The sequence below is a fragment of the Micromonospora citrea genome, assembly GCF_049629545.1.
GTDB lineage: Bacteria > Actinomycetota > Actinomycetes > Mycobacteriales > Micromonosporaceae > Micromonospora > Micromonospora citrea_A.
Genome location: NZ_JBNADX010000034.1, coordinates 1 through 57671, shown reverse-complemented (window position 1 = coordinate 57671; position 57671 = coordinate 1). Strand labels below are relative to the sequence as shown.

The 57671-nt window shown below is 73.8% G+C and carries 51 protein-coding genes (1 of these 51 running past the window's edge); 14 read left to right on the top strand and 37 right to left on the bottom strand.

The annotated features are described in order from the left end of the window. Together sigB and ACPFP2_RS27055 are read left to right on the top strand one after the other, a co-directional pair. Positions 1-99, top strand: partial view of an RNA polymerase sigma factor SigB gene (gene sigB / locus ACPFP2_RS27060; RefSeq protein ID WP_424092648.1) — the 3' end only. Its footprint begins 918 nt before the window's first position; 99 of the gene's 1017 nt are visible here — the last part of the coding sequence; the start codon falls outside the window, past its left edge; the stop codon is at positions 97-99. A gap of 91 nt (positions 100-190) precedes the next feature. Further along, on the top strand, positions 191-598 hold the full coding sequence (locus tag ACPFP2_RS27055) for a VOC family protein (RefSeq protein ID WP_424092644.1): 408 nt from the start codon (positions 191-193) through the stop codon (positions 596-598). A 75-nt stretch (positions 599-673) separates the two neighbouring features. Here the strand turns inward: ACPFP2_RS27055 and ACPFP2_RS27050 are convergent, their stop codons facing one another. The 3 genes from ACPFP2_RS27050 to ACPFP2_RS27040 are packed head-to-tail and all read right to left on the bottom strand — an operon-like array spanning position 674 to position 5347. Continuing rightward, the gene (locus ACPFP2_RS27050) at positions 674-3250 is read right to left on the bottom strand and encodes a GNAT family N-acetyltransferase (protein ID WP_424092649.1); all 2577 of its coding nucleotides are present in this window, start codon (positions 3248-3250) and stop codon (positions 674-676) included. A 9-nt stretch (positions 3251-3259) separates the two neighbouring features. Further along, a complete protein-coding gene (locus ACPFP2_RS27045; RefSeq protein ID WP_424092642.1) occupies positions 3260-4441 on the bottom strand; it encodes an acetoin utilization protein AcuC in 1182 nt (393 codons plus the stop codon). Between the two features lie 48 nt (positions 4442-4489). Continuing rightward, positions 4490-5347, bottom strand: coding sequence for a sulfurtransferase (locus ACPFP2_RS27040; protein WP_424092640.1), 858 nt, complete (start codon positions 5345-5347; stop codon positions 4490-4492). Between the two features lie 160 nt (positions 5348-5507). Between ACPFP2_RS27040 and ACPFP2_RS27035 the strand changes: the two genes are divergently transcribed. After that, positions 5508-6197 carry a metal-dependent transcriptional regulator gene (locus ACPFP2_RS27035; RefSeq protein WP_424092638.1) on the top strand — a complete coding sequence of 230 codons (690 nt, stop codon included), beginning with the start codon at positions 5508-5510 and terminating at the stop codon, positions 6195-6197. A 37-nt stretch (positions 6198-6234) separates the two neighbouring features. Here ACPFP2_RS27035 and ACPFP2_RS27030 read toward each other — a convergent pair whose 3' ends face one another. The 8 genes from ACPFP2_RS27030 to nrdR form a co-directional block, all read right to left on the bottom strand. Next, entirely contained in the window at positions 6235-6780 is a 546-nt protein-coding gene (locus ACPFP2_RS27030) for a hypothetical protein (RefSeq protein ID WP_424092637.1), read from the bottom strand. 92 nt (positions 6781-6872) lie between these two features. Further along, on the bottom strand, positions 6873-8138 hold the full coding sequence (locus ACPFP2_RS27025; RefSeq protein ID WP_424092635.1) for an MFS transporter: 1266 nt from the start codon (positions 8136-8138) through the stop codon (positions 6873-6875). Between the two features lie 118 nt (positions 8139-8256). Continuing rightward, entirely contained in the window at positions 8257-8499 is a 243-nt protein-coding gene (locus ACPFP2_RS27020; protein ID WP_424092633.1) for a DUF5522 domain-containing protein, read from the bottom strand. Between the two features lie 82 nt (positions 8500-8581). After that, positions 8582-9571, bottom strand: coding sequence for an asparaginase (locus ACPFP2_RS27015; RefSeq protein WP_424092631.1), 990 nt, complete (start codon positions 9569-9571; stop codon positions 8582-8584). A gap of 116 nt (positions 9572-9687) precedes the next feature. After that, positions 9688-11322 (bottom strand): alpha/beta fold hydrolase, encoded by a 1635-nt coding sequence (locus tag ACPFP2_RS27010; protein WP_424092629.1) that lies wholly within the window; start codon positions 11320-11322, stop codon positions 9688-9690. Positions 11323-11518: 196 nt separating this feature from the next. Then, positions 11519-12454: a DUF2332 domain-containing protein gene (locus ACPFP2_RS27005; protein ID WP_424092628.1), complete on the bottom strand. Its 936-nt coding sequence runs from the start codon at positions 12452-12454 to the stop codon at positions 11519-11521. A 131-nt stretch (positions 12455-12585) separates the two neighbouring features. After that, positions 12586-15483 (bottom strand): vitamin B12-dependent ribonucleotide reductase, encoded by a 2898-nt coding sequence (locus tag ACPFP2_RS27000; protein ID WP_424092627.1) that lies wholly within the window; start codon positions 15481-15483, stop codon positions 12586-12588. 66 nt (positions 15484-15549) lie between these two features. After that, positions 15550-16038: a transcriptional regulator NrdR gene (gene nrdR, locus ACPFP2_RS26995; protein ID WP_424092626.1), complete on the bottom strand. Its 489-nt coding sequence runs from the start codon at positions 16036-16038 to the stop codon at positions 15550-15552. 578 nt (positions 16039-16616) lie between these two features. On the opposite strand from nrdR, the gene lexA reads away from it, so the two are divergent. After that, entirely contained in the window at positions 16617-17399 is a 783-nt protein-coding gene (gene lexA / locus ACPFP2_RS26990; protein ID WP_424092624.1) for a transcriptional repressor LexA, read from the top strand. Between the two features lie 73 nt (positions 17400-17472). Here the strand turns inward: lexA and ACPFP2_RS26985 are convergent, their stop codons facing one another. Both ACPFP2_RS26985 and hflX read right to left on the bottom strand, forming a co-directional pair. After that, the gene (locus tag ACPFP2_RS26985; protein ID WP_424092623.1) at positions 17473-19284 is read right to left on the bottom strand and encodes a hypothetical protein; all 1812 of its coding nucleotides are present in this window, start codon (positions 19282-19284) and stop codon (positions 17473-17475) included. Positions 19285-19333: 49 nt separating this feature from the next. Next, on the bottom strand, positions 19334-20785 hold the full coding sequence (gene hflX / locus ACPFP2_RS26980; RefSeq protein WP_424092621.1) for a GTPase HflX: 1452 nt from the start codon (positions 20783-20785) through the stop codon (positions 19334-19336). Positions 20786-20960: 175 nt separating this feature from the next. On the opposite strand from hflX, the gene ACPFP2_RS26975 reads away from it, so the two are divergent. Then, the gene (locus ACPFP2_RS26975) at positions 20961-22433 is read left to right on the top strand and encodes an NAD-dependent malic enzyme (RefSeq protein WP_424092619.1); all 1473 of its coding nucleotides are present in this window, start codon (positions 20961-20963) and stop codon (positions 22431-22433) included. A gap of 26 nt (positions 22434-22459) precedes the next feature. On the opposite strand, the gene dapF is transcribed toward ACPFP2_RS26975, so the two are convergent. From dapF to ACPFP2_RS26955, 4 genes are read right to left on the bottom strand one after another with little or no spacing between them, the layout of a single operon-like run. Next, positions 22460-23305, bottom strand: a complete 846-nt coding sequence (dapF, locus tag ACPFP2_RS26970; protein ID WP_424092617.1) for a diaminopimelate epimerase — start codon at positions 23303-23305, stop codon at positions 22460-22462. 7 nt (positions 23306-23312) lie between these two features. After that, on the bottom strand, positions 23313-24338 hold the full coding sequence (gene miaA / locus ACPFP2_RS26965; protein WP_424092615.1) for a tRNA (adenosine(37)-N6)-dimethylallyltransferase MiaA: 1026 nt from the start codon (positions 24336-24338) through the stop codon (positions 23313-23315). After that, positions 24221-24940 carry a hypothetical protein gene (locus ACPFP2_RS26960; protein ID WP_424092614.1) on the bottom strand — a complete coding sequence of 240 codons (720 nt, stop codon included), beginning with the start codon at positions 24938-24940 and terminating at the stop codon, positions 24221-24223. The genes miaA and ACPFP2_RS26960 overlap by 118 nt, the downstream gene beginning before the upstream one ends. A 50-nt stretch (positions 24941-24990) precedes the next feature. After that, on the bottom strand, positions 24991-25440 hold the full coding sequence (locus ACPFP2_RS26955) for a hypothetical protein (protein WP_424092612.1): 450 nt from the start codon (positions 25438-25440) through the stop codon (positions 24991-24993). A 251-nt stretch (positions 25441-25691) separates the two neighbouring features. Here ACPFP2_RS26955 and ACPFP2_RS26950 point away from each other — a divergent pair, with 251 nt between their 5' ends. Continuing rightward, the gene (locus ACPFP2_RS26950; protein WP_424092610.1) at positions 25692-26900 is read left to right on the top strand and encodes a DUF349 domain-containing protein; all 1209 of its coding nucleotides are present in this window, start codon (positions 25692-25694) and stop codon (positions 26898-26900) included. Positions 26901-27607: 707 nt separating this feature from the next. Further along, positions 27608-29242: a cellulase family glycosylhydrolase gene (locus ACPFP2_RS26945; protein ID WP_424092609.1), complete on the top strand. Its 1635-nt coding sequence runs from the start codon at positions 27608-27610 to the stop codon at positions 29240-29242. A 187-nt stretch (positions 29243-29429) separates the two neighbouring features. Here the strand turns inward: ACPFP2_RS26945 and miaB are convergent, their stop codons facing one another. Then, the gene (gene miaB / locus ACPFP2_RS26940) at positions 29430-30929 is read right to left on the bottom strand and encodes a tRNA (N6-isopentenyl adenosine(37)-C2)-methylthiotransferase MiaB (RefSeq protein ID WP_424092607.1); all 1500 of its coding nucleotides are present in this window, start codon (positions 30927-30929) and stop codon (positions 29430-29432) included. A 53-nt stretch (positions 30930-30982) separates the two neighbouring features. On the opposite strand from miaB, the gene ACPFP2_RS26935 reads away from it, so the two are divergent. Next, the gene (locus ACPFP2_RS26935; RefSeq protein WP_091295449.1) at positions 30983-31210 is read left to right on the top strand and encodes a DUF2277 domain-containing protein; all 228 of its coding nucleotides are present in this window, start codon (positions 30983-30985) and stop codon (positions 31208-31210) included. A gap of 190 nt (positions 31211-31400) precedes the next feature. On the opposite strand, the gene ACPFP2_RS26930 is transcribed toward ACPFP2_RS26935, so the two are convergent. Beyond that, complete coding sequence (locus ACPFP2_RS26930; RefSeq protein WP_088978026.1) at positions 31401-31880, bottom strand: hypothetical protein; 480 nt, start codon at positions 31878-31880, stop codon at positions 31401-31403. A gap of 288 nt (positions 31881-32168) precedes the next feature. After that, on the bottom strand, positions 32169-33164 hold the full coding sequence (gene selD / locus ACPFP2_RS26925) for a selenide, water dikinase SelD (RefSeq protein WP_424092604.1): 996 nt from the start codon (positions 33162-33164) through the stop codon (positions 32169-32171). Positions 33165-33357: 193 nt separating this feature from the next. Here selD and ACPFP2_RS26920 point away from each other — a divergent pair, with 193 nt between their 5' ends. From ACPFP2_RS26920 to ACPFP2_RS26905, 4 genes are read left to right on the top strand one after another with little or no spacing between them, the layout of a single operon-like run. Then, positions 33358-34113 carry an amino acid ABC transporter ATP-binding protein gene (locus tag ACPFP2_RS26920; RefSeq protein ID WP_424092603.1) on the top strand — a complete coding sequence of 252 codons (756 nt, stop codon included), beginning with the start codon at positions 33358-33360 and terminating at the stop codon, positions 34111-34113. A gap of 57 nt (positions 34114-34170) precedes the next feature. Then, a complete protein-coding gene (locus ACPFP2_RS26915) occupies positions 34171-35049 on the top strand; it encodes a glutamate ABC transporter substrate-binding protein (RefSeq protein ID WP_424092601.1) in 879 nt (292 codons plus the stop codon). A gap of 39 nt (positions 35050-35088) precedes the next feature. Continuing rightward, complete coding sequence (locus tag ACPFP2_RS26910; RefSeq protein WP_424092599.1) at positions 35089-35796, top strand: amino acid ABC transporter permease; 708 nt, start codon at positions 35089-35091, stop codon at positions 35794-35796. After that, entirely contained in the window at positions 35793-36761 is a 969-nt protein-coding gene (locus ACPFP2_RS26905) for an amino acid ABC transporter permease (RefSeq protein WP_424092597.1), read from the top strand. Before ACPFP2_RS26910 ends, ACPFP2_RS26905 begins: the two co-directional genes overlap by 4 nt. Positions 36762-36813: 52 nt before the next feature. On the opposite strand, the gene rny is transcribed toward ACPFP2_RS26905, so the two are convergent. The 8 genes from rny to ACPFP2_RS26865 form a co-directional block, all read right to left on the bottom strand. Beyond that, a complete protein-coding gene (gene rny, locus ACPFP2_RS26900; protein ID WP_424092595.1) occupies positions 36814-38580 on the bottom strand; it encodes a ribonuclease Y in 1767 nt (588 codons plus the stop codon). Between the two features lie 643 nt (positions 38581-39223). After that, positions 39224-39922 carry a regulatory protein RecX gene (locus ACPFP2_RS26895; RefSeq protein WP_424092593.1) on the bottom strand — a complete coding sequence of 233 codons (699 nt, stop codon included), beginning with the start codon at positions 39920-39922 and terminating at the stop codon, positions 39224-39226. A 14-nt stretch (positions 39923-39936) separates the two neighbouring features. Continuing rightward, the gene (gene recA / locus ACPFP2_RS26890; protein WP_088978017.1) at positions 39937-40983 is read right to left on the bottom strand and encodes a recombinase RecA; all 1047 of its coding nucleotides are present in this window, start codon (positions 40981-40983) and stop codon (positions 39937-39939) included. Positions 40984-41168: 185 nt separating this feature from the next. Beyond that, entirely contained in the window at positions 41169-41369 is a 201-nt protein-coding gene (locus ACPFP2_RS26885) for a DUF3046 domain-containing protein (RefSeq protein ID WP_424092591.1), read from the bottom strand. Positions 41370-41373: 4 nt separating this feature from the next. Continuing rightward, on the bottom strand, positions 41374-42666 hold the full coding sequence (locus ACPFP2_RS26880) for an MFS transporter (RefSeq protein WP_424092589.1): 1293 nt from the start codon (positions 42664-42666) through the stop codon (positions 41374-41376). 184 nt (positions 42667-42850) lie between these two features. Continuing rightward, the gene (locus ACPFP2_RS26875; RefSeq protein ID WP_424092587.1) at positions 42851-43609 is read right to left on the bottom strand and encodes a GNAT family N-acetyltransferase; all 759 of its coding nucleotides are present in this window, start codon (positions 43607-43609) and stop codon (positions 42851-42853) included. Between the two features lie 116 nt (positions 43610-43725). Further along, a complete protein-coding gene (locus ACPFP2_RS26870) occupies positions 43726-44427 on the bottom strand; it encodes a UdgX family uracil-DNA binding protein (RefSeq protein ID WP_424092586.1) in 702 nt (233 codons plus the stop codon). A gap of 105 nt (positions 44428-44532) precedes the next feature. Continuing rightward, positions 44533-45873 carry an aminotransferase class I/II-fold pyridoxal phosphate-dependent enzyme gene (locus ACPFP2_RS26865; RefSeq protein WP_424092584.1) on the bottom strand — a complete coding sequence of 447 codons (1341 nt, stop codon included), beginning with the start codon at positions 45871-45873 and terminating at the stop codon, positions 44533-44535. Positions 45874-45911: 38 nt separating this feature from the next. On the opposite strand from ACPFP2_RS26865, the gene ACPFP2_RS26860 reads away from it, so the two are divergent. Together ACPFP2_RS26860 and leuE are read left to right on the top strand one after the other, a co-directional pair. Continuing rightward, on the top strand, positions 45912-47156 hold the full coding sequence (locus ACPFP2_RS26860) for a bifunctional pyridoxamine 5'-phosphate oxidase family protein/GNAT family N-acetyltransferase (RefSeq protein ID WP_424092582.1): 1245 nt from the start codon (positions 45912-45914) through the stop codon (positions 47154-47156). Positions 47157-47158: 2 nt separating this feature from the next. Then, positions 47159-47824, top strand: a complete 666-nt coding sequence (leuE, locus tag ACPFP2_RS26855; RefSeq protein WP_424092580.1) for a leucine efflux protein LeuE — start codon at positions 47159-47161, stop codon at positions 47822-47824. Positions 47825-47868: 44 nt separating this feature from the next. Here leuE and ACPFP2_RS26850 read toward each other — a convergent pair whose 3' ends face one another. The 9 genes from ACPFP2_RS26850 to ACPFP2_RS26810 form a co-directional block, all read right to left on the bottom strand. Then, positions 47869-48798 (bottom strand): sporulation protein, encoded by a 930-nt coding sequence (locus tag ACPFP2_RS26850; protein ID WP_424092578.1) that lies wholly within the window; start codon positions 48796-48798, stop codon positions 47869-47871. A 150-nt stretch (positions 48799-48948) separates the two neighbouring features. Next, positions 48949-50013 (bottom strand): hemolysin family protein, encoded by a 1065-nt coding sequence (locus tag ACPFP2_RS26845; protein ID WP_424092576.1) that lies wholly within the window; start codon positions 50011-50013, stop codon positions 48949-48951. Next, positions 50010-51359: a hemolysin family protein gene (locus ACPFP2_RS26840; protein WP_424092575.1), complete on the bottom strand. Its 1350-nt coding sequence runs from the start codon at positions 51357-51359 to the stop codon at positions 50010-50012. Before ACPFP2_RS26840 ends, ACPFP2_RS26845 begins: the two co-directional genes overlap by 4 nt. A gap of 160 nt (positions 51360-51519) precedes the next feature. Beyond that, positions 51520-51861, bottom strand: a complete 342-nt coding sequence (gene mnhG / locus ACPFP2_RS26835) for a monovalent cation/H(+) antiporter subunit G (RefSeq protein WP_424092573.1) — start codon at positions 51859-51861, stop codon at positions 51520-51522. Continuing rightward, a complete protein-coding gene (locus ACPFP2_RS26830) occupies positions 51858-52121 on the bottom strand; it encodes a monovalent cation/H+ antiporter complex subunit F (RefSeq protein WP_424092571.1) in 264 nt (87 codons plus the stop codon). Before ACPFP2_RS26830 ends, mnhG begins: the two co-directional genes overlap by 4 nt. Further along, a complete protein-coding gene (locus ACPFP2_RS26825; RefSeq protein ID WP_424092569.1) occupies positions 52118-52714 on the bottom strand; it encodes a Na+/H+ antiporter subunit E in 597 nt (198 codons plus the stop codon). Before ACPFP2_RS26825 ends, ACPFP2_RS26830 begins: the two co-directional genes overlap by 4 nt. Beyond that, positions 52711-54216: a Na+/H+ antiporter subunit D gene (locus tag ACPFP2_RS26820; RefSeq protein WP_424092567.1), complete on the bottom strand. Its 1506-nt coding sequence runs from the start codon at positions 54214-54216 to the stop codon at positions 52711-52713. The genes ACPFP2_RS26825 and ACPFP2_RS26820 overlap by 4 nt, the downstream gene beginning before the upstream one ends. Beyond that, entirely contained in the window at positions 54213-54695 is a 483-nt protein-coding gene (locus ACPFP2_RS26815; RefSeq protein ID WP_424092565.1) for a Na(+)/H(+) antiporter subunit C, read from the bottom strand. The genes ACPFP2_RS26820 and ACPFP2_RS26815 overlap by 4 nt, the downstream gene beginning before the upstream one ends. After that, positions 54692-57523, bottom strand: coding sequence for a Na+/H+ antiporter subunit A (locus ACPFP2_RS26810; protein ID WP_424092564.1), 2832 nt, complete (start codon positions 57521-57523; stop codon positions 54692-54694). The genes ACPFP2_RS26815 and ACPFP2_RS26810 overlap by 4 nt, the downstream gene beginning before the upstream one ends. Positions 57524-57671 lie beyond the last annotated feature (148 nt).

The window sequence follows — 57671 nt, the reverse complement described above, 5'->3', positions numbered from 1 at the left end:
GGCCTGTCCCGGGAGCGGATCCGGCAGATCGAGAAGGTGACGCTGCTGAAGCTGCGCGCACCGGAGCGGGCGCAGCGGCTGGAGGCGTACGCCTGCTGACCCACCCGGAACGGAAGGCCCCGGCGGTTCGCCGGGGCCTTCACGGTGTGCCGGCTTCGCAACGACGCACGGATCGGGCAGGGTCGGACGTATGAACTGGACGCTGGAAGTGGTGGTGGTGCCGGTCTCCGACGTGGACCGCGCCAAGGAGTTCTACGCCGACCGGCTCGGCTTCGCCGTCGACCACGACACCAAGATGGGGGACGACGGCCGGATAGTGCAGCTCACGCCCCCCGGATCGGGCTGCTCCATAGTGATCGGCAACGGCCCGGTGCCGAAGATGGAGCCCGGGTCGCTCAAGGGCATCCAACTGGTCGTGCCCGACCTGGAGAAGGCCCGCGCGGAGCTGGTCGAGCGGGGGGTCGAGGTCAGCGAGATCACGAAGATGGGGGACAACCCCCGCCCGACGCCGCATCCGCTGGACAACGTCGGCTTCGTCTTCTTCGACGACCCGGACGGCAACTCCTGGGCCGTGCAGCAGATCTCCGACCGGGCCTGATCCCGCGACGCCACCCGGGCCACCGCCACCCGTCCGGTGGCGGCGGGCCGGGGTCGTCGGCCCCGGCGGGGCAGGTCAGAGTCGGCGGGGGCCGGTGTCCGGGCGGGCGCCGGCCGTACCGACCCGGACGGTGGCGTGCAGCACCGAGATGCCGTCCGGCCGGGCCAGCACCGGGTTGAGGGTCAGCGAACGCACCCGGGGCTGCTCGTCGGCGAGCCGCCCCACCCGCAGCAGCAGGTCGGCCAGGGCGGCCCGGTCGACCGGGGCGGCGCCCCGATGCCCGCGCAGCAGCGGCGCGGCCCGTGGCTCGTCGACCAACTCGGCGGCGTCCCGCTCGGTCAGCGGCACCGCCCGCCAGGCCCGGTCGCCGAGCAGCTCGGTGGCGACGCCGCCCAGGCCGAACCCGACCACCGGACCGAACGCCGGGTCCTCCATCAGCTCGACCACGCAGGCCACCCCGGGCGGGACCATCGGCTGGACCAGGACCTCCGGGCCGAAGACCGGGGCCATCTCGGCGTACGCGCGGCGCAGCGCGGCCTCGTCGGCGAGGTCGAGGCGGACCGCGCCGAGGTCGAGGCGGTGCCGCAGGCCCGGGGCGGCGGCCTTGAGCGCGACCGGCCAGCCCAGCCGCCCCGCCGCCGCAACCGCCTCGTCGACCGTCGCCGCCGGGGCCGACCCGACCAGATCGATCCCGTACGCGGCGAGCAGCCCGGCCGGGTCGGACGGGTCGGCGCGCAGCGCGGCCTGCCCGGCGTCGGGGTCCACCCGGGACAGCTCGGGCAGTGTCCCCGGATCACGGCGCAGCCAGCCGGCGTACGAGGTGACCCGACCCAGCGCCCGGACCGCCTCCTCGACACTCGGGTACGCCGGCACCCCGGCGGGCACCCGTCCGGCGAGGAACGTCGCCACGGTGGGCTTGCCGGCGGCGAGCGTGGTCGGCAGCGCGGCGGTGAAGTCCGCCTCCTCGACGGTGAGCTGCCCCGGCAGCGGCGGGGCGAAGACGGCGACCAGGGCGTCGACGCCCTCGTCGGCGGTCGCCTCGGCCAGCGCCGTGGCGAACTCGGCCGCCCCGGCGTGCGGGCCGACGTTGCGCGGGTACCCGTCGGCGAGGACGAGCCCCTGGGTGGCGCAGGCGGTGGCGGCGAGCCCGGTCAGCGCCGAGGAGTTGCCCACCACGGCGACCCGGGGGCCGGCGGGCAGCGGCTGGTGGGCCAGGAGCACACCGACGTCGAGCAGTTCGGCGACGGTGTCCACCCGGATCACCCCGGACTGGGCGAAGAGCGCGCTCACCGCGGCCTCGTCCAGGCCCGGCCCGTCGCCCAGACCGACCGGGCGGGCCAGCGAGGCGAGCGCCACCACCGGCTTGTCCCGGCCGATCCGCCGGGCCAGCCGGGCGAACTTGCGCGGATTGCCGAAGGTCTCCAGGTAGAGCAGGATCACGTCGGTGCCCGGGTCGTCCTGCCAGTACTGCAGCAGGTCGTTGCCGGAGACGTCGGCCCGGTTGCCGGCGGAGACGAAACTGGACAGCCCCAGCCCCCGCCGGTGCGCCTCGGCGAGCAGCGCCACCCCGAACACGCCGGACTGGCTGAACAGGCCCACCCGGCCGGGCGCGGGCAGGGCCGGGGCGAGGGTGGCGTTGAGGCGCACCTTCTCGTCGGTGTTCGCCACGCCCAGGCAGTTCGGGCCGACGACCCGCATGCCGGCGGCGTGCGCGGCCCGCACCAGCGCCCGCTGCGCCGCCGCGCCGTCGGCGCCGGCCTCGGCGAAGCCGGCGGAGATGACCACCAGGCCGTGCACCCCGGCGGCGGCCGCGTCGGCGACCACCGTGGGCGCGACCTCCGGGGACACCGCGACGACCGCCAGGTCGATCTCGTGCCCGGCGTCGGCCGCCGAGGGGTACGCGGGCAGCCCGGCCACCGTGGTCGCGCTGGGGTGCACCGGGACGATCGCGCCGGTGTAGCCGCCGTCGCGCAGGTGACCGAGGACGGCCGCGCCGACTCCCTGCCCGGTGGCGCTGGCCCCGTAGACGGCGATGCCGCGCGGGGCGAGCAGCCGGGCGATCGAGCGCGCCTCGGTGCGGTGCTCCCGGCCGCGCTGCACCTCCAGGGTCGCCTCGGTGGGGGCGATCGGGAAGGTCAGGTGCACCACGCCGTCGGCGTACTGGCGCTGGACCTGGTAGCCGAAGTCGGCGAAGACCCGCAGCATCGCGCCGTTGGCGGGCAGCACCTCGGCGACGAAGTGGACGATGCCGTAGCGGCTGGCCGCGGCGGCGAGGTGTTCCAGCAGCACCGAGCCGATCCCCCGGCCCTGGTAGGCGTCCTCGACGACGAACGCGACCTCCGCCTCCGGCGCCTGCGGGCCGAGCCGCTCGTACCGGCCGACGGCGACGATCCGGCCGCCGGCGAGCACCACGAACGCCTCCCGGTCGCGGTGGTCGACGTTGACGAACCGTTGCAGGTCCCGCTCCGGGATGCGCGGGTACGGCGAGAAGTACCGCAGGTAGCGGGTGCGCTCGGAGAAGCGCGAGTGCATCGCGACGATCTCCGGGGCGTCGTCCGGGCGGATCGGGCGCAGCTGGACGGTGGTCCCGTCGCTGAGCAGCACGTCCACCGGTTGGTCCACGGTGGTGGTCACCGGTCGGTCTCCTCCCAGGTCCTCGGCTCAGTCGCGCGGGTCGTGCGGATCGAGCCCGAGCAGCGGGAAGACCGCCTTGCGGGTGGCCGCGATCGCCCGGTCCACCGAGTTCGGCTCGCCGGTCGGCTGCCACGGCTCGTACGACGGGTCGACGTCGTCGGTCATCCGCAGCGGGATCCGGCTGCCGGGCAGCCGCCGGGCGGCCAGCTCACGCCAGCTCGGCGGGGTGAGCGTGGCCGGCGCGACCGGCGCGCCGGTGGCCACGGCGAGCAGGTGCGTCCAGGCCCGGGGCACCACCTCGGCCAGGGCGTACCCGCCGCCGCCGGTGGCCACCCACCGGCCCTCGCAGAGCTCGTCGGCCAGCGCCCGCAGCGCCAGGTAGGTGGCGCGCTGCCCGTCCACGGACAGGTGCAGGTCGGCCAGCGGGTCGAGGCGGTGCCCGTCGGCGCCGCACTGGGTGACGAGGATCTGCGGCCGGAACGCCCGCAGCACCGAGGGCACGACCGCGTGGAAGGCACGCTGCCAGCCGGCGTCGTTCACGCCGGGCGGCAGGGGCAGGTTGACCGCGGTGCCCTCGGCGCCGGGGCCGCCGGTCTCGTCGGGGAACCCGGTGCCGGGGAAGAGCGCCAGCGGGGTCTCGTGCACGCTGACCGTGAGCACCCGCGGGTCGCGGTAGAAGATCTCCTGCACGCCGTCGCCGTGGTGCACGTCCACGTCCACGTACGCGACCCGCTCGGCGCCGAGGTCGAGCAGCCGGGCGATGGCCACGGCCGGGTCGTTGTAGACGCAGAACCCGGCGGCCCGGTCGGGCATGGCGTGGTGCAGCCCACCGGCGACGTTGACCGCGCGCCGGGCCTCGCCCCGCCAGACCGCCTCGGCGGCGGCCACACTGGCCCCGGTGATCAGGGCGCTGGACTCGTGCATCCCGGCGAAGACCGGGTTGTCCGAGGTGCCCAGCCCGTACCCGGCGAAGAGCGGGTCGTGCGGGGCGACCCGGACCGCGTCCAGGTAGTCGGGCAGGTGCACCCGGGTGAGCAGCGCGTCGGCAGCCGGCTCGGGCTCGACCAGCCGCACCCCCGGCCGGTCGAGGACGCCCAGCTCCCGGGCGAGCGCGACGGTCAGCTCGACCCGGACCGGGTCCAGCGGGTGCTCACCCATGTCGTAGGCGAGCAGGGACTCGTCCCACACCACCACCGTGTCGTCCGACATGAGGTCATCGTCGCACGAGCGTCGCCGACCGCCGACGGCACGCGCGGCTCACGGCCGTGGCGTCTGTCCCGTCGCCACCGGACGGGCCGGGTCGGCCACCCACTCGCTCCACGACCCGACGTAGAGCGCGGCGTCCGGCCGGCCGGCGAGGTGCAGGGCGAGCACCGCCTGCGCGGCGGTCACTCCCGACCCGCAGTACGCCCCCACCGGCGCGTCCCCGGTCACGCCGACGGCGGCGAAGCGCTCGCGCAGCGCCTCGGCGGACGGGAAGCGGCCGTCGGCGACGTACTGCGGCGCGGGGAGGTTCACCGCGCCGGGCACGTGCCCGGCGACCGGGTCGATCGGCTCGGACTCGCCCCGGTAGCGGGGCGCGGCCCGCACGTCCAGCAGCACCCCCGCGTCGGCCGCCGCCAGGGCCGCCGCGGCGGCGGTGTCCAGCACCGGCAGGGCGCCCGGGCGGACGGTCACGTCACCCGGGGCGGGGGTCGGCGTCTCGGTGGAGGTGGGCAGGCCGGCGGCGAGCCAGGCCGGCCAGCCGCCGTGCAGCAGGCGTACCTGCCGGTGGCCGGCCCAGCGCAGGGTCCACCAGGCGCGGGCGGCGGCCATGCCGTCGCCGCCGTCGTACACGACGACGGGGTGACCGGCGCGCACGCCGGCGGCCCGCAGCGCGGCCTGGAGCGCGGCCGGGTCGGGCAGCGGGTGCCGACCGGCGACGCCGGGCGGGCCGCAGAGCGCGGTGTCCAGGTCGACGAAGACCGCGCCGGGCAGGTGACCGGCGGCGTAGTCGTCGCGCCCGGGCGGGCCGGCGAGCCGCCAGCGCACGTCGAGCAGGGTGGGCGGCTCGGGCCGGGACAGCTCGGCGGCGAGCTGTCCCGGCTCGATCAGCGGCGTCTCGGCTCCGGACATGGCGTCCAGTCAACACCATCCGGGCAGCGACCTCGCGGTTCGGCACCGGCGGTCCGTCGGACGGCCGGGGTAGCATCGTGCACCGGAGGGCCGCTGACGTGAAACACGATCTGATCGACACGATTGAGGGCGTAGTCACCTCCGAGGAGAGGTGGTAACGATGGCCCGACACGATCTTGTCGACACGACCGAGATGTACCTGCGCACCATCCTCGAGTTGGAAGAGGAAGGTGTGCCGCCGCTGCGTGCGCGGATCGCCGAGCGGCTGCGGCAGAGCGGGCCCACCGTCAGCCAGACCGTCGCCCGGATGGAGCGCGACGGCCTGCTCACCGTCGAGGGCGACCGGCACCTGACGCTGACCCCGCTGGGCCGCAGCAGCGCCGTCTCCGTGATGCGCAAGCACCGCCTCGCCGAACTGCTGCTGGTCAACGTCATCGGGATGCCCTACGAGGAGGCCCACGAGGAGGCCTGCCGCTGGGAGCACGTGATGAGCGACGCCGTCGAGAAGCGGGTCTACGACCTGCTCAACCGGCCGACCCGCTCGCCGTACGGCAACCCGATCCCGGGGCTGGAGGAGCTGGGCCTGCCCGAGCCCGCGGCCGCCGACACCGCCGAGGCCGAGCGCAACCTCGCCTTCCCCGGCCTCTCCGGGCAGGTCGTGGTCCAGCGCATCTGCGAGAGCGTGCAGACCGACTCGGACGTGCTGCGCCAGCTGCACGCCGCCGGCATCGACCCCGGCGCCACGGTCACCGTCGCCCAGGAGCGGGACGGGGTGTCCATCGACCGCTCGGGTGAGCGGATCCGGCTGCCCCGCGAGGTCGCCTCCCGGGTCTTCGTCGCCGCGCACTGACGGCGGCCGGCCCGGCTGGCCGGTGTGTCGCCAGGCCTCACCCGGTACGGGTGTCGATCTTCCTGGCCAGGTCGACCAGCTTGCCGGTCAGCTCCTCGGCATCGGCCTTCGCCGCCCCGCGCTCACACGTCCAGCGCAGGGTGGCCAGCCGACCCTCGACGAGCCAGCCCACCTCGGCGGCCGGCCCCTGCTTGGCCGTCTTCGCCACCGTCCGGCGGTAGGCGGCCCGGCCCAGCTTCGACACCTTCGCCGCGCCCTCCGGCTGCACGTCGGCGGTGAAGGTCGCCACGTCGATCGAGGTGTCGGTGACGGTCAGGGTCAACTCGGGCAGGGTGGCGCCCTCGGCGCGGACCACGCAGGTGCGGGTGTCCTTCCGGTCACTCGCCGCCGCCACGTCGAAGCGGACGCCGGTGTGCTCCTCGATCACCCCGAAGTCGAGCAACGTGCAGGCCCCGCCGGAGGAGGCGGCGGCCACCTCGACGGTCACCGGCTCCACGGGTGGTACGGCCACCGGCGCGGGATCACCGGCGCAGCCGGCGGTCAGCAGGGTTGCTGCGGCGCCCAGCCAGATCCGCACACGCACGGGAACCTCCGCGATCGGCGGCGGGCGGGCCCGCCGGTTGTCCGTCGGACACCGTACGGGCTCTCCTGCCGGGAGGGAAGCCTGCCCGATCGTCAACTCGACGGCAGGTCGCGCATTCTCCGCAGGGGAGAGAGCACCACCCAGAGCGCGGCGCTCCACGTCCCCAGCGCGCAGACCACCAGCGCCGGCCGCACCCCCCACCCGCTGCCCAGCGTGCCGCCGAAGAGCGCGCCGAGCGGGACCGCCCCGAAGCAGATCCACAGGAACGCGGCGGTGACCCGGCCGAGCAGCTCCGGCGGGGTCACCCGCTGCCGGTACGACAGGATCGCGATGTTGAACAGCACCGCGTTGGCGGAGAACGCGGCGAGACCGACGGCGTAGAGCAGCAGCCCCCAGCCGGGCCGGGCCAGCGGGACGAGCAGGTAGAGCGGACCGGGTACGGCCATCGCCACCCAGATCACCCGGGCCGAGCCGATCCGGCGGGAGATCCGGTCGGCGAGCGCGCCGGTGACCAGCCCACCGACCGCGCCGAGGGAGAACACCGCACCGACCAGCGCCGGGGCGGCGTCCAGCTCGCGGACGAGGTAGACGACCTCCAGCGACTGCGTGGCGACGGCGAAGAAGTTGGACGTGGTGACGCAGGCCAGGATCCGCAGCAGGATCGGGTGCCGCCGGACGAATCCCAGCCCCTCGGTCAGCGCGGCCCGCGCCGGGACACGCGCCGCTGCGGCGGGCCGCTCCTGCGCCGGCAGCCGGACGAGCAGCAACGTCACCGCGCTGACCACGAAGGTGAGCGCGGTGCCGACGACGGTCCGGGCCCCGCCGACCAGCCCGGTCAGTGCCCCGCCGACGGTCGGCCCCACGAGCTGGGCGACGTCCTGGCTGACGGAGAGCCGGGCGTTGCCCTCCACCAGCTGCTCGGACGCCACCAGGCGCGGCAGGACGGTCTTGTACGCCACGGTGAACAGCACGGTCAACACCCCGGAGAGCCCGACCACGGCGTACAGAAGGGGCAGGGTGAGGTGGCCGACCAGGGCGGCCACCGGCACCGCGAGCATCAGCGCGGCCCGCCCCAGGTCGCACCCGACCATCAGCCGCCGCGGCTCCACCCGGTCCACGAGCAGCCCCGCGGGCAGCGAGAAGAGCAGGTACGGCAGCCAGGCCAGGGAAGTCAGCAGGGAGACCTGGAGGACACTGGCGCCGAGGGCGTCGGCGGCGAGCAGTGGCAGCGCCACCCCGCTGACGCGGATGCCGAGTTCGCCGGCCGTCTGGCCGGCCCAGAAGAGGGCGAAGTTCCGGTGCCGCCACAACTGGACGCGCGCCGTGCGCCGTGGGGAGGAGACGAGTTGCTCGGTCACGGACGCCACCTGCCGCCGGTCGGACGGTCCGCCACGGCCGTCGCCGGGCCGACGGCCCGGCAGCGTCAACCTAGGTGGACGGGCCCCGGTCGGTCACCCGGTTAACCGCGCTCGCGGGTCAGTCGTCGACGTACGGGCAGTGCCGGCAGCCCCGGCCGCAGCAGGTGCCCCGGCGGGCGAGAAAGGCGGCGCTGAGCACGAAGAGCCCGGTGGACGGGTCGAGGTAGCCGGCCTCCCCGGCAGCCAGCGCGGCGGCGTGCGCGCCGAGGATCCGGGCCCGGTCGGGGTGCTCGGGCGGCAGCCGCGACGGGTGCGGCTCGGTCAGCGGCCGGTCCGCCAGGGGTCGTCGCTCGCCACTCATCGCGGCGAGTCTACGGAGCCCGCCTCCCCGGGCCGGCCGCCGGGACGTGGCCGGCGACCGTCGTCCGGCGCACCGCCGCCGGTCAGCCGTGGCGGGCGAAGGCGTCCGCCACCTCGTCGCGTCCCGCGCCGGCGGCGAGCAGCGTCCGCAGCAGCACCACCGCCTTGTACGGGTCGAGCAGCCCGCCGTTGACCAGGCCCCGCCGTTGCAGGTCGGTCTCCGAGCCGACCGCGCCGTAGGTGTGCCGCAGCACCGGGCCGGCGCCGGTACGGGAGGTCAGCACCACCGGCATCCGGTCGGTGAGCGCGCCGAGCACCGGGGCGAGCGCGGACGGCACGTGCCCCACGCCGTACCCGGCGACGACCAGGCCGTGCCGGCGGTCGGCCAGCCCGTCGAGCAGCCAGCCGTCGTCGTCGAGGGTGACGGTGTGCAGGGCGACCCGGGTGGCGTCCAGCCGTTCCGGGTCCACCGACGGCAGCGGCGCGTGCCGGGGCGGCCGGGTGAGCAGGCGTACCCGCCCCTCCGCGACGTGACCGAGCGGCCCGGCGTTCGGGGAGGCGAAGGTGGCCGTACTGGTGCTGTGGGTCTTGCGGACCCACCGGGCGGCGTGGATCTCGTCGTCGGCGACGACCAGCACCCCCAGGTCGCGGGCCTCGGCGGACGCGGCGACCCGGACCGCCGCGAGCAGGTTGGCCGGGCCGTCGGCCCCGGCCAGGGTGGGGTTGCGCATGGCGCCGGTGACGACCAGCGGCGCGGCGTTCGGCCAGACCAGGTCGGCGAGGTAGGCGGTCTCCTCCAGGGTGTCGGTGCCCTGGGTGACGACGACGCCGGTCGCGCCGCCGGCGACCGCCCGCGACGCGGCGTCGACCACGTCCAGCAGCCGGCGGTACGTCAGGTCGGCGCTGGGTACGGCGAGCGCGTCGCGCACGTCCAGCTCCTCGCCGGCCGTGTCGAGCCCGGGTACGGCGGCGAGCAGGTCCGCCCCGGTCAGCCGGGTGACCACCGGCCGCTCCCCCGGGCCGATCCCGGCCATCGCGATGGTCCCGCCGAGGGTGAAGAGGGCGACGCTCACGCCGGCGACCCTACGCGAGACGACCCGGCCACCGCCGTCCCGCCGGGGTGCCCGTGATCGTCTGCGAAGATCCGGCCCGGCTCGACGTCGACGGACGATCATCGCCGCCGCCGCGGTCAGACGCCGGAGCCTCGGGTCTCGGTGAGCACCCGGGTCAGCAGGTCGGTGACGGGGCCGGGCCGCTGGAACAGGGACCGGTGCCCGGCCCCGTCGAGGACCACGTGTTCCTTGCGGGGCGCCTCCAGGCGCGCGTACCACTCGCGCGTCAGGGCGAGTCGGCCGGGCACCTCGTGGGCCCCGTCCATGAGGTACACCGGCACGTCGAGCCGGCGCACCTCCCGGCGGAGGTCGAGGTGCTGGAGCTGCGGATAGAGCACGTCGAACCCGTCGAGGCTGCCGCTGAGCGCGTGCGCCTTCTCCAGCAGGGTGTACTCGGGCACGTTCAGGTTCTCCGCCACCCCGTCACGGCCCTCGGCGTTGCCGGTGCGGTCGAAGTCGAACGCCCCGGCCTCGTTGGCCAGCAGCGGCTCGTAGGTGTACATGTCCGGGTACGGCGGCGGACCCAGGTCGGTGAGCTGGTCCGCCAGGTCGGCACGGCCGGTGCGGCGGGCCCAGGCGACGGTGTCGGCGTACTGGCTGATGTCGGCCGCGCGCAGGTCGACGGCCTGCCCGACCCCGACGTACGCGCGGAACAGCTCGGGGCGGCGCCGCACGGCCGTCACCCCGACCAGGGAGCCGCCGGAGTGGGCCATCAGGTACACCCGGTCCTGCCGGAACCGCTGCCGCAGATGCTCCACCACCGCGATGGCGTCGGTGACCTCGCTGTCCAGGGTGAACGACGACGACGGCGCGAAGGCCGCCCAGGACCTCGCCCCGCCGCGCCGGTCCACGGTGGCCAGGACGAAGTGTCGTTCCAGGCCGGCGAGGTGCCGGCGGACCGAGCCGACCTCCGAGGAGCCGGGCCCGCCGGGCAGGAAGAGCAGCACCGGGGCGTTCCGGTCGGCACCGCGCAGCATCAGCCCGAGTTCCCGGTCGCCGCTGTGCACCGTGGTCAGCTCGGCGATCCCGCCCGGGACCGGGGCGGTGCGCGCCGGCACCGCCGCCGCGACCGTGACGAGGGCGACGACGGCGGCGAGGAGGCCCACCCCCGCCCGGCCCGCCCAGGTCCACCAGGGACGGCGACGACCCGGCGCGCTGCCGGCAGCCGGCCCACCGGTCCGCACGTCGGTGGCCGCACGGGCGTCACCGGTCGACGCCGCCGGCTCGGGCGTGTGCCGACCGTCGCCCGCCGCGCCCGTCGCCGGCTCGGGCGTGTGCCGGCTGCCGTCCGCCACGCCGGGCGCCGGCAGCACGGCGGTTGCCCGCCGGGCGGCACGGCGGGCGAGCCCCGCCCCGTACGCGGCCCCGACCAGCAGCGGCAGCAGGGTGAGCAGGCCGTGCAGTCCGCGGCCGAGCAGCAGGGCGGCGACGCCGAAGCCGCTCAGGTGCGGGGCGTCGACGGTCGGACCGCGCAGCGGCATCCGGACCAGCTCCACGGCGAGCGCGAAGAGCACCGGCGCGGCCAGCATCGCCCAGCGGGACCGGCCCAGCCAGCCGGCGAGCAGCCCCGCCGCGAGGCTGGCCAGCACCGACACCACGGCATCGTGGTTGCCGCCGGGGCCACGCGGTGTCCACCAGCCGACGACCAGGCCCCAGACGGTCGGGCTGAGAGCCGCGAGGAGCAGCAGGGCGGGACGGGACGGCTTCGCCATGGTCACCTCACCCGGGGGTCATCTGGACCGTCAGCCTAGTGAAGATCGATCTCACCCGCTGCCCCGAACCGGTGACGGAGAGCGGCGACGAGGCGGTCCAGAGCGCGCCTGTCCGCCCACCGGGCCGGTCTGCGCCGGAGGCGGTTCCGCCGGGCGCGGAGGCGGGCTCCGACGGACGCTGCGTCGGACGCGGGCGTCACGCGAACCAGATCAGCCCCTGGCCGTGCGGGCGGGTCCAGGCCAACGGCCTGCCGTCCAGCGCGAGCACGTTGCACAGCGCCGCGTCCGGCGGCTCGGGCAGGCCCTCGCAGGGCAGCACGTCCGGGGCCTCGTTCGCGACCCAGTGACCGGGCAACCCGCGCACCACCTCGGTGAACGCCTCCCGCCGCGCCCTCGGCACCTGATACAGCACGGAGGTGTGGAACACCACCAGCGTCGCGCCGGCCGGTGCCCGGGCGGCCAACGCCGCGACGTCGTCCACCAGGTCGCCGCGGACCAGCGACGGCGGGTCGGCGGCGGCGACGGTCGCGGCGGCGCGCAACCGGTCGCGGCGGTACGCGTGCTCCGGCCAGATGAGCGCGTCCAGCCACCTGACGTCGGCGGGATCCGTGACGTCGAGCGGGTTCAGGTCGAGGCCCGCCCGCCACACCACCTCGGGCCGACGGGCCGGCGGGGTCGTGCCGGTGAGGTCGCAGTCGAGCACCGGCTCACCGGCACCGAGCCGCTGCTCGCCGTACCGGTAGGCGTACCGGTCGGGGTACAGGTTGAGGCCGGCGGACGCGCCGACCTCCAGCAGTGCCAGCGGCTGCGGCAGCGCGGCGAGCACCGGCAGCAGGACGGCGCACCGGCCCGGCTCGTTCGTCTGGGTGGCCCGCGAGCGGCATTCGGCGGCCACCGCCGCCCAGTTCGACACCGTGAAGTCCCGGAACGCGACCGGATCGTCGACCGGCCCGCCGAGCAGCCGGACGACGCCGAACAGCAGGTTGGGCTGCCGCTTCGCCGGTGGCAGCGGATCGAGCAGAGCGAGCAGCGCGTGGTCCCGGGACACGGCCAGGGCGAGTCGCTCGTACGTCGGGGACACGCCGTGGGCCTCCCGGGCGGCGAAGTCCGCGTACGCGGCGGAGGTCGTCATGCCCTGATGCTGGCAGCGCGGGGTCCGGTGGTGCCCGGTCTGTCACGCAACTCACGGCGGGCGTGGCCGGGAGAGGGCGCGCAGCAAGGCGCCCCGCACCTGACGGATGCGGGGCGCCTTGTCGTCGTACGTCAGCTGCAGCCGCTGGTGGAGCCGCAGCCCTCGCAGACGTAGCAGCTACCGGCGGGGCGCATCTTCGTACCGCAGGTGAAGCAGAGCGGCGCGTCGGCGGCCTTGCCGATCACGGCCTCCAGCAGTTCGGTGGAGGAGCCCACGGCCGGCGCCGGCTTGACGGCGGCGACGTCGGCGACCTCCTGCGCCGGCTGGGCGACCGGGCCGGTCTTCGGCTCCGGCGCCTCGACCGGGGCGGACGAGGCCATCGCGGTGAGTTCCGCACCGCTGACCGTGCCGGCCTCCGCCTCGGCCTCGGCCCGCAGCTGGGCGGCCCGCTCCTTGGCGGTGAAGATGCCCAGCTCGGCGCGGCGCTCGTACGGCAGGAAGTCCAGCGCCAGGCGACGGAAGATGTAGTCCATCACCGAGGCCGCCATCCGCACGTCCGGGTCGTCGGTCATGCCGGCCGGCTCGAAGCGCATGTTGGTGAACTTGCTGACGTACGTCTCCAGCGGGACGCCGTACTGCAGGCCGATGGAGATGGCCACCGAGAAGGCGTCCATCACGCCGGCCAGGGTGGAGCCCTGCTTCGACATCTTGAGGAAGACCTCGCCGAGGCCGTCGTCCGGGTAGGACGACGCGGTGAGGTAGCCCTCGGCGCCGCCGACGGAGAAGCTGACCGTCTGCGACGGGCGCTTCTTCGGCAGCCGCTTGCGCACCGGGCGGTACTCGACGACCTTCTCGACCGCCTTCTCCGCCTCGGCCGGGGCCTCGACGGCGGAAGCAGCCTTGTTCGGCTTGGCCACCGAGAGCGGCTGGCCGACCTTGCAGTTGTCCCGGTAGATCGCCAGCGCCTTGAGGCCGAGCTTCCAGCCCTCGAAGTAGATCTTCTCGACGTCCTCGACGGTAGCCGCCTCCGGCATGTTGACCGTCTTGGAGATGGCGCCGGAGATGAACGGCTGCACCGCCGCCATCATCCGCACGTGGCCCATCGGAGCGATGGAACGCTCACCCATGGCGCAGTCGAAGACCGGGTAGTGCTCCGGCTTGAGGCCGGGGGCGTCCACCACGTGGCCGTGGTCGGCGATGTGCTCGACGATCGCCTCGACCTGCTCCTCGGGGTAGCCGAGGCTGCGCAGGGCGCGCGGCACGGTCTGGTTGACGATCTGCATCGAGCCGCCGCCGACCAGCTTCTTGAACTTGACCAGCGCCAGGTCCGGCTCGACGCCGGTGGTGTCGCAGTCCATCATCAGGCCGATGGTGCCGGTCGGGGCGAGGACGCTCGCCTGCGAGTTGCGCCAGCCGTGCTTGTCACCGACCTTGTTGCCCTCGGTCCACTGCTTGGTGGCCTCCCGCTGGATGGCGGTGGCGACCGTGCCGGCCGGCTTGATCGCGTCGTTGGCGGCGGCGTGCTTGCGCATGACCCGCTTGTGCGGCTCGGCGTTGCGGGCGTAGCCCTCGTACGCGCCGACGATGGCGGCGAGCTCGGCCGAGCGGCGGTACGCGGTGCCGGTCATCAGCGAGGTGATCGCCGCGGCGACCGAGCGGCCCTGCTCCGAGTCGTACGGCAGGCCCGAGGCCATCAGCAGCGCGCCCAGGTTGGCGTACCCGATGCCGAGCTGGCGGTAGGCGCGGGTGGTCTCGCCGATCTTCTCGGTCGGGAAGTCGGCGAAGCAGATCGAGATGTCCATCGCGGTGATGACGAACTCGACCGACCGGACGAACTTCTCCACCTCGAAGCCGCCGTCGGCGCGGAGGAACTTCATCAGGTTCAGCGAGGCCAGGTTGCACGAGGAGTTGTCCAGGTGCAGGTACTCCGAGCACGGGTTCGACGCGGTGATCCGCCCGGTCTCCGGGCAGGTGTGCCAGTCGTTGATGGTGTCGTCGTACTGCAGGCCGGGGTCGGCGCACTCCCAGGCGGCCTGGGCGATGGTGCGGAACAGCTTCTTGGCGTCGATCGTCTCGATGGTCTGCCCGTCGAGCCGGCCGCGCAGGTCGAAGCCGCCGCCGTTCTCCACCGCCGTCATGAACTCGTCGGAGACCCGCACCGAGTTGTTGGCGTTCTGGTACTGCACGCTGACGATGTCCGCGCCGCCCAGGTCCATGTCGAAGCCGGCGTCGCGCAGCGCGCGGATCTTGTCCTCCTCGCGCGCCTTGGTCGCCACGAACTCCTCGATGTCCGGGTGGTCTACGTCGAGGATGACCATCTTGGCCGCCCGCCGGGTGGCGCCACCGGACTTGATGGTGCCGGCGGAGGCGTCCGCGCCGCGCATGAAGCTGACCGGGCCGGAGGCGGTGCCGCCGGAGGAGAGCAGCTCCTTCGAGGAGCGGATGCGGGAGAGGTTGACCCCGGCGCCGGAGCCGCCCTGGAAGATCCGCCCCTCCTCCTTGTACCAGTCCAGGATGGAGTCCATCGAGTCGTCGACCGCCAGGATGAAGCAGGCGCTGACCTGCTGCGGCGACGGCGTGCCGACGTTGAACCAGACCGGCGAGTTGAAGCTGAACACCTGGTGCAGCAGCATCCAGGTCAGCTCGTGGGCGAAGACCTCCGCGTCGGCCGGGGAGGCGAAGTAGCCGTGCTCCTCACCGGCCTTGCGGTAGGTGCTGACCACCCGGTCGATGAGCTGCTTGAGCGACCACTCCCGCTGCGGGGTCCCCACCGCGCCCCGGAAGTACTTGGTGGTCACGATGTTGGCCGCGTTGACGCTCCAGGACTCGGGGAACTCGACCCCGCGCTGCTCGAAGTTGATCGAGCCGTCCCGCCAGTTCGTCATCACGACGTCGCGGCGCTCCCACGCCACCTCGTCGTACGGGTGCACGCCCTCGGTCGTCCAGACCCGCTGCACCTTCAGCCCCGTCACCGCCGCGCCGTTCCTGGCCGCCCGCGACCGGCTCGTTGTCACGCCGTCCCCCGCCATCTCATCCGCCCCCTCGTCTGCGCGGTCACCCGCCGCGCGTCGTCACTTGTCAGAAATCCGAAAAACTCAACTGGTACGGCCGGCGGCCTCGACCGCGTCGGCACGGGCGCGCGCGGCGGCCCGCAGCGTCTCGATCTCGCGCTCGAAGTCGGCGAGCGAGTCGAAGGACCGGTAGACGCTGGCGAAGCGGAGGTAGGCGACCTCGTCGAGGTCCCGCAGCGGGCCCAGGATCGCCAGCCCCACCTCGTGGCTCGGGATCTCGGCGGCCCCCTTGGCCCGTACGGTCTCCTCGACCTTCTGCGCGAGCAGCGCGATCGAGTCCTCGTCGACCGGCCGGCCCTGGCACGCCTTGCGCACCCCGCCGACGATCTTCGTCCGGCTGAACGGCTCGGTCACCCCGCTGCGCTTGACCACGGCCAGCACCGCCTCCTCGACGGTGGTGAACCGCTTGCCGCACTCCGGGCAGGACCGGCGGCGGCGGATCAACTGCCCGTCGTCGGCCTCGCGGGAGTCGACCACCCGGGAGTCGGCGTGTCGGCAGTACGGACACCGCATCGCCTGACCTCCTTAGATCGACCACGGGCCCGCGCCGCCCGCCTCCGGGCACGCGTCGACCCGGCGGGGCCACCTTCGGTGACCGTCGCCGTCGTCGACGGTACGGGAGTGCGGTCGGTAGTCGAACCCAACCTGTAGGCGACTTACGCCCATGTGACTACTACATCTAGGGGTTGACCGTAGGCGGCCGACCGAGCGCGGTCAAGTTGGGCGGCGTGTCCGGCGCGTCACCTCGGTGATCACCCGACCGTGCCGCCGACAGACCCAACCGCCGAGCCGCGCCGGAGGTTACCGCCCGTCCGGCCCGTACGCGGGAAACGGACGGCCGCACCGAAAGGACGTGCCGGTCGAACACAAGTTCGACGAGGACGTACCATTTATCAGAACGCGCGTTCGAGTTTCCAGGATTTCGCACCGACACGCCGACGGCAGGTCGTACAGATGTTTGAAAATGACCGATCTCACCTATACGGTCATGAACGACCGGGCGCGTCGCACGACGTCGGGCCCGGCCCCGCGAGACCCCCGCACGCACCACGAGCCGCCAAGGCACCCAGCGCCGACCAGGGAGGACGGACGTGACCGAGGACCGGGCCAGCCGGCAGAAGAACCCGCAGCCGATCGCCGAGGCGGGTCCGCCGGCCACTCGGCGTCCCCGCACCACGCGCAGCCGGGCGGCGCAGCCGACCGTGCGCCCGGTCACCCCGGTGGTCAGCAGCTTCCCCGACCCGGCCACCGTCGACCTGACCGCCCGCCAACGACGGATCCTGGAGTTCATCCGCAGCTGGGTCGAGCGCCAGGGCTACCCGCCGAGCGTGCGCGAGATCGGCGAGGCCGTCGGCCTGGTCTCCCCGTCCAGCGTCGCCTACCAGCTCAAGGAGCTGGAGAAGAAGGGCTTCCTGCGCCGCGACCCCAACCGGCCGCGCGCGGTGGACGTCCGGGCCCCCAGCGACGCCGACGACGAGCTGAGCCGCTCGCAGCGCCCGACCCCGGCGTACGTGCCGATGCTGGGCCGGATCGCCGCCGGTGGGCCGATCCTCGCCGAGCAGGCGGTGGAGGACGTCTTCCCGCTCCCCCGCGAGCTGGTGGGTGAGGGCGAGGTCTTCATGCTCCAGGTCAAGGGCGACTCGATGCTCGACGCGGCGATCTGCGACGGCGACTGGGTGGTGGTGCGGCAGCAGCCGACCGCCGAGGCCGGCGACATCGTGGCCGCCATGCTCGACGGCGAGGCGACGGTCAAGACGTACCGCCGGCGCGACGGGCACGTCTGGCTGATGCCGCAGAACCCGGCCTTCGACCCGATCCCCGGCGACGACGCCACCATCATGGGGCGGGTCGTCGCGGTGCTGCGCCGGATCTGACCCGTACCCGACACGACGGGGTGGCCGCTGCCGAAGCGACCACCCCGTCGTCGTGTCCGTGCCTGGCGGCGGCTCAGTAGCGCTCGCCCCGGTGTTCGCGCCCCGGCGGCTGGCCGTAGCCGTGCCGGTCGTCGTACCCCTCGTCGCGGCGTTGGGCGGCTCGTGGATCGCGCGGGCCGGGCTCACGGCGCGGCGGCTCGGCCCGGCCGCCGTACACGCCGCCGCCTCGGGGCGCGGCCCCGTTCGGCGCGCCACCGCGCGGACCGGCGGTGCCCCCACCACGCGGGGCGGCACCGGGCGGACCGGCCGGGACGCCACCACGCAGGCCGGCGCCGGGCGGACCGGCCGGGACGCCACCACGCGGGCCGGCGCCGGGCGGACCGGGCGGGCCGGCCGGAGCGCCACCACGCGGAGCACCACCGCCCGGGGGCTGTCCACCCGCCGCGCCGCCGTAGACGCCACCACCGGCCGGACGGGCGCCGCCGTACACGCCGCCACCGGGACGGCCGCCCGGGGCGCCGCCGCCGGGCGCGCCGGCCGCCGCAGGTCGCGCGCCGCCGGGGGCCGGGCCACCGGGACGGGCGCCGCCGCCGTAGACACCGCCACCGGCCGGCGCGCGGGCGGGCCCACCGGCCGCCGGTGGGGCGCCGTAGACGCCGGCGGCGGGCGCGCCGCCGTACACACCGCCCCGCGCGCCGGCGGCGCCGTCGTCGGCCCGGTCGATCGCCCCGGACGAGAACGGGTCGTCGCGCTCCGGATCGTCGCCGTCGCGTCCCCCGTCGGCGGGGGCAGGCTTGCGCCGGGACCGCAGGATCCCGACGATGCCCGCGCCGACCAGGAGCGCGCCGAGCACGCCGACCGCGGCGATCAGGTACGTGATCTGGTCCAGGCTGAGCGTGTCGAACCAGGACTTCTCCGCCGCCGGCTTCTTCGCGTCGTCCGCGCCGGCCAGCGCCTCCGCCCCGGAGGTCGACGGTGTGTACGCCAGGATGTCGATCGGGTCGTCGGCGGCCAGCTCCCCGGCGTCGGAGACGGTGAGGAAGGTCTTGCCGTCGGGGCTGTAGGAGATCGCCTCGCCGAACGGGTCGGCCAGCGGGGTGACCCGGGGCTTGCCGGTGGTCAGCGCCGCGACGACGTCGTCGCCGGTGACGTCGTACTCGAAGGCGTCGGCATAGGTGCGCAGCACCACCTTCGCGCCGTCGGGCGACCGGGCCGCGCCGGTGATCGCCACCCGGCCGAAGATGTTCAACGGGTTGTCGGTGCTGGTCTCCGGCAGCGCGATCTCGCCGACCTTCTTCATCGGCACCGGCTCGGTGTCGCCGCCGCTCTTCAGCTTCGCCGTCGGGGTGTAGATCTCGGCCTTGCCGCTGGGCACCTTGGTGATCACCAGGGGCTGGTTGTCGGCGCCGACGAGCAGCGCCTCGGCGTCGTGCGGCTTCTGCTCCGGGTACGTCAACCGGTGCAGCACCGGCTGCTTGCCGCCGCCGACCGGCATCGTCCAGACCGCGATCCGGCTGCGCCGCTCCTTGCCCGGGTTGTCACCGATGTCGGCGATCCAGAGGGTCTTGCCGTCCGGCGAGACGGCCAGGTCCTCGGTGTCGAAGGGGCCGGCCCCCGAGTAGCGGACCGGCTCCTTGGCGATCTTGCACTTGCTGTCGAGGTAGAAGACCCGCTTGCGGTTCTCCTGCAACGAGCCGTCGTTGATCACGATGTAGCCGGTCTTCGTGGCGACCAGCCCGGACAGCTCGTCCAGCCGCTGGTCCTCGATGGTGCAGCGCTTCTTGGGCGCGGGAGCGGCCTGCGCCGCCGTGGCGGCACCGGGACACGCCACGATCGCCCCCAGCAGGCCGAGGGCAACCGTGACCGAGGAAACAGCGCGGCGCATTGCGCCAGTGTCGCATGCCTCGTGTTGCGTCCGGGTGACGCCGGGAGCGCTATCGCGCCCCGGCGCCCGCGTGCTCCGCCGCCGCCGCGTACGGGGTCAGCTCGGCGGCGAGCGCCTCGCCGACGCGTACGTGCAGCAGGGTGCCCTCGGCCAGGTGGGAGGTGCTCAGCACCTCACCCTGCCGGTGCACCCGGGCGACCAGGTCACCCCGGTCGTACGGGAGCACGGCACGGATCTCCACCGCCGGGCGGGGCAGCCGCTCCTCGATCGCCTGACGCAGCCCGTCGATGCCGCGCCCGCTGTGCGCGGAGACGAAGATCGCCTCCGGCCAGAGCCGCTTGAGCCGCAGCAGCGTCTCCTCGTCGGTGGCGTCGCTCTTGTTGACCACCAGCAGCTCCGGCAACCGGTCGGCGCCGACCTCGGAGAGGACCTCGCGGACCGCGCGGACCTGCTCCTCCGGATCGGGGTGGGTGCCGTCCACCACGTGCACCACCAGATCGGACTCGGCGACCTCCTCCAGGGTCGAGCGGAACGCCTCGACGATCTGGTGCGGCAGGTGCCGGACGAAGCCGACGGTGTCCGACAGGGTGTAGAGCCGGCCGTCGGAGGTGGTCGCCTTGCGGGTGGTCGGGTCCAGGGTGGCGAAGAGCGCGTTCTCGACCAGCACACCCGCCCCGGTCAGCCGGTTGAGCAGGCTCGACTTGCCGGCGTTGGTGTAACCGGCGATCGCCACCGCCGGAACGGCGTTGCGGGAGCGGCGGGCGCGCTTGGTCTGGCGTACCGTCTTCATGCCCTTGATCTCGCGGCGCAGCCGGGAGATCCGGGTGCGGATGCGCCGCCGGTCGGTCTCCAGCTTGGTCTCACCGGGACCGCGCAGGCCCACGCCGCCGCCGGCGCCGCCGCCCCGGCCGGAACCACCGGTCTGCCGGGACAGCGTCTCACCCCAACCGCGCAGGCGCGGCAGCAGGTATTCGAGCTGGGCCAGCTCGACCTGCGCCTTACCTTCCTTGCTCTTGGCGTGCTGGGCGAAGATGTCGAGGATCAGCGCCGTGCGGTCGACCACCTTGACCTTGGTGCGCTGCTCCAGGTTCCGCAGCTGCGACGGCGACAGCTCGCCGTCGCAGATCACCGTGTCGGCGCCGGTGTGCAGGACCACCGCGCCGAGGTCGTCGACCTTGCCCCGGCCGATGTAGGTGGCCGGGTCGGGCCGGTTGCGACGCTGGATCAGCCCTTCGAGCACCTGCGAGCCGGCCGTCTCGGCCAGCGCCGCGAGCTCGGTCAGGGAGTTGTCGGCGTCGTCCTGCGTGCCCTCGGTCCAGACACCGACCAGGACGACCCGTTCCAGCCGCAGCTGGCGGTACTCGACCTCGGTGATGTCGGTGAGCTCGGTGGAGAGGCCGGGGACCCGCCGTAGCGCCTGCCGCTCCGACAGCTCGAACTCACCGGTGGTGGTGTCGAGCTCGTCGTCCTCGAAGGGGACGTAGGTCTCCTGGTCTCGCAAACTGAGTCTCCTGTCCGTTTGGTCACGTAGGAAGCAATCCTGACATGTGCCAACGCCGGGCGCACCCGCTATATGCCCGTGGTGGACCCCCTGAAAAGCGGGGCCGGCTGCCCGTCGGCGCGAGCGGGCGAGTAGAAATGCTGGCGAGCCGCTCAGCGTCGACGGAGGGAACCGCGTGGCCATCACCCGACTTCCGAGTGCCGGATTCTCGATCACGATCCGGATCGCGGTGCCCGCGGACGCCTCCTCCATCGGCCGGCTGACCACCTCCGTCGGCGAGGCCGGCGCGATCGTCACCGCGCTCGACGTGGTCGACTCCGATCCGACCCACGTGATCGTCGACCTGACCTGCGACACCGCCGACACCGGCCACGCCGACCAGGTGGTCGACGCGCTGACCGCCCTCGACGGCGTGGACGTGCGCAAGGTGTCGGACCGGACGTTCCTGCTGCACCTCGGCGGCAAGATCGAGGTGACCTCGAAGGTCGCGCTGCGCAACCGGGACGAGTTGTCCCGGGCGTACACCCCGGGGGTTGCTCGGGTCTGCATGGCGATCGCCGAGAACCCGGCGGACGCCCGGCGGCTGACCATCAAGCGCAACACCGTCGCGGTGGTCAGCGACGGCTCGGCGGTGCTCGGCCTGGGCAACCTGGGCCCGGCCGCGTCGCTGCCGGTGATGGAGGGCAAGGCGGCGCTGTTCAAGCGCTTCGGCGGGGTGGACGCCTGGCCGGTGGTGCTGGACACCCAGGACACCGACGAGATCGTGCAGATCGTCAAGGCGATCGCCCCCGCGTACGGCGGGATCAACCTGGAGGACATCGCCGCGCCGCGCTGCTTCGAGATCGAGGCCCGGCTGCGGGAGGCGCTGGACATCCCGGTCTTCCACGACGACCAGCACGGCACCGCGATCTGCGTGCTCGCCGCGCTGACCAACGCGCTGCGCGTGGTGGGCAAGCAGCTCGCGGACGTCCGGGTGGTGGTCTCCGGGGCCGGCGCGGCCGGCACCGCGATCATGAAGCTGCTGCTGCGCCAGGGCGTGGGCGACATCATCGCGTACGACCGGCAGGGCGCCCTGCACCGCGAGCTGCCCGACCTGAACCCGGCCTGGCGGTGGCTGGCGGAGAACACCAACAGGGACAACTACTCCGGTGACCTGGCCGGGGCGGTGCGCGGCGCGGACGTCTTCATCGGGGTGAGCGCGCCGAACCTGCTGACCGGCGACGACATCGCCACCATGGCCAAGGACGCGATCGTCTTCGCGCTGGCCAACCCCGACCCGGAGGTCGACCCCCGGGAGGCGCGCAAGCACGCCGCCGTGGTCGCCACCGGCCGCTCGGACCAGCCGAACCAGATCAACAACGTGCTCGCCTTCCCCGGTGTGTTCCGGGGCATGCTGGACGCGCACGCCGAGGAGTTCACCGAGGAGATGGCGATCGCCGCCGCCCGGGCGATCGCGGACGTGGTCGGCGCGGACAAGATCAATCCGACGGTGATCGTGCCGAGCGTCTTCGACTCCCGGGTCGCCCCCGCCGTCGCGGCGGCCGTGCGCGCCGCGGCCCAGAACCCGGCGTCCACCCCGCCCCCCGCGGCCGACCCGGGCCCCGCCGACCTCCCCGAGATCGCCGCCAACGCCTCCGCCACCCCCTGACGCCCCGCGCCCCGGGGGCGCGCGGGTCAGGGGCGCAGCGCCGCCGGGGTGAGTTCGCCGGTGGCGACCAGGACGGCCGGGCCGGAGAGCCAGGAGGAGTCCTCGGTCACCGTGACCGTGAGACGGCCGCCGGGGACGTCGACCGCCACGGTGCCGGTGTCGAGGCCGGCGTCGCGCAGCGCCACCGCGCCGACCGCGCACGCCCCGGTGCCGCAGGAGAGGGTCTCGGCGGACCCGCGCTCGTACACCCGCATCAGCACGTGCCCGTCGGTGTCGGCGACCGGCTCGCCCGGTGCGGTGAACTCGACGTTCACCCCGGCCGGGAAGACCGCCGGGTCGAACTCGGGCGCGCGGGTGAGGTCGAGGCCGGCCAGCTCCAGCCCGGCGGGGAGCGCGCAGACCAGGTGCGGGTTGCCGACGTCCACCGCCGCGCCGGGCAGGGTCAGCCCGCCCAGGGTCGCGACCGACGCGTCGTACACCCGGGGGCGGCGCATCTCGACGGCGATGGCGTCGGCCTCGACCCGGGCGCGCACGACGCCGGCCCGGGTGGCCACCGGCAACGCCGCGCCGGACGGCGTGGCCAGCCCGGTCTCCAGCAGGTAGCGGACGAAGACCCGGGCCCCGTTGCCGCACATCTCGGCGAACGAGCCGTCGGAGTTCCAGTAGTCCATGAACCACTCGGCCTCACCGGCCAGGCCGGCGCCCTCGGGATGCTTGCCGGCCCGTACGACGCGCAGCACGCCGTCGCCACCGACGCCGCGCCGCCGGTCGCAGATCGCGGCGACCAGCCCCGGCGTCAGGTCCAGCGTGCCGTCCGGGTCGGGCAGGATGACGAAGTCGTTGCCGGTGCCGTGGCCCTTGGTGAACTCCACGCCCCCATCATCCCCGATGCGCGGCCACCGTTCGCAGGGCAGTGTCGGTGAACGACGGCGCGGCCGAGTCCAGCCAGTGGACGCGCGGGTCGCGGCGGAACCAGGAGCGCTGCCGGCGGACGAAGCGGCGGGTGGCCCGGACCGTCTCGTCGTGCGCCTCGGCCTCGGTCGTCTCGCCGGCCAGGAAGCGCAGCACCTGCTGGTAGCCGAGCGCCCGGCCGGCGGTACGCCCCTCGGCCAGGCCGCGCCCGACGAGCGCCCGCGTCTCGGCGACCAGCCCGTCGGCCCACATCCGGTCCACCCGCAGCGCGATGCGCTCGTCCAGCAGCGCGGTGTCCAGGTCGACGCCGAGCTGCACCGACGGGTAGTACGGCGTGGGCTGCGGCAGGGAGGCGGTGAACGGCGCGCCGGTCAGCTCGATCACCTCCAGCGCCCGCACGATCCGCCGGCCGTTGCCGGGCAGGATGCTCGCCGCCGCGGCCGGATCGACCTCCCGCAGCCGTTCGTAGAGCGGGGCGGGCCCGACGGCCGCCAGCTCCCCCTCCAGCCGCTCCCGCACCGCCGGGTCGGTGCCGGGGAACTCGAACTGCTCCAGCACCGCCCGCACGTAGAGCCCCGAGCCGCCGACCAGCAGCGGCACCTTCCCCCGGGCCAGGATGTCGTCGACCGCGGCGCGGGCCAGCTTCTGGTACTCGGCGACGCTGGCCGGCTCGGTGACCTCCCAGATGTCGAGCAGGTGGTGCGGAACGCCCTCCCGCTCGGCCGGGGTCAGCTTCGCCGTGCCGATGTCCATCCCCCGGTAGAGCTGCATCGAGTCGGCGTTGACCACCTCGCCGTCGAGGGCGTGCGCGAGGGCGATGCTCAGCGCCGACTTGCCGGCCGCGGTCGGCCCGACCACGGCCACGACGGTGCCGCTCACACCCGCTCCCAGGACGCCACGAAGTAGGCAACGCCGTAGGGGGCCGAGTAGTGGCGCAGCTCGCCGCGCCACTCGCCGCCCGCCGCGCGGGCCGCGCCGGCGAGCACCTGCCACGGCGCCCGCCCGGCGGCCTTCAGCTCCGCCGAGAGCGCCGGGTCCAGGTCGAGCAGGGCCTCGGCGTCCGCGTCGGCCAGGGCCCGGGCCACCGCGTCGTCGTACGCCTCGGCGCGCGGGTCGTCGTAGCCGGGCGACTTGGGGCCGCGGCAGGCGGACCCGTCCCCCATCACCAGCAGCCCCCAGTCGACGTCGCTGCGGTAACCGCCGCCGAGCGCGGCGCATTCCGCCGGGTCGGCGTCCGGGGCCAGGGAGTGCATCCGGGCCACCGACGACGGCCCGGTCGGGCTGCGGCGCAGCAGCCACGCCCCGATCGTCAGGCTCAGCGGCAGCGGGTCCGGCCGGTCCGGGCGCGGACTCCCGACGCAGACCTGGACGTCGGCCCCCCACGGAGCGAGCGAACCGTGGAAGGGGAAGCCGTAGGAGCGGGTCCCGGGTCCGTCGCCGACCACCACGATCCGGTGGGCGCCCGAGTCCAGGAGCCCGGCGACGGCGGCGTCGCAGGCGGCACGCAGGTCGTCCAGCTCGGGGGCGGCGGCACCGGCCAGCTCGGGGACGATCAGCGGCGGGTGGGGGCAGACGGCGGCGGCGACCAGGGGCACCCGGCAACCGTATCGGCCCGGTCGGGCCCGGCGCCGCCGCACCTGCCGCCTCAGCCGGCCTGGCCGCCCCAGCCGCCCTGCACCATGGTCTGGAACCGCCACTGTCCACCGGTCTTCACCAGCAGGTCGGCGTAGCGGACCCGCTGCCGCTCGCCGTCGACGGTGAACTCGGCCTCGGTGAGGACGACGGCGAGGCTGCGGGTGAGGAAGTACGGCGTGCGCCGGGACTCCATCCGCAGGTCGCCCCCGCCGCCGAGCACCCCGCCCATCATCTCCAGGTACGCCGCACGGTCGAGCTGGCGGGCGGAGCCCTCACCGGCCGCGTCGTCGGTGACCGTGTTGAGCGGGAACATCGCCAGCTCGGCGGTGCCGGCCGCGTCGCCCGCCTCGGCCAGCGCGTCGTACCTGCGGAACCACTCGTCGAGTTCGGCCAGGTCGGCCGCGTCGGGCACGAAGCCCTCGTCGACCGGGGGCGTCATCCGGCTGCGGGACTGGGTCATCTGCTCCTCCTCATCGCGCGGGATCCGGATCTCCGAATCTCGTACGTCGTACGGTACACCGTACGTCCGATTGCGACACTCCCCCCAGGAAGCCTGTCTGTGGGTGCTAGGACACCGTATGGTCACGGTCAGAGACAGGCGCTCGACGCGGACGGGGTCGGACCTGTGACAATGCCGAGAGCAACTTGGCTGCGCCGTGGCGGCGATCGCGGGGGCTGTCCCGTCGACGCCGGGAGAACGAGGATGGGCACATGAGCGACTGGACTGCCTTCGGACGGGTGGACGCGGACGGCACCGTGTACGTCAAGACCGCCGAGGGCGAGCGGGTGGTCGGATCCTGGCAGGCGGGAGCCCCGGAAGAAGGGCTGGCCCACTTCGCCCGGCGCTTCGCCGACCTGGTGACCGAGGTGGACCTGACCGAGGCCCGGCTCAACTCGGGCGCGGCGGACGCCGGCCACTCGCTGACCACGATCCGCCGGATCCGCGCCTCCCTGGCCGAGGCGCACGTCGTCGGCGACATCGACGCGCTGGCCGCGCGGCTGGACAAGCTCGCCGCGGTCGCCGAGGAGAAGGCCGGCGAGGCACGCGCCGCCAAGGACGCGGCCCGGGTCGAGGCGCTCGCCCGCAAGACCGCCCTGGTCGAGGAGGCGGAGAAGCTCGCCGCCGAGTCGACCGGCTGGAAGACCGCCGGGGACCGGCTCAAGGAGATCCTCGACGAGTGGAAGACCATCCGTGGGGTCGACAAGAAGACCGACGGTGAGCTGTGGAAGCGGTTCGCCGCCGCCCGGGACGGCTTCACCCGCCGCCGGGGCGCCCACTTCGCCTCCCTCGACCAGCAGCGCAAGCAGGCGCAGACGGTCAAGGAGGAGCTGGTCGCCGAGGCGGAGAAGCTGAAGGACTCCACCGAGTGGGCGGCCACCGCCAACCAGCTCAAGGACCTGATGAACCAGTGGAAGGCCGCCCCGCGCGCCTCCAAGGAGGCCGAGCAGAAGCTCTGGGAACGGTTCCGGGCCGCCCAGGACGCCTTCTTCAGCCGCCGCAGCGAGGTCTTCTCCGCCCGGGACAACGAGCAGCGGGCCAACCTGGAGCGCAAGCAGGCGCTGCTCGCCGAGGCCGAGGCGCTCGACGTCGAGGGCGACCCGAAGGGCGCGCAGGCCAAGCTGCGGGAGATCCAGGCGCAGTGGCACGAGGCCGGCCGGGTGCCGCGCGAGGCCGCCGCCGGGCTGGAGCGGCGGCTGCGCGCCGTCGACGACAAGGTCCGCGAGGTCATGGACTCGGCCTGGCGGCGCACCACCCCGCAGGACAACCCGCTGCTCGCGCAGATGCGGGCGCAGGTCGCCGAGGCCGAGGAGCGGCTGACCCGCGCCCAGGCCGCCGGGGACGCCCGCCGGATCAAGGAGGCCGAGCAGGCCCTCGCCACCAAGCGGCAGTTCCTCCAGCTGGCCGAGCAGGCCGGCTGACCTGACCGTCCCGCGAGCCCTCGGTCCCCCACCCGGGACCGGGGGCTCGCGCGCGCCCCGCGCCCCGCGCCCCGCGCTACTTCCTGAATGTAGTGGCATCCCCTTGGCGGCGAGACCACTACATCCAGGATCGAGCGCGATCTTGGCGCGGGGCCACCGGCAAGCGGCACATCGAGGGCATCGGGCGTGCACGGGTCCGGCGCAGACGCACACGAGTCCGACGCAGACGCGCACGGGGTGGGGCAGCGGGCGCGCACCGAGGTAGACGGCAGTGCTCATCGAGTGAGGGGCGTCGGGCGCGCATCCGGAGTGGGGCGGCAGGGCGCACGGGCGCGGGAGGGCGACGCGCAGGCGCGCGACGGCGACGCACGGCGCGGGAGGGCGACGCGCAGGCGCGCGACGGGGGCGGGAGGGCGGGCGGGGCGAGCTGTGTGAGCAGGAAAGCGTCGTCCTGGGCCGAGGGCGGGCGGGCCGGTTGACGCATCGAGGTGCGCTGATCAGAATGGGCGCAGAGTCAGGTCGATCACCGGCGCGAGGGCACCGGCGGCGCGGGGCGCCGCCGGAGGTCGCCGGCACTTCCCGCGAGTGGCCGTCCACGTGACACGGCCGTCGACGCTCGTCCGCGTACCCGATGACGAGCGGGCCGTCTCCCTTGGTCCTTCCGCCCGCGGCGCTCGTGCGGCGCGGGCATCCGAAGTGGAGCCCTGATGCACCGACCCACCGCCCTCGGTGGCGCGCTGACCGCGCTCGCCACCGCCGCGGCCGGCGTCCTCGTCGCCGCCGCCGTCAGCACCTCACCGGCCGCCGCCGCTGTCGGCGGCACCGGCACCGGCTACCTGCACACCACCGGCAACAAGATCGTCGACAGCACCGGCGCGACGGTACGCCTGACCGGCATCAACTGGTTCGGCATGGAGACCGACAACAAGACCTTCCACGGGCTCTGGTCGAACAATCCGTGGCGCGGCCAGCTCGACAAGATGGCCGGCCTCGGCTACAACACCCTGCGGATCCCGTACTCGAACGACGCGCTGAAGCCGGGGGCCACCGCAAGCGGGATCAACGACTTCGTCAACCCGGACCTGGTCGGGCTCTCCCCGTTGCAGATCCTCGACAAGGTCATCGACTACGCCGGCAGCAAGGGGATGCGGGTCATCCTGGACCGGCACCGGCCGACCTCGGCCGGGCAGTCGCCGCTCTGGTACACCTCGACGGTCTCCGAGGCGACCTGGATCAACGACTGGAAGATGCTCGCCCAGCGGTACGCGGGCAACCCGACGGTGATCGGCGCGGACCTGCACAACGAGCCGCACGCCGAGGGCACCAACCCGGCGGCGACCGGCGCCTGCTGGGGCTGCGGGGACACCGCCCGGGACTGGCGACTGGCGGCCGAGCGGGCCGGCAACGCGATCCTCGGGGTGCAGCCCAACTGGCTGATCTTCGTGGAGGGGGTGAGCTGCCCCAGCGGCGGCCTGTCGAACGTCTGGGACAACGACCCCAGCAACGACGAGGACTGCGGCTGGTGGGGCGGCAACCTGTCGAAGGCCAAGGACTTCCCGGTCCGACTGAACGTGGCGAACCGGCTGGTCTACTCGCCGCACGAGTACGCCACCAGCGTCTACGAGCAGTCCTGGTTCAAGGCCCCGGACTACCCGGCGAACATGCCGGCGATCTGGGACAAGTACTGGGGTTACCTGCACAAGCAGAACATCGCGCCGATCATGATGGGCGAGTTCGGCACCACGTTGCAGGACCCTCGGGACAAGGTCTGGCTGGAGAACCTGATGGCCTACACCGGCACCGGGGTCAACGGGATGTCCTTCACCTACTGGTCGTGGAACCCGAACTCGGGTGACACCGGCGGCATCGCGCTGGACGACTGGACCAACGTCAACACCGCGAAGCAGGCGATCCTCCAGCCGTACCTGATTCCGCCGGTGGGTGGCGGCACCGGCCCGACCGGATCGCCCACCGCCAGCCCGACCGGCAGCCCGACCGCCACGCCGACCGGAACGCCGACCACGCCGCCACCGGCGGGAGCCTGCACCGCCACCTACCAGCAGGTCAACGCCTGGCAGGGCGGTTTCCAGGGTGAGCTGACCGTGAAGAACACCGGCACGGCGGCGGTGAACCCGTGGTCGGTGACCTGGTCCTGGCCGTCGGGAGTGACCCTGGCCAGCGGCTGGAACGCCACGGTGACCCAGTCCGGCACGACGGTGACGGCGGCCGGGCCGACCTGGTCGCCGTCGCTCGCCGCGGGCGCGTCGGTGACCATCGGCTTCACCGCCAACGGCGCGGCTTCCGCGCCGGGCTCGGTGAAGCTGGGCGGCGTCGCCTGCTGAGTCGAGCACCATCCGCCCTGATCGGTGGCCGTCACCTGAGGGTGGCGGCCATCGGCGTCTTCCATGCGACGGCCGACCTTTACATCGATATCCATCTGTGCGGCGCGGGCGCCGGCCGGATCTCGGTCTGACCGTAAGCCGGGAAGCGGTCGGGGCCCCGCCGGTGCGGCGGGCCCCGACCTCGCCGTCAGTGGGCGGCGCAGCCGGTCGTCGGCGCGGGCGCCGCGGCCGGCGCGCCGACCGTGGGCAGCCCGAGCAACACCCCGGGGGTACGTGGGGATCGCCCCGCCTCGGCCGCGTCACCGGCCCGGGTACGCCGGTGCGACAGCGGTTCGCCGTCGGCGTTGAGGTGGTGCGGCGCGGCGTAGGTGACCGTGGTGTGCACGATGTCGCCGGGCCGGATCGAGCCGGCGTACGAACCGGCGTCGAAGTGGACGAGGCGGCCGTCGCGGGCCCGGCCGGACATCCGGCCGGTGCGCTCGTCCTTGCGCCCCTCACCGACGGCGACCAGCACCTCGACCGGCTCCCCCACCAGGCGCCTGTTCTCCGCCCAGGTGATCTCCTCCACGCAGGCGATCAGCCGCTCGTAGCGCTCCTGCACCACCTGCTTGGGGAGTTGGCCGTCCATGGTGGCGGCCGGGGTGCCGGGGCGCTTGGAGTACTGGAAGGTGAACGCCGAGGAGAACCGGGCCTCGCGCACCACGTCCAGGGTGCGCTGGAAGTCGGCCTCGGTCTCGCCGGGGAAGCCGACGATGATGTCGGTGGTGATCGCCGCGTCCGGCATCGCCGCCCGGACCTTCTCGATGATCCCCAGGTACTTCTCCGACCGGTACGACCGGCGCATCGCCTTCAGCACGTCGTCGGAGCCGGACTGCAACGGCATGTGCAGCGAGTGGCAGACGTTCGGCGTCTCGGCCATCGCGGCGATCACGTCGTCGGTGAAGTCCTTCGGGTGCGGGCTGGTGAACCGGACCCGCTCCAGCCCGTCGATGTCACCGCAGGCGCGCAGCAGCTTGCCGAAGGCGTACCGGTCGCCGAACTCCACCCCGTAGGAGTTGACGTTCTGCCCGAGCAGGGTCACCTCCAGCACGCCCTCGTCGACCAGGGCGCGCACCTCGGAGAGGATGTCGCCGGGGCGGCGGTCCTTCTCCTTGCCGCGCAGGGAGGGCACGATGCAGAACGTGCAGGTGTTGTTGCAGCCGACCGAGATCGACACCCAGCCGGCGTACGTGGACTCGCGCCGGGTCGGCAGCGTGGACGGGAAGACGTCGAGGGACTCCAGGATCTCCACCTCGGCGGCGGCGTTGTGCCGGGCCCGCTCCAGCAGCACCGGCAGCGAGCCGATGTTGTGCGTGCCGAAGACCACGTCCACCCAGGGGGCCTTGCGGACGATGTCGCCGCGGTCCTTCTGCGCCAGGCAGCCGCCCACGGCGATCTGCATCCCGGGGTGCTTGTCCTTCACGGGGCGCAGATGACCGAGGTTGCCGTAGAGCCGGTTGTCGGCGTTCTCCCGGACGGCGCAGGTGTTGAACACCACCACGTCCGGGTTGTCGTCGACCTCGCCGGCGCGGACGTAACCGGCCCGTTCCAGCAGGCCGGAGATGCGCTCGGAGTCGTGCACGTTCATCTGGCAGCCATAGGTGCGCACCTGATAGGTGCGCGGGCTGCGCTCGGCTGCGGTAGTCATGACGTGCACAGCGTATCCGGGTCGACCGGGATCCCCCGAACGAGGAGCAGCCAATGTGCCGGAGCATCAAGACCCTGCGTGAGCCGTACGTGCCGGAGGTGACCCAGGCCGACGTCGAGGCGGCGGCGTTGCAGTACGTCCGGAAGATCTCCGGGTTCCGCGCCCCTGCCGCCCACAACGCCGAGGCCTTCGACGCCGCGGTACGCGCCGTGGCCGCCGCCACCGCGACCCTGCTGGACCAGTTGCAGGTCCGCGGCTCGCGCCCCGCCGCCACCCGCTGACCGTCGCGGGGCCGAGGGCTCCACGCCCAGACCGTCGCGGGGCCGAAGGCTCCACGCCAGACCGTCGCGGGGCCGGCGCGACTGACCCCGCCCACCCCGGCGGGCAGTCGCCGCCGCGCGGGGCCCGGCCCGGGTCGGGCGGCGTCGCGAGCCGGCCGGCCTCAGGGGCCGGCGGGCCACGAGTCCCGGATCAGGCGGCGGCGAGGGCCGGGTTGACCGAGTCGGGGGCCCACCTCGAACGGTGGCAGCGGGACCAGCCCCGGCAGCCGGGGTGGGTCAGCGTGCAGAGCCGCCGGCCGGTCAGCACCTCGCCGTCGTCGGTCTCGGTGACGTCGAAGTGCACCGGGCGGATCGTGCCGTCCGGCGCGACCAGCAGGTGCCGGCCCGCGTCGAGGGTGTCATCTGCCATCAGGCAGTTGCGGTCGAGCAGCCGGGCCAGCGCCGCGATCGCGCGCTGCTCGTTGAGCGACTCCGGCACCCCGTAACAGTCCACCACCGTGCCGAACTCCCCCGGCGCCTCCCACACGTCGCAGACCACCGCGTACGTGGGCAGCCGCGCCGGGTCGGCGATGGCGAGGGGCATCACCACCCGGCCGAGCGCCTCGGCCAGTGCCGGGTACACCTCCACGGGTGCCGCCCGGTCGATTCTCCAGTTCCACAGCTCGGTCACGCCGCCTCCTCGCTGCGTTCGTCCCACCGGCCTCCGGATCGGGCCTTACACACGATGGTGGGGGGCATATGACCTCAGCCGGGGGCAAGTTACCGGTCTGTGACCATTCCGGGCAAAATTTCCTGGAGCATCGTTGCTCCGAGTAGCGGGAAGGTGACAGTTTATCGGGTATGGTGCCCGCTCCGGCGAACCCCCCACCCGCCCGCGTGGCGCACCGGCCAGCTCGCCGGGAGGCCCCGTCCGTCGCGTGGCGCACCGGTCGCCTCGGCGGCGGGCCGGTGGCGGCGGTCAGCGCAGCACGACCAGGTGCTCGCCCCGGGGCAGCAGCTCGCCGATCACCGTGCCGCCCGGCACCTCCCCGGCCACCAGCAGCCCGCCGGAGGTCTGGGCGTCGGCCAGCAGCAGCCGGTCCGCCTCGCCGGCCGGGCCGACGTCGGTCCACGGGGACACCCAGTCCAGGTTGCGGCGGGTGCCGCCGCTGACGTACCCGTCCCGGACCGCCTCGCGCGCCCCCGGCAGGTACGGCACCCGGGCGACGTCGACGGCGACCGTCAACCGGCTCGCCCGGGCCAGCTTCGAGGCGTGCCCGAGCAGTCCGAAACCGGTCACGTCCGTGCCGCAGCGCACCCCGGCGGCGACCGCCGCCCGGGCCGCGTCCCGGTTCAGCGCGGTCATCGAGGCGACCGCCGCGTCGAACCGCTCGCCGGTGCGCTTGTGGCGGGTGTTGAGCACCCCGACGCCCAGCGGCTTGGTCAGCGACAGCGGCAGGCCGGCACGCCCCGCGTCGAGGGTGATCAGCTCCTCCGGGCGGACCACGCCGGTGACCGCGAGGCCGTACTTCGGGCCGTCGTCGTCGACGCTGTGCCCGCCGGCCAGGTGGCAGCCGGCCTCCCGGGCCACGTCCTGCCCGCCGCGCAGCACCTCCCGCGCCAGCTCCAGCGGGAGCACGTCGCGCGGCCAGCACAGCAGGTTGAGCGCGACCAACGGGGTGCCGCCCATGGCGTACACGTCGGAGAGCGCGTTGGCCGCGGCGATCCGGCCCCAGTCGTACGGGTCGTCGACGACCGGGGTGAAGAAGTCGGCGGTGCTGACCAGGCCGGTGCGCTCGTCCAGCCGGACCACGGCCGCGTCGTCGCCGTGCTCCAGCCCGACCAGCAGCTCGGCGACGCCGACGGCCGGGGCCAGCCCGGCGACCATCGCCTCCAACTCACCGGGAGGGATCTTGCAGGCGCAGCCCCCACCACGGGCGTAATCGGTCAGGCGGAGCCGGTCGGTCATCCCCACATGATCTCCGTCGGACGTGCCGCTCGCCACCGGAGCGCGCCGCCGAATGGCGGAATTCGGACGGCCGGGGACGGCGGGGACCGGTGTTACCGCTCCGTGACCATCTGAGTTGCGTTCCGCCACGTCACCCCGCCTACAGTTGCCCAAACCGGGGGTCGACCGACCCCGCTTTCCGGGACCGACGACAGGGACGGTGGACGACGTGGCGACGGGCGAACCGCTCATCGTGCTGGACGGGGTCAACAAGTGGTTCGGCCCGCTGCACGTGCTCGACGACGTGTCACTCTCCGTCGGCAAGGGTGAGGTCGTGGTCGTGATCGGCCCCTCCGGCTCCGGCAAGTCGACCCTCTGCCGGGCGATCAACCGGCTGGAGCCGATCAACTCGGGCACCATCACCTTCGACGGGCAGCCCCTGCCGGCCGAGGGCAAGGCCCTCGCCAAGCTGCGCAGCGAGGTCGGCATGGTCTTCCAGTCGTTCAACCTCTTCGCGCACAAGACCATCCTGGAGAACGTCACCCTCGGCCCGGTGAAGGTCCGCAAGGAGAAGGCGTCCGTCGCCCGCGAACGCGGCCTGGCCCTGCTGGACCGGGTCGGCATCGCCAACCAGGCCGACAAGTACCCGGCCCAGCTCTCCGGCGGCCAGCAGCAGCGGGCGGCGATCGCCCGCGCGCTGGCCATGCAGCCCAAGGCGATGCTCTTCGACGAGCCGACCAGCGCGCTGGACCCGGAGATGGTCGGCGAGGTGCTCGACGTGATGACCTCCCTGGCCCGCGACGGCATGACCATGGTCGTGGTGACCCACGAGATGGGCTTCGCCCGGCACGCCGCCAACCGGGTCATCTTCATGGCCGACGGGCAGCTCGTCGAGGACGCGCCGCCGGCGGAGTTCTTCGCCAACCCGCGCAGCGAGCGGGCCCGGGACTTCCTCTCCAAGATCCTCACGCACTAGGCGTCCGTAGTGGACCGCGCCGTCCCCCGGTGGGTTCCGTCCAAGAAGGAGATGAGTATGCGTTTCAAGCGCGTGGCGGCGGTCGCCGCAGCGGCGACCCTGGCGCTCGGCCTGGCCGCCTGCGGTGGCGACGACGCCGACGAGGGCACCGGCGCCGGCAGCAAGTCCTTCCCGGCCGGCAGCACCATGGAGAAGCTCAACAAGGCCCAGAAGATCAAGGTCGGCACCAAGTTCGACCAGCCGGGCTTCGGGCAGAAGGGTCTGTCGGGCAAGCCGGAAGGCTTCGACGTCGAGGTCGCGAAGATCATCGTCAAGGAGCTCGGCATCCCCGAGGACAAGATCGAGTACGTCGAGACGCCGTCGAAGGTCCGCGAGGACGTCATCGTCAACGGCACCGTCGACCTGGTCGCGGCGACGTACACGATCAACGACAAGCGCAAGGAGCGCATCGCCTTCGCCGGGCCGTACTACGAGGCCGGCCAGAACATCCTGGTCAAGAAGGACGACACCACGATCACCGGCCCGGACTCGTTCAAGGACGGCTCGAAGAAGGTCTGCTCGGTGACCGGCTCGACCCCGGCCGAGGAGATCAAGAAGTACGTCAAGGACGTCGCCACCCAGGTGGTCCTCTTCGACACGTACGACAAGTGCCGTGACGCCCTCAAGGGCGGCCAGGTGGACGCGGTCACCACCGACAACGTGATCCTGCTCGGCTACATCGCCAAGGACGAGGCGTCCTTCAAGCTGGCCGGCGAGAACTTCACCAAGGAGCCGTACGGCATCGGGGTGAAGAAGGAGGACACCGCCTTCCGCACCTTCATCAACGACACGCTGGAGAAGGCGTTCGCCGACGGCAGCTGGAAGAAGGCGTGGGACGGCACCGCCGGCAAGTTCGGCGCGGAGCTGGGCACCGCTCCGACCGTCAACCGCTACTGACCGACCGCTGATCTGGAGGGTGGGGAGGAACACCGACCCGTGAACGTGCTCATCGACAAGTTCGACGTCTTTGCGGGTGGCTTCTGGCTCACCCTCCAGATCTGCGTACTCGCCGCGATCGGCGCCCTGATCCTGGGCGCCGTCGTGGCGGTGCTGCGCATCTCGCCGGTGCCGCCGCTGCGCGCGCTCGGCACCGGCTACGTGAACGTCTTCCGGAACATGCCGCTGACCGTGGTGATGTTCTTCGCCGCGTTCGGCCTGCCCGCGCTCGGCTCCAACGCCGACTTCCTGCGCGTCCCCGGGCTGGACGCGATCTTCAGCCGGCTCGGCACGGACCTGCCGTACTTCCGCTTCGCGCTGATCGCCCTGGTGCTCTACACCGCGGCGTTCGTCTGCGAGGCGCTGCGTTCCGGCGTGAACGCGGTGCCGGCCGGGCAGGCCGAGGCCGCCCGGTCGCTCGGTCTCACCTTCGGCCAAAACCTGCGGTACGTGGTGCTGCCGCAGTCCTGGAAGGCGTCGGTGGTGCCGCTCGGCTCGGTCATCATCGCGATGATCAAGAACTCCGCGCTGATCGGCTTCTTCGGCGTCGTCGGCGATCTGTCGGCCTCGGCCGACCAGCTCACCGGAGCCGAGGGCTACGCCTTCATCCCCGTCGCCATCGGCATCTCGATCGGCTACCTGATCATGACCGTGCCGCTCGGCGCCCTGCTGGACCGGCTGGAGAAGCGACAGGCGGTGGCCCGATGAGTCAGCAGACCAGCGTCCTCTACGACGTCCCCGGCCCCCGCCAGCGGCGGATCACGCTGATCAGCAGCATCGTCGCCACGGTGGTGCTGGCCGTCGGGGCGTACTTCCTGATCTACAAGCCGCTGGACGACAAGGGCCAGTTCTCGATGGAGCTGTGGGGGCCGCTGGTCGATCCCTCCAACGAGAACTTCCCCCTGGTCTGGGACCGGATCGCCATCGGCCTGAAGAACACCATGGTCGCGGCGGCGCTGGCCATCGTCGCGTCCCTGGTGGTCGGCACGCTGCTCGCCGTGCTGCGGATCCAGCTCAAGAGCCTGACCCGGCGGCGGTTCACCGGGCTGGCCACGCCGGTGGCGTACCTGCTGCGCGGGCTGAGCCTGACGCTGTCGGCGGTCACCCGGGTCTGCGTCGAGGTGTTCCGCGGCCTGCCGGTCGTCATCACCATCTTCTTCGTGGCCCGGGGCTTCCCCGAGTTCGGCATCACCTTCGACACGCTCTGGTACCTGGTCATCGGCCTGACCATCTACAACGCGGTGGTCATCGCCGAGATCCTGCGCTCCGGCATGGAGGGGCTGCCCGGCGGGCAGGCGGAGGCCGCCGCCGCGATCGGCCTCTCGCCGTCGCAGACCACCCGGATGATCCTGCTGCCGCAGGCCTTCCGGATCATGCTCCCGGCGCTGATCAGCCAGCTCGTCGTCGTGCTCAAGGACACCTCGCTGGGCTTCATCATCAGCTACGAGGAGACCCTCAACATCGGCAAGCAGATCATCGGCGTGCTCGGCAACCCGATCCAGGTGTACGTGGTGATCGGCGTGCTGTTCATCCTGGTGAACTACTCGCTGTCCAAGCTGGCGCAGTACGTCCAGCGCCGGCTCTCCCAGGGACGCAAGTCGACCGGGACTCCGGCCCAGACCCCACCCGCCGCGCTGGCCTCCCAGTCCGAGGCCACCGGCCAGGGCGTCTGATCCGCCGTACGACGAAGGGCCGGCCAGGTTGGCCGGCCCTTCGCCATGTCCGTCAGCGGGCGATCTCGGTGACCCGGGACTCCCGGACCACGGTCACCCGGATCTGGCCGGGGTAGGTCAGCTCCTCCTCGATCTGCTTCGCCACGTCCCGCGCCAGGACCGCCGCGCCGATGTCGTCGACGTCGTCCGGCTTGACCATCACCCGGATCTCCCGGCCCGCCTGCATGGCGAAGACCTTCTCCACGCCGAGCTTGCCGGCCGCGATCTCCTCGATCCGCTCCAGCCGCTTGACGTACGCCTCCAGGCTCTCCCGCCGGGCGCCCGGCCGCCCGCCCGAGCAGGCGTCGGAGGCCTGGGTCAGCACCGCCTCGATGGTCTGCGGCGGCACCTCGTTGTGGTGCGCCTCGATGGCGTGCACGACGTCCTCGTTCTCGCCGTACTTGCGGGCCAGGTCCGCGCCGATGATGGCGTGGCTGCCCTCCACCTCGTGGGTGAGCGCCTTGCCGATGTCGTGCAGGAACGCGCAGCGCTTGATGGTCGGCACGTCCAGCCGCAGCTCGGCGGCCATGATCCCGGCGATGTGCGCGGTCTCCACCAGGTGCTTGAGCACGTTCTGCCCGTACGACGTGCGGTAACGCAGCCGACCGAGCAGGGTGACCAGCTCCGGGTGGATCTCGGTGATGCCGACCTCGACCAGGGCGTCCTCGGCCGCCCGGTGGCAGAGTTCCTCCACCTCCTGGCGGGCCAGCTCGTGCACCTCCTCGATCCGGTGCGGGTGGATCCGGCCGTCGAGGACCAGCTTCTCCAGGGTGAGCCGGCCGACCTCCCGGCGTACCGGGTCGAAGCAGGAGAGCAGCACCGCCTCGGGGGTGTCGTCGATGATCAGGTTGACCCCGGTCACCGACTCGAAGGCGCGGATGTTGCGCCCCTCCCGGCCGATGATCCGCCCCTTCATCTCGTCCCCGGGCAGGTGCAGGACGCTGACCACGCTCTCCGCGGTCTGCTCGCTGGCCACCCGCTGGATCGCGTCCACCACGATGTGCCGGGCACGCTGCTCGGCGGTGTTCCGGGCGTCCGACTCGATGTCCCGGACGAGCAGCGCGGCCTCCCGCTTGGCCTGCGTCTCGATCACCTCGATCAGCTCGGCGCGGGCGGAGTCGGCGGTCAGCCCCGCGATCCGCTCCAGCTCGCGGCGGCGCTGCTCCTCGGCGGCGGCCAGCGCGGTCTCCCGCTCGTTCAGGGCGCCCTCGCGCTCGGCCAGGGCGGCGCTGGCCGCGGTGAGCTGCCGCTCCCGCTCGGCGAGGCGCTCCACCTCCTCGGTGTGCAACCGCTCGCGCTCGTCCATCCGGGCCGCCCGGCGTTCCACCTCGGCGGCCTGCTCGCGGGTGGTGGCGGCGAGGACCGCCACCTCTCGCTCACCGCTGCGCCGGGCGGTGGTACGCAACTGCTCGGCGTCCAGCTCGGCCTGCTTGTGGGCCCGTTCGAGGACGGTGTCGGCCTCGGCCCGGGCGTCGTCGAGCACCCGGCGGGCCTCCGCCCGGGCCGCCTTCGCCTCGGCCTTCGCGGCGGCCGCCTCGGCCCGGGCCGCCGCCGCCGCGGACTTCGCCACGTCGATCGTGCTGTTCGCCTCGTCGGCGGCGGTGCGGAGCGCGGCCAGGGACTGCTCCTGACGGTCCTTCTCGGCGATGAACGCCGGATCCTCCGGGCGGGGCGCCGCGCCGAGCTGCCGCACCACCCGGACGCCGAACAGGACTGCGCCGACGACGATCACCGAGAGGAGCACCACCGCGACGAGCAGCACCACCTCGACGGCACTCATGACCGCGCCCCGTCGCACCGCAATGCGGAACAGGGACGCCGTGCGTCGCCGGCTGATCCGCGCCCACCGACACCCCCTGGGGACCCGTGGTCCCTGTGCCGCCCCGCCATGGCCGCCTCCCCTGAACGTCGACGCCGCGGCGAACCGTGCCTCGGGCACGAACCGCCGCGGCCCTGGACGCCCGACCGAGCGGCTGGCCGTGGGTGCAGCTCTCCGTCGGCGGTGCCCGGGGCACCGTCGACAGCCGGTTGCAGTTGTCGGACCGGCTCCGGACCGGCCGTCCGGAGTCGCCGTCACAGGCCGGTGGAGCTGGCCAAAGTGATGCTGTTCTGTTACGCGATCTATGTTGTGCGCGTAGCCTGCGCTGGTCGGGCAGTTTGAGCCTGTATGGCGAGGCTAGGTCGCGGACGGCCGTTCGGTCAAGGACTCATGATCAAACCCCCCGAACGGAGAGAAGTTGAGCCGTCACCCGGTGGTGATGTCAGGCCGGACACCAGGGGACAAACAACGCGGCCGACCTGGCCGTGCGGGCACAGATCGGCAAGATCGACTCTGTGTCGCCGGGGTGCCGGTATCACCGCGCCCCGGATACCGCAACATCGCCACAACGGAGTCGATCACCACGGCGAACACGCGGCGCACGTCAGTCGAGAGCGCGGGTGTCCCGGTCGAGTTCGCCCTCGGCCTCGGCAAGGGCGTCCGCGTCGATCTGGTCGGCGAACTCGGCCGCCTCGGCGCTCTGGGCGGCCAGGGCGTCCTTCACCGCACGGATGGCCACCCCGGGCGGGTAGCCCTTGCGGGCCAGCATGCCGACCAGGCGGCGGAAGACCGCGTCGGGCTCGCCCCGGGCCGTCCGCAGCTTCCGCTCCACCAGCGCGCGGGCGGTCTCCGCCTCGGTCTCCTCGTCCAGTTCGCCGAGGGCCTCGCTCGCCACCTCGCCGTCCACGCCGCGCTGGCGCAGCTCGTTGGCGAGCGCGCGTCGGGCCAGCCCACGGCCGGCGTGGCGGCTGGAGACCCAGGCGCGGGCGAAAGCGGCGTCGTCGATGATGCCGACCTCGTCGTACCGGTCGAGCACCTGGGCCGACACCTCGTCGGAGATGCCCCGCTTGGCCAGCGCCCCGGCCAACTCCGCCCGGGTACGCGGACGCACCGCGAGCTGCCGCAGGCAGATCTCCCGGGCCGCCTCGGCCTCGTCCCGCGGTGGGGCCGCGGGCGCCTCCGGGTCGGTGTCGTCGGCCCGGGACCGGCGACCCCGGCGAGGGCGGGGCGGGCTGGTGGCGTCACCCGCCCGGGGCGGACTGGCGTCCCAGCCACGCCCCGTACGGGCGCGTCGTCCTGCCACGACTCAGCGACCGGTCAGAAGTCGACCGGCGGCAGCTCCGGGCCACCGGCGGCGTCGCCCGCGCCGACCCCGACGCCGAGCTTCTCCAGGATCTTCTTCTCGATCTCGGCGGCCACGTCCGGGTTCTCCTTGAGGAACTCCCGGGCCTTCTCCTTGCCCTGGCCGAGCTGGTCACCGTCGTAGGTGTACCAGGCGCCGGACTTGCGGATGATCGCCTGCTCGACGCCGACGTCGATCAGCGAGCCCTCGCGGGAGATGCCCTTGCCGTACATGATGTCGAACTCGGCCTGCTTGAACGGCGCGGCGACCTTGTTCTTCACGACCTTGACCCGGGTCCGGTTACCGACCACGTCGGTGCCGTCCTTCAGGCTCTCGATGCGGCGCACGTCGAGCCGGACCGAGGCGTAGAACTTCAGCGCCCGACCACCGGTGGTGGTCTCCGGGCTGCCGAACATCACGCCGATCTTCTCGCGGAGCTGGTTGATGAAGATCGCCGTGGTGCCGGTGTTGTTGAGCACACCGGTGATCTTCCGCAGCGCCTGGCTCATCAGCCGGGCCTGGAGGCCGACGTGGCTGTCGCCCATCTCGCCCTCGATCTCGGCGCGCGGCACCAGGGCCGCCACCGAGTCGATCACGATGATGTCGATCGCGCCGGAGCGGACCAGCATGTCGGCGATCTCCAGCGCCTGCTCGCCCGTGTCGGGCTGGGAGACCAGCAGGGCGTCGGTGTCGACGCCGAGGGCCTTCGCGTACTCCGGGTCGAGCGCGTGCTCGGCGTCGACGAAGGCGGCGATGCCGCCGGCCCGCTGGGCGTTGGCCACCGCGTGCAGGGCGACCGTGGTCTTACCGCTGGACTCGGGACCGTAGATCTCGACGACCCGGCCGCGGGGCAGACCGCCCACGCCGAGCGCCACGTCGAGCGCGATCGAGCCGGTGGGGATCACCGAGGTCTGGATGACCGGCCGCTCCCCCAGCCGCATCACCGAACCCTTGCCGAACTGCTTGTCGATCTGAGCGAGAGCAAGGTCGAGTGCCTTCTCCCGATCGGGCCCTGCGGCCATGTTTGCCACCCCTGCCTTCGCCGGCGTCTTTCCTGAGCTTCGCGTCACGCGGGACACGCTAGGCGCTGGGTCCGACAGAAAACCAGCCGACGGGCCGTGAGCTGTGGACGAGCACCCCGCTGTGGACAATAGCCGAACAGGTGTACGACTCGACAAGCGACACGCGGAAGTGACGAAAAGGCTGCTCAGCGTAGCCGGGAGGGGACCCGCTCGGGATAGGCGGCGACGACCGCCCGCCAGACCACGTGCGTCTCCTCGCCCTCGGCGAACGCCTGCGTGATGGTCCGCCCACCCAACTCGGAGAGCACCTGGTCGCTGGCGATGCTGGCCGCGTAACCCGGCCCGAAGGCCTCCTCCAGCCGGGTCCAGAAGTCGGTCAGCCGCACGTGATCATTCCTCCTCGTCGGGCGCCCCGGACGGCGACGCCGGACGCAACGCTAGCGCCACCAGGGGCACCACCGCGATCGCCGCCAGCAGGGTGAGCGTCGGATAACCCGCCACCCGCACGACAAACCCGCTGGCCGCCGCCGCGCCGGCCCCGGCCAGGCCCATGGTCAGGTCCGACAGCCCCTGCACGCTCGGGCGGACCCCGGTCGGCACCGACTCCGACAGCAGGGTCGAGCCGGCGACCATGGTGCCCGACCAGCCCAGCCCGAGCAGGACCAGGCCGACCGAGAGCCTCGGCGTGTGGTGCCCGGCCGTCCCGGCGACCGCGCAGGCGGCCAGCAGGGTGCCCACCCCGCCGAGGATCACCGCGCGCCGGCCGACCCGGTCGGTGAGCCAGCCCACCACCGGGGAGAGCGCGTACATGCCGGCGATGTGCAGGCTCAGCACGATGCCGACCACGCGCAGCACGTCCACGTCGGCGTGCGACTCGCCGAGGCGTACCGGGGTCATCGTCATCACCGCGACCATCACCAGGTGGCCGACCGCGACGGCGGCGATGCCGAGCCGGGCGGCCGGCCGGGCGGCGACCACCCGCCAGGCCGCGCGCATGCCGGCCGCCGCCGGGGACCCGGTGGCCGCCGGCCCGGCCGCCGCGAGCCGGCGCGCGGTGAGCAGCGGGTCGGGCCGCAGCAGCACCAGCAGTACGACCGCCGCCAGCACGAAGGCCGCCGCGCTGAACGCGAAGGGTCCGGCCAGCGGTGGGAGCCCCCAGCCATGGGTGACGCGGTCGGCGAGCGCGGCGAAGTTCGGGGCGGCCACCGCGCCGATGGTGGTGGCCCAGACGATCAGCGACAACTGGCGGGCGCGCCGGGCCGGCTCGGCGAGGTCCACCGCGGTGTAGCGGGCCTGGAGGTTGGCGGCGGTGCCGCCGCCGAAGAGCAGCATGCCGAGGAAGAGCAGGGGCACCCAACCGGTGACCGCGGCGAGCACCACCAGCACCCCGCCGACCGCGCCGACGAGGTACGCCAGCACCAGCCCCGGCCGGCGACCGTGCCCGGTCATGACCCGGGTGACCGGGATCGCGAGCAACGCCGCGCCGACCACCCCGGCGCTCTGCGCGAGCCCGGCCACGGCCGTCCCGGCGACCCGGGCGGCGAGCAGCGCCCCGACGGACAGCCCGATGGTGACGCCGATGCCGCCGATGATCTGGGTCCCGAAGAGCAACCGCAACGTGCGCCGCTGGATCGGGGCGACGTCCGGCCGGGCGGACGCCGGGGCGGTCAGGTCGGTGGCCATCGGGGGCTCCTGGGTAAGGGGTGACGGGCTGCCCCATCCTTGCGCACCCGGCCACGGTGGCGCACGGGCGTTCTCCCCCGAGCCGAATCCGGCCCGGCCAGGGCCGGGGCGCACCCGCACCGGGCCACGCGGCACGCCCATCGCCGGCCCGCGACGTGACCGTGCGGCAGCGCGCGACGGCCGCTCAGCTCCACCAGACGGCGTCGGTGACCGGGACGAACCCGAGCGAGTCGTAGAGCGGCCGGCCGGCCCGGGCGGCGGTCAGCGTCACCGGCCGGTCACCGAGGTGCGCCAGCGCCCCGTGCAGCAGCGCCCGGCCGACGCCCCGGGAACGGTGCGCGGGCAGCGTGGTCATCCAGTAGATCCCGGCGCCGTCGTCGGCCACGGTCAGGCAGGCGCCGGCCGGCGTCCCGCCCCGGTGGGCCACCAGGAAGCCCACCCGTGGCCGGTCGAGCAGCGCGGGCGGGAACGCCTCGCCCGGCCGGTGCGGCTGCCACGGCTCCAGCGGGAAGCCGTGCACCACCAGGCCCTCGGCGACGGCGAGCTGCGCCGGGGTCGTGGCGAGGGTGACCGCCAGGGCGGGCGGCGGGACCGGCGCCGGCCGGCGGATCATGATCGGCAGGGACCGCCGGGTGAGCCCGGCCCCGGTGAGGTCCACGCCGCCGAACGGGTCCTCGACGACGACCCGGCCCGGCAGCCGCCGCCGTACCAGGTCGGTCAGCGCCGCCACGTCGGATGCCGACGGCGCGGAGGTCAGCAGCAGGACCCGCAGGCCGGCGCGGTCGTCGCCGTGGACGGCGAGCAGACCGGGCAGCCGGGTCAGGGCGTGTCCCCGGGCCTCGGCGAGCGCGGTCCAGAGCGCGGCGGCGTTCCGGGTGGCGAGGTGCAGGTCGTCGCCGTGGACGGCCTGGTCGGACCGGGCGGTGATCGGAGCGGTACCCATGCCGGCAACGCTAGGCGGCCCGCCGACGCCGACACAGGTCCAATACGGCCGCCCGGGGCTGGTCCCTCGCCGGATCGTCGGGCGCCGGCCGGGAGGCGCGGAGGGGACGGCGCCGCTCAGGCCGCCAGTGCCCGGGCGGCGACGGTGAGGTCGGCGACCAGTCCCTCGTACGCCGTGTCCTGGTCGTCGGCGCGCAGCACGGCGGACGGATGGATGGTGGCCAGCAGCCGCGCGGCGGGCGCGTCGGCGACCTTCCCGGCGCTGTCCACCGGCACCCGGGCGAAGTCCTCGGGGCGCTGCGCGGACGCGGGCCATGGCAGCAGTTCGCCGCGCTGCCGGGTGACCCGGAACGACGGGCCGAGCAACGCCTTCGCGGCGGTCGCGCCGAGCACCACCACCAGCTCCGGGCGCAGGCGGGAGAACTCGGCCACCAGCCACGGCCGGCAGGCGGTGATGTGCACCCGGTCCGGAGTCTGGTGGATGCGCCGCCTGCCGCGCAGCTCGAAGCGGAAGTGCTTGACTGCGTTGGTCAGGTAGATGTGCCCCGGGTCGATGCCGGCGTCGTCGACCGCCTTGCGCAGCAGCCGTCCGGCGGGGCCGACGAAGGGCAGCCCCTTCTGGTCCTCCATGTCGCCGGGCTGCTCGCCGACGAAGACCACCCGGGCGCTCTCGTCGCCCCGGCCGAAGACCGTCTGCGAGGCGTCCCGGTACAGCTCGCAGCCCTGGCAGCCGGCGGCGGCGGCACGCAACTGGTCCAGGGTGTCGGCCTGTGGCGGGATGAACTGCTGGGCACCGGGGGCGTCGGTCTGCTCGGCCATGCCGACTGTTCTACCCCGCGCGGCGGTCACGTGGTGCACCCGCCCGGCGTGGCGGAGCGGCCTTCGCCGCCACCCGCGCCCGCCGTCCGCCCCGAGCTGCGGCGCTCAGGCGCTGAAGCCGCCCGGGCCGGTGGGGCGCAGCGCGGCCGCGATCGCGTCGGCCAGGGGCCCGACTTCGGCGTCGTCGAGGGAGCTGACGGTGATCCGGATGCCCGGCTCGGCCCCGATCCGGAACAGCGCGCCCGGGGCCACCGACCAGCCGGCGTCCCGCAACGCGGTCACCGCGACGGTCTCGTCCGGCACCGGGAGCCAGACGTTGATGCCGCTACGGCCGTAGGCGGTCAGCCCCCGGGCGGCGAGGGCGGCGAGCAGGTCGCCGCGGCGCCGCTCGTACTCCTGCCCCGCCCGGCGGACCAGCCCGGCGGTGGCCGGGTCGCGCCAGAGCGACAGCACGAGGCGTTGCAGCACGGTGGAGACCCAGCCGGCGCCGACCCGGGCGCGGCCGGCGACCCGGGCCACCGTCGCCTCGTCGCCGGTCAGCACGGCCAGCCGCAGGTCGGGCCCGAAGGGTTTGCTCACCGACCGGACGAAGGCCCACGCCGGGGTCGCCCCGGCGAGCGGGTGCAGCGGCAGGTGGGCCAGTTCGGCGGCGTGGTCGTCCTCGATCAGCAGCAGGTCGGGGCGGCCGGTGAGCAGGTCGCGCAGCGCGGCGGCCCGGTCGGCGCCGACGGCGGCGCCGGTCGGGTTCTGCGCGCGGCTGGTCACCACCAGGGCCCGCGCGCCGAGGGCCAGGGCGTCGCGTACGCCGGCCACGGTGGGGCCGTCGGAGTCCACCGGTACGCCGATCGGGCGCAGCCCGGCGGCGGCGACCAGGTCGAGCAGGTTGGCCCAGCCCGGGTCCTCCACCGCGACCGCGTCACCGGGACTCAGGTGGGCGGCGAGCAGCCGTTCGATGCCGTCCAACGCTCCCCCGGTGACGGTGATCTCGTCCGCCGGCACGCCGTCGGCCACGAGGCGCGCGCGGGCCGCCTCGGCGAACTCGGGGAGCACGGCGGTCGAGGCGTACCCGACGGGCGGGCCGATCTCGGCGGCGAGCGCGGCCAGGTGCGGGCCGAGCGGGGGCAGCAGCCGGGGGTCCGGCTGGCCCTGGGAGAGGTCACGGGCGCCGGGGGCGGGCGCGGGGCGCAACGCGGCGCGGCGGGTGGCGACCGGCGGGCGGGGCCGGACCCGGGTGCCGTGCCGGCCGGCGGTGACCACCAGGCCCCGCCGGCGCAGTTCCTGGTACGCCTTCGCGACGGTGGCCGGGCTGACGGCCAGCTCGGCGGCGAGCGCCCGGACGGCGGGCAGCGCGCTGCCGGCCGCCAGCGCGCCGGTGCGGATGCCGGTTTCCACGCTGGCCGAAATGGCGGCGGAGCTGCCGCCGGTGATCTGATAACGTACTGCCACAGTTCGAGGATTGTACTAGCACAAAGGTGGGATGTCACATGTACGCCCCGACCGCGCGGACCACCGCCAGCCGCTCCCGCGACCGGATGAGCTACGACCGGGCGGCGGCGCACGCGGTGCTCGACGAGGCGTACCACTGCGTGCTGGGGTTCACCGTCGACGGCGAGCCCCGGCTGCTGCCCACCCTGCACGTGCGCGTCGACGACACCCTCTACCTGCACGGCTCCACCGGCAGCCGGCCGTTGCTGGCCGCCCGGGGCGACGCCGGGCTGCGGGTCTGCGTCACCGTCACGCTGCTCGACGGGCTGGTCTACGGCCGCTCGCAGTTCCACCACAGCGCCAACTACCGCTCGGTGGTGGCGCACGGCGTCGCACGCCTGGTCACCGACGAGGCCGAGAAGCGCGAGATGCTGACCGCCCTGGTCGAGAAGGTGGGCGCCGGCCGCAGCGCCGACAGCCGGCCGCCGAGCCGCCGGGAACTGGCCGAGACGTCCGTGCTGGCGCTGCCGCTGCACGAGGTGTCGGTGCGGTCGCGCACCGGCGGTGTCCGCGACGAGCCGGGCGACTACGAGCTGCCGTACTGGGCCGGGGTGGTGCCGCTGCGGCTGACCGCCGGGCTGCCCGAGCCCGACGCGGGGGTGACCGCGCCGGTGCCGGCGTACCTGCGGGCCGCCGGCTCGCCCTGGCGGGAGGCGGCCACCCTGCGCGGCGAGCACGTGCTGCTGGAGCCGCTGGACCTGGCACACGCCGACGAACTCTTCGCCGCCACCGCGGAGCCGGAGGTCTGGGCGCACCTGAGCCACCCGACGCCTGCCGCCCCGGCCGACATGCGGGCGGTCGTCGCCACCGCGCTCGCCGCCGGGCAGCGCGGCGAGCGGGTGCCGTGGGTGCAACGCTGCGCCCGGACGGGAGCGGTGGTCGGCACCACCTCCTACTACGACATCGACCCGGAACGGCGGTCGGTGGCCATCGGCTACACCTGGTTGGGCCGGCCGTGGTGGCGCAGCGGGATCAACACCGAGGCCAAGCTGCTGCTGCTCACCCGCGCCTTCGACGAACTGGGCGCGGTCCGGGTGGCCTGGCACACCGACATCCGCAACACCCGCTCGCAGGCGGCGATCGAGCGACTCGGCGCGACCCGGGAGGGCGTGCTGCGGATGCACCGGCAGCGCCCCGACGGCTCCTGGCGGGACACCGTGCAGTACGCGATGACCGTCGACGAGTGGCCGAACGCACAGGTCAGGCTGCGGGAACGACTTCACCGCACGGCACCGGTGGGGTGAGGATGGCGGGCGTGCTGGGCATCACCGACATCTGGACGTACGTGCTGGGGACCGTGGCGATCATCCTGCTGCCGGGCCCCAACTCGCTCTTCGTGCTCTCCACCGCGGCGAAGCGGGGGGTGGGGGCCGGTTACCGCGCCGCGGGCGGGGTGTTCGTCGGCGACGGGGTGCTGATGTTCCTCTCCGCCGCCGGGGTGGCGTCGCTGCTCAAGGCGTACCCGCCGCTCTTCCTGGTGATCAAGTACGCGGGCGCGGCGTACCTCGGCTACGTCGGGTTGACGATGCTGCGCGGCGCCTGGCGGCGCTGGCGCGACCGCAACGACCCGACGGCGCCGCGGCTGATCGACGCGGCGGAACCGGCGGCGATGCGCAGCCCGTTCCGCAAGGCGCTGGTGATCAGCCTGCTCAACCCGAAGGCGATCCTCTTCTTCATCTCGTTCTTCATCCAGTTCGTCGACCCGGGCTACGCCTGGCCGGCGCTGTCGTTCCTGCTGCTCGGGCTGATCGCCCAGGTGACCAGCGCGCTCTACCTGACCGCGCTGATCTTCGCGGGCACCTTCCTCGCCGCCCAGTTCCGGCGCCGGCGGCGGCTGGCCGCGGGCGCCACCACCGGGGTCGGGGTGCTCTTCCTCGGCTTCGGCCTCAAGCTCGCCACCGCCTCGGTCTGACCGCGCGCGGCAGGGCCCGTGAGCCGGTGGCGGCCCGCCGGGCGTCAGGTGCCGTCGCCGCCACCACCGCCACCACCGATGCCCGGGCCGCCGGCGGTGCCGCCCAGCCCGTAGCCGGGTGCGACCGGCTGGTCCGGTGGGCGGCTGACGTGCGCGGACTCGCTGATCCGGGCGGACCGGTCGGAATGGGCGGCCGCCGCCGCATGCCGGTTGATCGCCGCCCGTAGCCAGCCGTCCACGGTGGCGACCCAGTCCCGTCGCTCCGCGCCGGTGTGCCAGATCCGGAACCGGCTGATGCTCTGGTGGCTGATCCCGGTCAGGGAGAGCCGGCGGTCCATCCAGAGCAGCACCTCCAGGCCGGCCGAGTTGGCCACGAAGATCAGCTCCAGCTCGGTGATGGGGCCGGCGTAGAGGGGCGCCACCCAGTAGCCGAGGCGTTGGTGCAGCGGCAGGGCCTGCTCGACCCCGGGCAGCCGGCCCTGCACCAGGCCCGCCTGCCGCAGCACGAAACCGAGCGTGTCCAGCGCGGCCAGGATGTGCTGCTGGACGGGGAGCGGGTGGACGAGGACCGGCACCATCGCACCCACGTCCCGGTCCAGGTCGACCGAGACCTCGGTACGCAGTCCGGTGCGCAGGCTCATCAGCGGCACCGCGCCGAAGACCGTCACCGGGGTCTCCCAGGGCAGCGGCAGCGCGAAGTCGACCGCCCGCCGCCGCCCGGCCGGCACCACGAACCGGCCGGCGATCGGCACCTGGTGGTACTGCACGAGCCGGCGGGGGGCGTCCGGATCCTCCGGTTCGGCGGTGGCGATCAGCCCGAGCCGGATGCGCCGGACGGGCACGTCGTCGCGACCGGCGGTGAGCGTCACCCGCCCGGGCAGGCGCAGTCCGGGCCGGGTGCTCGGGTTGGTCAGGGTGGTGCTCACCGACAGCCCGCTCCACCCGGACTCCCGCGCCACCCCGGTCAACCGCATCGCGCCGCTCCCCCGTCGTCACCGCACGGGGCCGTCTTCCCGCTTCCCGCCCGGGCACGCCACCGGATCCCGGCGCGGACGGGTCCACGGACACGGACCGGCCGCCGGGTCACGGGGATCCGGCGGCCGGTCGGGACGGGTAAGGGAGGGTCAGCGCATGCGCCGCCCGCGCGGCACCGGGTCGGTCTCGTCGTCGAACTCGCCGATGACCTCTTCCAGCAGGTCCTCCAGCGCCACGAACCCGATCGGCCGGGTCGGGCCGCCACCGTTGCGGACCAGGGCCAACTGGGCCTGGTCGGCCCGCATCGCGGCCACCGCCTCGGTGACCGAGGAGGCCGCCGGCAGGGTGAACGCGCGGGTCATCAGCTCACCCGCGGTCGCCGGCCGGCCGGTGGTGACCGCCCGCACCGCCTCCCGTACGTGGACCAGGCCGCAGACCTCGCCGGACGGGTCGAGCACGGCGAGCCGGGACCGGCCGCTGTCGCGGCTGACCTGCTCGACGTGCTCGGCGGAGTCGTCCCGGCGGACCGTGACGATCCGGTCGAAGGGCTCCATCACGTCGGCGACGGTGGTGCCCTGCAACTCCAGCATGCTGGTCAGCAACTGGTGCTGCTCGGCGCCGAGCATGCCGTGCTCGCGGGACTGTTCCAGCAGGATGCGCAGCTCGTCCGGGCCGTGCACCTGGGCGAGCTGGTCCTGCTGCTGCACGCCGACCAGCCGCAGCATCGCGTTGGCCAGCGCGTTGAGCGCCGACAACACCGGGCGGGCGACCCGGGCGAAGGCCCGGAACGGCAGGGCCAACAGCATCGCCGACCGCTCCGCGTCGGTGATCGCCCACGACTTCGGGGCCATCTCGCCGACCACCAGGTGCAGGAAGGTCACCAGCCCGAGGGCGAAGACCAGGGCGATCAGGTGGCTGGCCGTGTCCGGCAGCCCGACCGCGTGCAGCAGCGGGCTGAGCAGGTGCTCGATCGCCGGTTCGGCCAGGGCGCCGAGGCCCAGGGTGCACAGGGTGATGCCGAGCTGGGCGCCGGCCAGCATCAGCGACAGCTCGCGGACACCGTCCAACGCGGCGCGGGCGGCCCGGCCGCCACCGGCGGCGGACTGCTCCAGTCGGTAGCGCTTCGCGGCCACCAACGCGAACTCGGCGGCCACGAAGAAGCCGTTGAGCGCGAGCAGCACCACGGAGGTCAACAGCGCGACGGTGGGGCTCATGCGACCTCCCCCGCGCCGCCGGCCATCCGCAGCCGGACCGAGTCGGCGACGTGCCGGTCCACGGCGAGCACCTCGACGAGGGCCTTCGGCCGCTCGGCCGGCTCCTCGCCGTCGGCCGGCAGGGTGATCTCCAGCCGGTCACCGACCTCGGGCACCCGCCCCAGCTCCCGCATCACCAGGCCGGAGAGGGTGTCGTACTCGGGGGCCTCGGGCAGCGCGATGCCGGTGCTGTCGGCCACCTCGTCGATCCGCCACCGGGCCGGCACGATCCAGGAGCCGTCCGCCTGCCGCGCGGGCGACCGCTCCGGCGGGTCGTCCTCGTCGCGGATCGGGCCGACCAGCTCCTCGGCGAGGTCCTCCAGCGTGATCACGCCGGCGAAGCCGCCGTACTCGTCGACCACGCAGGCGAGCTGTCGGTGCCCGGACCGCAGCCGGTCCAGCACCGTCGGCAGCGGCAGGGTCTCCGGCACCAGCAACGGGGGTACGGCCACCGCGCTGACCGGGGTGCTCGCCCGCTGCGCCGGGGGTACGCCGAGCACGTCGGCGATGCCGACCACACCGATCAGGTCGTCCACCCCCTCGGCGCCGCGCACCGGGAAACGGGAGTGCCCGGTGTCGAGCAGCTCGACGATCCGGCTGACCGGCTCGTGCGCTCGTACGGTGTGCACGTGGACCCGGGGGACCATGGCCTCCCCGGCGGTCAGCTTTCGGAAGTCGAGCCCCCGGTCGAGCAGGTCGGACATCTCGGCGTCGAGGTGCCCCTCCTCGCGGGACTCGGCGATGATCTGCTCGAGGTCCTTCGGGGTGGCGCCGCTGGGCAGTTCCTCGATCGGCTCGATGCCGATCCGGCGCAGCAGTCGCACCGCGGCCCGGTCGAAGAGCGTGATCAGCGGGCCGGCGATCTTCAGGTAGATCAGGGTGGAGCGGCTCAGCGCCCGGGCCAGGCTCTCGGCGCGGGCGATGGCGAGGTTCTTCGGGGCCAGCTCACCGAGGACCATCTGCACGACGGTGGCGATGGTCAGGGCCAGCACGACCGAGAGCGGCAGGCTGACCGCGGTGGAGACCCCGACGCCGCCGAGCAGCTCGGCCAGCCCGGCGCCCAGGTACGGCTCGGCGACGTAACCGACGAGCAGGGCGGTGACGGTGATGCCGAGCTGGGCGCCGGAGAGCATGAAGGAGAGCCGGCCGGTGACCTCCAGGGCCCGGACGGACGCCTGGTCGCCGTCGTCGGCGCGTTGCTTGAGCTTGCCGCGGTCCACCGCGACGTAGCCGAACTCCTGCGCCACGAAGTACCCGGTGGCGGCGGTGAGGACGATGATGAGGACGAGACCGACGACGATCAACACGGGTCGCTCAGGGCTCCCGGGGTCGTCGGGCCGAGGGGATGCCGGGCACGACCCGGCTGGCTACTACTGCCCTCCTGGGCAGAGGAGTCGATCATGCGGCAATTCTATCTGCGGTTGCTGAAGGCCCGCTGAAGGTGGGGACAATGCCGCTGCTCGTCCCCTATCTCCCCCGGTCCGCCAGCTCGTCGACGTCGAGCAGGTCCCGGTCGACCCGGCCGGACCGGTAGGCGGCCCGGCCGATCATCTGCGCGGCGACCGGCGCGGTGGCCAGCTGGAAGATCCCCACCAGCAGGATCATGCCCAGGTCGGTCGGGGTACGCAGCCGCAGCGCCAGCCCGACCAGCAGCAACAGCACGCCGAGCACCTGCGGCTTGGTCGCGGCGTGCATCCGGTCCAGCACGTCCGGGAAGCGCAGCACCCCGATGCCGGCGGCGAGGCTGAGCAGGGCGCCCGCCACCAGCGCCGCCGCACCGAGCCAGTCGAGGACCGCGCCCGCGTTCACGCCTCCTCCCGGACGGCGAAGCGGACCAGGGCCACCGAGCCGACGAAGCCGAGCATGGCGAGGACCACCAGCACGGGCAGCGTGGTGGCGTGCCGGTTGAGCGCCGCCTCGGCGCCCACCGCGCCGAGCATGGTGGCGAGCAGCAGGTCGGCGGCGATCACCCGGTCGAGCAGGGACGGCCCCCGGTAGATCCGGGCCAGGGCGAGCAACGCGGTGACCGAGAGCAGCACGGTCAGCACGACGGCGAGAACGATGGTCATGTCTCGGACCTCCGGTCGGCGGGATCGGTGGAGCGGTCGGCGGGATCGGTGCAGAGCAGGCGCAGTTCGGCGTCGGAGCCGATCGCCCGGACGATGCGCTGCTCGACGGCGAGGATCCGGTCCCGGCTGCCGGCCAGGTCCTGCGGGCCCCGGACGTCGAGCACGTGCACGTAGAGGACCCCGGCGTCCCGGTCCACCTCGACGATCAGGGTGCCGGGGACCAGGGAGAGCAGTTCCGCGGTGAGCGCCAGGTTGAGGTCGCTGCGCACCCGCAGCCGCACCCCGATGATGGCCCCCCGGGGCCGGTAGCCGGGGCGTACCGCGATCGCGGCGACGTGGACGCTGGCGCTCACCAGTTCGACGACGAACGTGCCGGCCAGGACCAGCAGCGCCCGCGGCCGTGGCCGGCCGCCGAAGGAGACCGGCGGGAGCGGGAAGAAGATCAGCACCGCCGCGCCGACCAGCGTCCCGCCCACCAGGTTCGCCCAGGTGGCCTCGCCCCAGAGCAGGTTCCAGACGGCGATCAGCCAGCCCAGCGCGATCGCCTGGTCCCGCCAGCGGCCGTACCGGCCGGGCGGCGGGGTCGGGGTCACCGCGGGCCGCCCGGCAGGACGGCCTCCACGTACGGGGTGCGCAGCCGCAGGTCGGCCGCGGCGTCGGCGGTGACGCGGAAGAGCGGGCCGGCGGCGAGGGTGAGCACCAGGCCGAGCGCCACCAGGGCGATGGTGGCCCCGACCATGAGGTGCGGCAGCCGGACCACCGGCTCGGCGGTGGCCAGCTGTGGCGCCCGCCAGAAGGCGATGTTCCACACCCGCGACGCCGCGTAGAGGGTGAGCAGGCTGGTCAGGGTGCCGGCGGCCACCAGCGCCCAGGGCAGCGGGCCGCCGACGGCCACGCCGGCCTGGAGCAGGCCCAGTTTGCCGAGGAAGCCGGAGAAGGGCGGGATGCCGGCGAGGTTCATCGCCGGGACGAAGAAGAGCACCGCCAGTAGCGGGGTGACCCGGGCCAGGCCGCCGAGCCGGCGCAGGTCGGTGCTGCCGGCCCGCTCCTCGACCAGGCCGGCGACCAGGAAGAGGGTGGTCTGGACGGTGATGTGGTGCACCACGTAGAAGATCGCGCCGGAGAGCGCGGCGGCGGTGCTCAGCGCCACCCCGAAGATCATGTACCCGATGTGGCTGACCAGGGTGAACGAGAAGAGCCGCTTCAGGTCCGACTGGGCCACCGCGCCGAGGACACCGATCACCATGGTCAGCCCGGCGACCACCATGAGCAGCCCGGAGACGTCCCCGCCGGGGAAGAGCAGGGTCTCGGTACGGATGATGGCGTACACGCCGACCTTGGTGAGCAGACCGGCGAAGACGGCGGTCACCGGGGCCGGCGCGGTCGGGTAGCTGTCCGGCAGCCAGGCGGAGAGCGGAAAGACCGCCGCCTTGATGCCGAAGGCGAGCAGCAGCATCAGCTGCAACCCGAGCCGTACGCCGTCGGGCAGCGCGTCGAGCCGGGCGGCGAGCTGCGCCATGTTGAGGGTGCCGGTGGCCGCGTACACCAGGCCCACCGCGGCCAGGAAGATCAGCGAGGACAGGACGCTGACCACGACGTACGTCGAGCCGGTGCGGATCCGGATCTCGGTCCCGCCCAGGGTGATCAGCACGAAGCTCGCGGCGAGCAGCATCTCGAAGCCGACGAAGAGGTTGAACAGGTCGCCGGCGAGGAAGGCGTTGGTGATGCCGGCGGTCAGCACCAGGTAGGTCGGGTGGAAGATGCTCACCGGCGCCGACTCGCTGGTCTCGCTGCGTCCCTGCCCGATGGAGTAGAGCAGCACGCAGAGGGTCACCGCCGAGGAGACCACCAGCATCAGCGCGGCCAACTGGTCGGCGACGAGCACGATCCCCACCGGCGCCGGCCAGCCGCCCACCTGCACCACCACCGGGCCGCGCCGGTACGCCTCGACCAGCAGCAGCAGCGCGACGAGCAGGTTGCCGGAGAGCGCCACCACGCTGACCGTCCGCTGTGCCCGGGGCCAGTGCGCCAGGATCAGCGTGAGTGCCGCACCGAGCAGCGGCACCACCACCGGCAGCGGGACGAGCGCTCTCACGACTCGCCCCGGGGCCGGCGCAGCCGGCGGCGGGCCGGCCCGGGGTCGACCTGCTCCGGATCGTTCCCCGGCCCCTCCCCGCCGAGGTCGCGGCTGGCGATCTCGTTGCGCTCGGCGAGCCGGACGATCTGCCGGTCCTCCAGGTCGTCCTGCACCTCGTCGTCGCCGCTGAGATGCCAACTGCGGTACGCCACGGCGGCCAGGAAGGCGGTCAGCCCGAAGGTGATCACGATGGCGGTGAGGACCATCGCCTGCGGCAGCGGGTCGCTGAAGTCACCGGGCGGGCCGGTGCCCACCACCGGGGCGCCGCCGGACCGGCCGCCGAGCAGGATGAGCATGTTCACGCTGTTGCCGAGCAGGATGACGCCGAGCAGGATCCGGGTGAGGCTCCGCTCCAGCAGCAGCGTCACCCCGGTGCCGGCGAGCACGCCGACGGCGAGCACCAGCACCAGGGTCGGCCCCGCCCCGACGGTGCTCACCCGGAATCCCCGTCCCGGACGGCCAGGCCGCGCTCGGACCTGCCGGCCGCCTCGATGTGCCGGTCCACCTCGGCGCCGAGGCTGCGCAGGATGTCCAGCATCAGCCCGACCACGACCAGGTAGACGCCGACGTCGAAGAAGAGCGACGTCACCAGGTAGGGGTCGCCGAGCCCGGGCAGCGGCAGGTCCACCTTGGCGCTCTCCAGCACGGTGCCGGTGACGAGCAGCCCCACCACGCCGCTGCCGACGGAGATCGCCAGTCCGGCGCCGAGCACCGGCCCGGCCCCGATCGGGGCGCTCTCGGCGAGTTCGTACCGGCCGCCGGCGAGGTAGCGCAGGGCCAGGGCCAGGCCCGCGACCAGGCCGCCGGAGAAGCCGCCGCCGGGGGCGTTGTGGCCGGAGAAGAGCAGGAAGAGCGAGAAGACCACGATGGTGTGGAACACCAGCCGGGTGACCACCTCGAAGACGATCGAGCGGCGCCGCTCGTGGAGGGTGGGGCCACCGCGCAGCCAGACCGGACGGCGGTCACGGTGCGGCCCGGACGGCTCCCGGCGGCGGGGCCGGGGCCCGGTGCGGGACCGCTCGAAGATCAGGCTGGCCACCCCGGTGGCGGCCACCACCAGCACCGAGATCTCGCCCATGGTGTCCCAGGCGCGCAGGTCGACCAGCGTCACGTTGACCACGTTGCGGCCGTAGCCCTGCAGGACCGCGAGGTCGGGGAAGGCCACCGAGATCGGTTCGGCGGTGCGGGCGGTGGCGGCGACCAGGGCGAGGCCGGCGAGCACCACCCCGACGGCGAGGCCGATCAGCCGCCGTACGTAGCGGCTGCGGCGCAACGGACGGGCGGAGAAGCGCTCCGGCAGGCGGCGCAGCACCAGCACGAAGACCGCGATGGTGGCGGTCTCCACCAGGAACTGGGTCAGCGCCAGGTCGGGCGCGCCGTGCAGGACGAAGAGCATGGCGGTGCCGTAGCCGGTCACCCCGACCAGCAGCATCGCGGTGAGCCGGCGGCGGGCGGCCACCGCGAACAGCGCGGCGACGCTGATCACCACGGTCACCATGAGCTGCACCGGGTTGTCCCACAGGGGGACCCGCTCCGCCCAGGGCCGGGTGACCAGCAGCGTGCCGCCGGGCACCAGCACCAGCGCGAGCAGCACGGTGCCCAGGTACTGCGGCAGGGAACCGCGCTGGGTCGCGCCGGTGACCTCGATGGCCAGCCGGTCGAACTGGTGGGTGGCCCACTCGTACCCCTGGTTGCCGCCGACCGGCGAACGGAGCCGCGCCAGCGCCGGGGCGAGCGGGCCGCGCACCGCGTGCAGCGCCACCCCGCCGGCCAGCGCCAGCGCCGACAGCCCGAGCGCCGGGGTGAGCCCGTGCCACAGGGCCAGCTTCTCGTGCGGCACGCCGAAGAGTTCCGCGTACGGTTGCAGCAGCCCGTCCAGCCCGGCGGCGGCGGGTCCGGCGACCAGCCCGGCGAGGGCGAGCAGCGCCGGGGGCGCCAGCATCGCCACCGGCACCGGGGCCGCCTCGGTGGGCGGGGTGTCCGGTCGGGTGGCGAAGGCGCCCCAGAGGAACCTGATGCTGTACGCGACGGTGAGCGCGGTGCCCGCCACCAGTCCGGCGAGCAGCAGCGGCCGCTCGGTGAGCGCGGCGAGGACCGCCTCCTTGGCGACGAAGCCGAGCAGCGGCGGGACCCCGGCCATGGACGCCGCGGCGAGTGCGGCGATCCCGGCGAGCACCGGCGCGCGTCGGCCGAGCCCGCTGAGTTCCCGCAGGTCGCGGGTGCCGACGTCGTGGTCGATGATGCCGACGACGAGGAAGAGCGCCGCCTTGAACAGGGCGTGCGCCAGCAGCATCGCGACCCCGGCGAGCGCGGCGTCGGCGCTGCCGGCGCCGAGCACCACCGCCAGCAGGCCGAGCTGGCTCACCGTGCCGTACGCCAGCAGCAGCTTCAGGTCGCACTGCCGCAGCGCGGCCCAGCCACCGGCGATCATCGTGACCACGCCGAGGGTGAGCACCACCGGCCGCCACGGGCCGGCGTCGGCGAGCACCGGGGCGAGCAGTCCGATCAGGTAGATGCCGGCCTTGACCATGGCGGCCGCGTGCAGGTACGCGCTGACCGGGGTGGGCGCGGCCATCGCCACCGGCAGCCAGGCGTTGAACGGCACGATCGCCGACTTGGCCAGCGCCCCGGTGAGGATCAGCGCCACCGCGACGCCGAGGGCGACGCCGCCGGGCAGCGGCGCTCCGGCGATCACCGACCAGCGGTAGCTGCCGGCGTGCGCGCCGAGGATCAGGAAGCCCACCAGCATGGCCAGCCCGCCGAGGGTGGTGACGGTCAGCGCCTGGGCGGCCGCCCACCGGCTGGACCGACGCTCGGTGCTGTGCCCGATCAGCAGGTAGGAGAAGACCGTGGTCAGCTCCCAGAAGACGTAGAGCAGCAGCAGGTCGTCGGCGAGGACCAGGCCGAGCATCGCCCCGGCGAAGGCGACCAGGATCGCGACGAAGCGGGTCAGCCCGACCGCGCCGCGCTCGAAGTACCGGCCGCAGTAGACCAGCACCAGGGCGCCGACGCCGCCGACCAGCACCGTCATCAGCCAGGACAGCGTCGTCATCCGCAGGGCCACGTCGAGGTTGAGCTGGCCGATCCAGGTGTACGTCTCGACGACCGCGCCGCCGTCGCGCACGGTGGGCGTACGGGTCAGCGCCCAGCCGACGGCGGCGGCCGGGACGAGCGCCAGCGGGTAGCAGGCACCCGGTCCCCACCGCCGTACGAGCAGCGGCGCGGCGAGCGCCGCCACCAGGTGGAGGAGCAGCAGTACGAGCACGCGTCCTCCCCGGTCGGGCTGGCGGCGCGCGCCGGGTCGGTTCGTCCCGGCCAGCACCGATCACACGCCAGATCGCCGGCCCACGGGCCGTTTTGCCGGAAATCACCCCGCACCCTCCCCCGCCCCCCACCCCCCCCTTCCCCCCCCC

Bases quoted from the DNA above. Each gene is read 5' to 3' on its own strand.
- ACPFP2_RS27055 (WP_424092644.1), top strand. From the start codon at position 191: ATGAACTGGACGCTGGAAGTGGTGGTGGTGCCGGTCTCCGACGTGGAC.
- ACPFP2_RS27045 (WP_424092642.1), bottom strand. From the start codon at position 4,441: ATGTCGGACGACACGGTGGTGGTGTGGGACGAGTCCCTGCTCGCCTAC.
- ACPFP2_RS27040 (WP_424092640.1), bottom strand. From the start codon at position 5,347: ATGTCCGGAGCCGAGACGCCGCTGATCGAGCCGGGACAGCTCGCCGCC.
- ACPFP2_RS27035 (WP_424092638.1), top strand. From the start codon at position 5,508: ATGGCCCGACACGATCTTGTCGACACGACCGAGATGTACCTGCGCACC.
- ACPFP2_RS27020 (WP_424092633.1), bottom strand. From the start codon at position 8,499: ATGAGTGGCGAGCGACGACCCCTGGCGGACCGGCCGCTGACCGAGCCG.
- ACPFP2_RS27010 (WP_424092629.1), bottom strand. From the start codon at position 11,322: ATGGCGAAGCCGTCCCGTCCCGCCCTGCTGCTCCTCGCGGCTCTCAGC.
- ACPFP2_RS27005 (WP_424092628.1), bottom strand. From the start codon at position 12,454: ATGACGACCTCCGCCGCGTACGCGGACTTCGCCGCCCGGGAGGCCCAC.
- ACPFP2_RS27000 (WP_424092627.1), bottom strand. From the start codon at position 15,483: ATGGCGGGGGACGGCGTGACAACGAGCCGGTCGCGGGCGGCCAGGAAC.
- nrdR (WP_424092626.1), bottom strand. From the start codon at position 16,038: ATGCGGTGTCCGTACTGCCGACACGCCGACTCCCGGGTGGTCGACTCC.
- ACPFP2_RS26985 (WP_424092623.1), bottom strand. From the start codon at position 19,284: ATGCGCCGCGCTGTTTCCTCGGTCACGGTTGCCCTCGGCCTGCTGGGG.
- ACPFP2_RS26955 (WP_424092612.1), bottom strand. From the start codon at position 25,440: ATGACCCAGTCCCGCAGCCGGATGACGCCCCCGGTCGACGAGGGCTTC.
- ACPFP2_RS26950 (WP_424092610.1), top strand. From the start codon at position 25,692: ATGAGCGACTGGACTGCCTTCGGACGGGTGGACGCGGACGGCACCGTG.
- ACPFP2_RS26945 (WP_424092609.1), top strand. From the start codon at position 27,608: ATGCACCGACCCACCGCCCTCGGTGGCGCGCTGACCGCGCTCGCCACC.
- miaB (WP_424092607.1), bottom strand. From the start codon at position 30,929: ATGACTACCGCAGCCGAGCGCAGCCCGCGCACCTATCAGGTGCGCACC.
- ACPFP2_RS26935 (WP_091295449.1), top strand. From the start codon at position 30,983: ATGTGCCGGAGCATCAAGACCCTGCGTGAGCCGTACGTGCCGGAGGTG.
- ACPFP2_RS26915 (WP_424092601.1), top strand. From the start codon at position 34,171: ATGCGTTTCAAGCGCGTGGCGGCGGTCGCCGCAGCGGCGACCCTGGCG.
- ACPFP2_RS26905 (WP_424092597.1), top strand. From the start codon at position 35,793: ATGAGTCAGCAGACCAGCGTCCTCTACGACGTCCCCGGCCCCCGCCAG.
- rny (WP_424092595.1), bottom strand. From the start codon at position 38,580: ATGAGTGCCGTCGAGGTGGTGCTGCTCGTCGCGGTGGTGCTCCTCTCG.
- recA (WP_088978017.1), bottom strand. From the start codon at position 40,983: ATGGCCGCAGGGCCCGATCGGGAGAAGGCACTCGACCTTGCTCTCGCT.
- ACPFP2_RS26880 (WP_424092589.1), bottom strand. From the start codon at position 42,666: ATGGCCACCGACCTGACCGCCCCGGCGTCCGCCCGGCCGGACGTCGCC.
- ACPFP2_RS26875 (WP_424092587.1), bottom strand. From the start codon at position 43,609: ATGGGTACCGCTCCGATCACCGCCCGGTCCGACCAGGCCGTCCACGGC.
- ACPFP2_RS26870 (WP_424092586.1), bottom strand. From the start codon at position 44,427: ATGGCCGAGCAGACCGACGCCCCCGGTGCCCAGCAGTTCATCCCGCCA.
- ACPFP2_RS26860 (WP_424092582.1), top strand. From the start codon at position 45,912: ATGTACGCCCCGACCGCGCGGACCACCGCCAGCCGCTCCCGCGACCGG.
- leuE (WP_424092580.1), top strand. From the start codon at position 47,159: ATGGCGGGCGTGCTGGGCATCACCGACATCTGGACGTACGTGCTGGGG.
- ACPFP2_RS26850 (WP_424092578.1), bottom strand. From the start codon at position 48,798: ATGCGGTTGACCGGGGTGGCGCGGGAGTCCGGGTGGAGCGGGCTGTCG.
- ACPFP2_RS26845 (WP_424092576.1), bottom strand. From the start codon at position 50,013: ATGAGCCCCACCGTCGCGCTGTTGACCTCCGTGGTGCTGCTCGCGCTC.
- ACPFP2_RS26830 (WP_424092571.1), bottom strand. From the start codon at position 52,121: ATGACCATCGTTCTCGCCGTCGTGCTGACCGTGCTGCTCTCGGTCACC.